Origin of the sequence: Streptomyces sp. NBC_00554, assembly GCF_041431135.1 — a bacterium.
Lineage (GTDB): Bacteria > Actinomycetota > Actinomycetes > Streptomycetales > Streptomycetaceae > Streptomyces.
This window is the reverse complement of sequence record NZ_CP107799.1, coordinates 6,999,402-7,055,631: the sequence shown is the minus strand read 5'-3', so window position 1 is coordinate 7,055,631 and position 56,230 is coordinate 6,999,402. Positions and strand designations below refer to the sequence as shown.

Annotated in this window: 52 protein-coding genes and 1 pseudogene (2 of these 53 only partly in view); 28 read left to right on the top strand and 25 right to left on the bottom strand. The window is 69.9% G+C overall.

Annotation, left to right across the window (positions count from 1 at the left end; genetic code table 11):
* Positions 1-803, top strand: the 3' portion of a protein-coding gene (locus OG266_RS31105; RefSeq protein ID WP_371549661.1) for an oxidoreductase. The gene continues 34 nt to the left of window position 1, outside the view; 803 of the gene's 837 nt are visible here — the last part of the coding sequence; the start codon falls outside the window, past its left edge; it ends in the stop codon at positions 801-803.
* A 10-nt stretch (positions 804-813) separates the two neighbouring features.
* Here OG266_RS31105 and OG266_RS31100 read toward each other — a convergent pair whose 3' ends face one another.
* The 3 genes from OG266_RS31100 to OG266_RS31090 form a co-directional block, all read right to left on the bottom strand.
* The gene (locus OG266_RS31100; protein WP_371549659.1) at positions 814-1,653 is read right to left on the bottom strand and encodes an HAD family hydrolase; all 840 of its coding nucleotides are present in this window, start codon (positions 1,651-1,653) and stop codon (positions 814-816) included.
* An 8-nt stretch (positions 1,654-1,661) separates the two neighbouring features.
* Positions 1,662-4,127 (bottom strand): phosphoribosyltransferase, encoded by a 2,466-nt coding sequence (locus tag OG266_RS31095; protein ID WP_371549657.1) that lies wholly within the window; start codon positions 4,125-4,127, stop codon positions 1,662-1,664.
* Positions 4,128-4,212: 85 nt separating this feature from the next.
* The gene (locus OG266_RS31090) at positions 4,213-5,382 is read right to left on the bottom strand and encodes an HpcH/HpaI aldolase/citrate lyase family protein (protein ID WP_371549656.1); all 1,170 of its coding nucleotides are present in this window, start codon (positions 5,380-5,382) and stop codon (positions 4,213-4,215) included.
* Positions 5,383-5,571: 189 nt separating this feature from the next.
* On the opposite strand from OG266_RS31090, the gene OG266_RS31085 reads away from it, so the two are divergent.
* Positions 5,572-6,438 (top strand): TerD family protein, encoded by an 867-nt coding sequence (locus tag OG266_RS31085; protein WP_266463306.1) that lies wholly within the window; start codon positions 5,572-5,574, stop codon positions 6,436-6,438.
* Between the two features lie 47 nt (positions 6,439-6,485).
* Here OG266_RS31085 and OG266_RS31080 read toward each other — a convergent pair whose 3' ends face one another.
* The 6 genes from OG266_RS31080 to OG266_RS31055 form a co-directional block, all read right to left on the bottom strand.
* Positions 6,486-7,223, bottom strand: a complete 738-nt coding sequence (locus OG266_RS31080) for a Tellurium resistance (protein WP_266463303.1) — start codon at positions 7,221-7,223, stop codon at positions 6,486-6,488.
* Between the two features lie 121 nt (positions 7,224-7,344).
* Positions 7,345-8,490 carry a DUF475 domain-containing protein gene (locus OG266_RS31075; RefSeq protein WP_266463300.1) on the bottom strand — a complete coding sequence of 382 codons (1,146 nt, stop codon included), beginning with the start codon at positions 8,488-8,490 and terminating at the stop codon, positions 7,345-7,347.
* A gap of 77 nt (positions 8,491-8,567) precedes the next feature.
* Positions 8,568-9,143 (bottom strand): TerD family protein, encoded by a 576-nt coding sequence (locus OG266_RS31070; protein WP_266463295.1) that lies wholly within the window; start codon positions 9,141-9,143, stop codon positions 8,568-8,570.
* Between the two features lie 100 nt (positions 9,144-9,243).
* Positions 9,244-9,819, bottom strand: coding sequence for a TerD family protein (locus OG266_RS31065; protein ID WP_055617911.1), 576 nt, complete (start codon positions 9,817-9,819; stop codon positions 9,244-9,246).
* 113 nt (positions 9,820-9,932) lie between these two features.
* Complete coding sequence (locus OG266_RS31060) at positions 9,933-10,391, bottom strand: peroxiredoxin (protein WP_266463287.1); 459 nt, start codon at positions 10,389-10,391, stop codon at positions 9,933-9,935.
* A gap of 197 nt (positions 10,392-10,588) precedes the next feature.
* On the bottom strand, positions 10,589-11,029 hold the full coding sequence (locus OG266_RS31055) for a DUF3052 domain-containing protein (protein WP_266463285.1): 441 nt from the start codon (positions 11,027-11,029) through the stop codon (positions 10,589-10,591).
* 558 nt (positions 11,030-11,587) lie between these two features.
* On the opposite strand from OG266_RS31055, the gene aceE reads away from it, so the two are divergent.
* Positions 11,588-14,320, top strand: coding sequence for a pyruvate dehydrogenase (acetyl-transferring), homodimeric type (gene aceE / locus OG266_RS31050; RefSeq protein ID WP_371549651.1), 2,733 nt, complete (start codon positions 11,588-11,590; stop codon positions 14,318-14,320).
* A gap of 101 nt (positions 14,321-14,421) precedes the next feature.
* The gene (locus tag OG266_RS31045) at positions 14,422-15,231 is read left to right on the top strand and encodes a potassium channel family protein (RefSeq protein WP_371549649.1); all 810 of its coding nucleotides are present in this window, start codon (positions 14,422-14,424) and stop codon (positions 15,229-15,231) included.
* 170 nt (positions 15,232-15,401) lie between these two features.
* Here the strand turns inward: OG266_RS31045 and OG266_RS31040 are convergent, their stop codons facing one another.
* Positions 15,402-17,021 (bottom strand): MFS transporter, encoded by a 1,620-nt coding sequence (locus OG266_RS31040; RefSeq protein ID WP_371549647.1) that lies wholly within the window; start codon positions 17,019-17,021, stop codon positions 15,402-15,404.
* Positions 17,022-17,168: 147 nt separating this feature from the next.
* Between OG266_RS31040 and OG266_RS31035 the strand changes: the two genes are divergently transcribed.
* From OG266_RS31035 to OG266_RS31025, 3 genes are all read left to right on the top strand, one after another.
* Entirely contained in the window at positions 17,169-17,849 is a 681-nt protein-coding gene (locus OG266_RS31035) for a TetR family transcriptional regulator (RefSeq protein WP_371549645.1), read from the top strand.
* Positions 17,850-18,064: 215 nt separating this feature from the next.
* Complete coding sequence (locus tag OG266_RS31030; protein ID WP_266463262.1) at positions 18,065-19,282, top strand: alpha/beta hydrolase; 1,218 nt, start codon at positions 18,065-18,067, stop codon at positions 19,280-19,282.
* A 67-nt stretch (positions 19,283-19,349) separates the two neighbouring features.
* Complete coding sequence (locus tag OG266_RS31025) at positions 19,350-20,210, top strand: DUF4429 domain-containing protein (protein ID WP_266463257.1); 861 nt, start codon at positions 19,350-19,352, stop codon at positions 20,208-20,210.
* Between the two features lie 202 nt (positions 20,211-20,412).
* On the opposite strand, the gene OG266_RS31020 is transcribed toward OG266_RS31025, so the two are convergent.
* On the bottom strand, positions 20,413-21,429 hold the full coding sequence (locus tag OG266_RS31020; RefSeq protein WP_371549642.1) for an aldo/keto reductase: 1,017 nt from the start codon (positions 21,427-21,429) through the stop codon (positions 20,413-20,415).
* Positions 21,429-21,911, bottom strand: a complete 483-nt coding sequence (locus OG266_RS31015) for a MerR family transcriptional regulator (protein ID WP_371549641.1) — start codon at positions 21,909-21,911, stop codon at positions 21,429-21,431. The genes OG266_RS31020 and OG266_RS31015 overlap by 1 nt, the downstream gene beginning before the upstream one ends.
* Positions 21,912-22,007: 96 nt before the next feature.
* Here OG266_RS31015 and OG266_RS31010 point away from each other — a divergent pair, with 96 nt between their 5' ends.
* Positions 22,008-22,478 carry a GNAT family N-acetyltransferase gene (locus tag OG266_RS31010; protein ID WP_371549638.1) on the top strand — a complete coding sequence of 157 codons (471 nt, stop codon included), beginning with the start codon at positions 22,008-22,010 and terminating at the stop codon, positions 22,476-22,478.
* Between the two features lie 19 nt (positions 22,479-22,497).
* Positions 22,498-23,319: a serine hydrolase domain-containing protein gene (locus OG266_RS31005; protein ID WP_371549636.1), complete on the top strand. Its 822-nt coding sequence runs from the start codon at positions 22,498-22,500 to the stop codon at positions 23,317-23,319.
* Positions 23,320-23,555: 236 nt separating this feature from the next.
* Here OG266_RS31005 and OG266_RS31000 read toward each other — a convergent pair whose 3' ends face one another.
* Entirely contained in the window at positions 23,556-24,209 is a 654-nt protein-coding gene (locus tag OG266_RS31000; RefSeq protein ID WP_371553022.1) for a pirin family protein, read from the bottom strand.
* A 95-nt stretch (positions 24,210-24,304) separates the two neighbouring features.
* Here OG266_RS31000 and OG266_RS30995 point away from each other — a divergent pair, with 95 nt between their 5' ends.
* From OG266_RS30995 to OG266_RS30975, 5 genes are all read left to right on the top strand, one after another.
* Entirely contained in the window at positions 24,305-25,510 is a 1,206-nt protein-coding gene (locus OG266_RS30995) for a CdaR family transcriptional regulator (RefSeq protein WP_266463239.1), read from the top strand.
* An 89-nt stretch (positions 25,511-25,599) separates the two neighbouring features.
* Entirely contained in the window at positions 25,600-26,514 is a 915-nt protein-coding gene (locus OG266_RS30990) for an ACP S-malonyltransferase (protein ID WP_371549634.1), read from the top strand.
* A 16-nt stretch (positions 26,515-26,530) separates the two neighbouring features.
* Positions 26,531-27,562: a ketoacyl-ACP synthase III gene (locus tag OG266_RS30985; RefSeq protein ID WP_371549632.1), complete on the top strand. Its 1,032-nt coding sequence runs from the start codon at positions 26,531-26,533 to the stop codon at positions 27,560-27,562.
* A 71-nt stretch (positions 27,563-27,633) separates the two neighbouring features.
* Positions 27,634-27,882, top strand: a complete 249-nt coding sequence (locus OG266_RS30980) for an acyl carrier protein (protein WP_266463227.1) — start codon at positions 27,634-27,636, stop codon at positions 27,880-27,882.
* A gap of 103 nt (positions 27,883-27,985) precedes the next feature.
* Positions 27,986-29,257, top strand: a complete 1,272-nt coding sequence (locus tag OG266_RS30975; protein ID WP_266463224.1) for a beta-ketoacyl synthase — start codon at positions 27,986-27,988, stop codon at positions 29,255-29,257.
* A gap of 125 nt (positions 29,258-29,382) precedes the next feature.
* Here the strand turns inward: OG266_RS30975 and OG266_RS30970 are convergent, their stop codons facing one another.
* Positions 29,383-29,877, bottom strand: a complete 495-nt coding sequence (locus OG266_RS30970; RefSeq protein ID WP_266463221.1) for a DUF3145 domain-containing protein — start codon at positions 29,875-29,877, stop codon at positions 29,383-29,385.
* Between the two features lie 220 nt (positions 29,878-30,097).
* Here OG266_RS30970 and OG266_RS30965 point away from each other — a divergent pair, with 220 nt between their 5' ends.
* The 4 genes from OG266_RS30965 to OG266_RS30950 all read left to right on the top strand — a co-directional run bounded on the left by OG266_RS30965 (position 30,098) and on the right by OG266_RS30950 (position 35,195).
* Positions 30,098-31,000, top strand: coding sequence for an SGNH/GDSL hydrolase family protein (locus OG266_RS30965; protein ID WP_371549629.1), 903 nt, complete (start codon positions 30,098-30,100; stop codon positions 30,998-31,000).
* Between the two features lie 265 nt (positions 31,001-31,265).
* Complete coding sequence (locus tag OG266_RS30960) at positions 31,266-33,257, top strand: zinc ribbon domain-containing protein (RefSeq protein WP_371549627.1); 1,992 nt, start codon at positions 31,266-31,268, stop codon at positions 33,255-33,257.
* An 18-nt stretch (positions 33,258-33,275) separates the two neighbouring features.
* On the top strand, positions 33,276-34,265 hold the full coding sequence (locus OG266_RS30955; protein ID WP_371549625.1) for an aldose epimerase family protein: 990 nt from the start codon (positions 33,276-33,278) through the stop codon (positions 34,263-34,265).
* Between the two features lie 60 nt (positions 34,266-34,325).
* Positions 34,326-35,195: an IS5 family transposase gene (locus OG266_RS30950; RefSeq protein WP_371549623.1), complete on the top strand. Its 870-nt coding sequence runs from the start codon at positions 34,326-34,328 to the stop codon at positions 35,193-35,195.
* A 62-nt stretch (positions 35,196-35,257) separates the two neighbouring features.
* Here the strand turns inward: OG266_RS30950 and OG266_RS30945 are convergent, their stop codons facing one another.
* Positions 35,258-35,617 carry a hypothetical protein gene (locus OG266_RS30945; protein ID WP_371549621.1) on the bottom strand — a complete coding sequence of 120 codons (360 nt, stop codon included), beginning with the start codon at positions 35,615-35,617 and terminating at the stop codon, positions 35,258-35,260.
* Positions 35,618-35,730: 113 nt separating this feature from the next.
* Here OG266_RS30945 and OG266_RS30940 point away from each other — a divergent pair.
* Positions 35,731-35,995 (top strand): annotated as a pseudogene (locus OG266_RS30940) (hypothetical protein); the annotation flags it as partial.
* Positions 35,996-36,088: 93 nt separating this feature from the next.
* Here OG266_RS30940 and OG266_RS30935 read toward each other — a convergent pair.
* Positions 36,089-38,596 carry a beta-glucosidase gene (locus OG266_RS30935; protein ID WP_371549619.1) on the bottom strand — a complete coding sequence of 836 codons (2,508 nt, stop codon included), beginning with the start codon at positions 38,594-38,596 and terminating at the stop codon, positions 36,089-36,091.
* A 121-nt stretch (positions 38,597-38,717) separates the two neighbouring features.
* Between OG266_RS30935 and OG266_RS30930 the strand changes: the two genes are divergently transcribed.
* On the top strand, positions 38,718-39,329 hold the full coding sequence (locus OG266_RS30930; protein ID WP_371549617.1) for a TetR/AcrR family transcriptional regulator: 612 nt from the start codon (positions 38,718-38,720) through the stop codon (positions 39,327-39,329).
* Here the strand turns inward: OG266_RS30930 and OG266_RS30925 are convergent.
* Together OG266_RS30925 and OG266_RS30920 are read right to left on the bottom strand one after the other, a co-directional pair.
* On the bottom strand, positions 39,253-39,702 hold the full coding sequence (locus OG266_RS30925; protein ID WP_329547836.1) for a RidA family protein: 450 nt from the start codon (positions 39,700-39,702) through the stop codon (positions 39,253-39,255). The two genes, OG266_RS30930 and OG266_RS30925, sit on opposite strands and share 77 nt — an antisense overlap.
* An 89-nt stretch (positions 39,703-39,791) precedes the next feature.
* Positions 39,792-40,604, bottom strand: coding sequence for an NAD(P)-dependent oxidoreductase (locus tag OG266_RS30920; RefSeq protein WP_371549615.1), 813 nt, complete (start codon positions 40,602-40,604; stop codon positions 39,792-39,794).
* Positions 40,605-40,662: 58 nt separating this feature from the next.
* On the opposite strand from OG266_RS30920, the gene OG266_RS30915 reads away from it, so the two are divergent.
* A complete protein-coding gene (locus OG266_RS30915) occupies positions 40,663-41,643 on the top strand; it encodes a LysR family transcriptional regulator (RefSeq protein WP_371549613.1) in 981 nt (326 codons plus the stop codon).
* 87 nt (positions 41,644-41,730) lie between these two features.
* Entirely contained in the window at positions 41,731-42,987 is a 1,257-nt protein-coding gene (locus OG266_RS30910) for a pyroglutamyl peptidase (RefSeq protein WP_371549610.1), read from the top strand.
* An 18-nt stretch (positions 42,988-43,005) separates the two neighbouring features.
* Here the strand turns inward: OG266_RS30910 and OG266_RS30905 are convergent, their stop codons facing one another.
* On the bottom strand, positions 43,006-43,812 hold the full coding sequence (locus OG266_RS30905; RefSeq protein ID WP_329547832.1) for an EI24 domain-containing protein: 807 nt from the start codon (positions 43,810-43,812) through the stop codon (positions 43,006-43,008).
* 115 nt (positions 43,813-43,927) lie between these two features.
* A complete protein-coding gene (locus OG266_RS30900) occupies positions 43,928-44,296 on the bottom strand; it encodes an amphi-Trp domain-containing protein (RefSeq protein ID WP_371549608.1) in 369 nt (122 codons plus the stop codon).
* 268 nt (positions 44,297-44,564) lie between these two features.
* On the opposite strand from OG266_RS30900, the gene OG266_RS30895 reads away from it, so the two are divergent.
* Entirely contained in the window at positions 44,565-44,891 is a 327-nt protein-coding gene (locus OG266_RS30895) for a carboxymuconolactone decarboxylase family protein (protein ID WP_266463175.1), read from the top strand.
* Positions 44,892-45,114: 223 nt separating this feature from the next.
* Entirely contained in the window at positions 45,115-46,455 is a 1,341-nt protein-coding gene (locus OG266_RS30890) for a hypothetical protein (protein WP_371549606.1), read from the top strand.
* A gap of 383 nt (positions 46,456-46,838) precedes the next feature.
* On the opposite strand, the gene OG266_RS30885 is transcribed toward OG266_RS30890, so the two are convergent.
* Positions 46,839-47,582 (bottom strand): hypothetical protein, encoded by a 744-nt coding sequence (locus tag OG266_RS30885; protein WP_371549604.1) that lies wholly within the window; start codon positions 47,580-47,582, stop codon positions 46,839-46,841.
* Between the two features lie 123 nt (positions 47,583-47,705).
* Entirely contained in the window at positions 47,706-48,569 is an 864-nt protein-coding gene (locus OG266_RS30880; RefSeq protein ID WP_371549602.1) for a hypothetical protein, read from the bottom strand.
* Positions 48,570-48,828: 259 nt separating this feature from the next.
* On the opposite strand from OG266_RS30880, the gene OG266_RS30875 reads away from it, so the two are divergent.
* On the top strand, positions 48,829-51,366 hold the full coding sequence (locus OG266_RS30875; protein ID WP_371549600.1) for a M14 family zinc carboxypeptidase: 2,538 nt from the start codon (positions 48,829-48,831) through the stop codon (positions 51,364-51,366).
* Positions 51,367-51,436: 70 nt separating this feature from the next.
* Here the strand turns inward: OG266_RS30875 and OG266_RS30870 are convergent, their stop codons facing one another.
* The gene (locus OG266_RS30870; protein ID WP_266463156.1) at positions 51,437-51,856 is read right to left on the bottom strand and encodes an organic hydroperoxide resistance protein; all 420 of its coding nucleotides are present in this window, start codon (positions 51,854-51,856) and stop codon (positions 51,437-51,439) included.
* A gap of 103 nt (positions 51,857-51,959) precedes the next feature.
* Complete coding sequence (locus tag OG266_RS30865; RefSeq protein ID WP_371549597.1) at positions 51,960-52,982, bottom strand: NADP-dependent oxidoreductase; 1,023 nt, start codon at positions 52,980-52,982, stop codon at positions 51,960-51,962.
* 148 nt (positions 52,983-53,130) lie between these two features.
* Here OG266_RS30865 and OG266_RS30860 point away from each other — a divergent pair, with 148 nt between their 5' ends.
* Complete coding sequence (locus OG266_RS30860; RefSeq protein ID WP_371549596.1) at positions 53,131-53,565, top strand: MarR family winged helix-turn-helix transcriptional regulator; 435 nt, start codon at positions 53,131-53,133, stop codon at positions 53,563-53,565.
* A 177-nt stretch (positions 53,566-53,742) separates the two neighbouring features.
* Here OG266_RS30860 and OG266_RS30855 read toward each other — a convergent pair whose 3' ends face one another.
* Positions 53,743-54,423 carry a hypothetical protein gene (locus OG266_RS30855; protein WP_371549594.1) on the bottom strand — a complete coding sequence of 227 codons (681 nt, stop codon included), beginning with the start codon at positions 54,421-54,423 and terminating at the stop codon, positions 53,743-53,745.
* 255 nt (positions 54,424-54,678) lie between these two features.
* Between OG266_RS30855 and OG266_RS30850 the strand changes: the two genes are divergently transcribed.
* On the top strand, positions 54,679-55,836 hold the full coding sequence (locus OG266_RS30850) for a mandelate racemase/muconate lactonizing enzyme family protein (protein WP_266463144.1): 1,158 nt from the start codon (positions 54,679-54,681) through the stop codon (positions 55,834-55,836).
* Positions 55,833-56,230: the beginning of a zinc-binding dehydrogenase gene (locus tag OG266_RS30845; RefSeq protein ID WP_371549592.1), read on the top strand. It continues 607 nt past the right edge of the window; only the first 398 of its 1,005 coding nucleotides appear in the window; its start codon is at positions 55,833-55,835; the stop codon falls past the right edge of the window. Before OG266_RS30850 ends, OG266_RS30845 begins: the two co-directional genes overlap by 4 nt.

Here is a 56,230-nt window from a genome sequence, read left to right as displayed (position 1 = left end):
GCGGCCTGGGCCGCGCGCTCGCCGAGGCCGTCCTCGCCGCCGGCCATCAACTCGTCGCCACCGCCCGCAGGCCCGAGCAACTCGACGACCTCGTCCAGCGGTTCGGCGACCGGGTCCGTGCCGTCGCCCTGGACGTCACCGACCCCGCCGCCGCCCGCGCCGCCGTCCAGCAGGCGGTCGACTCCTTCGGCCGGCTCGACGTCCTCGTCAACAACGCCGGTTACGCCGACGTCGCCTCCATCGAGGACGTCACCGAGGAGGCCTTCCGCGCCCAGATCGACACCAATCTGCACGGCGTCGTCAACGTGACCAAGGCGGCGCTGCCCGTGCTGCGGGAACAGGGCAGCGGGCACATCGTCCAGGTCTCCTCCGTGGGCGGCCGCGTCGGCACCCCCGGCCTGAGCGCGTACCAGGCCGCCAAGTGGGCCGTCGGGGGCTTCTCCGAGGTCCTGGCCCAGGAAGTCGCTCCCTTCGGCATCAAGGTCACGGTCATCGAGCCAGGCGGACTGCGCACCGACTGGGCCGGATCCTCGATGAGTACGCCGCCGGTCAGCGACCCGTACAAGCCCGTCATCGAACCCGTCGTCGGATTCCTCGGCCAGGCCGACGGCACCCAGCCCGGCGATCCCGCCCTGGCCGCCCAGGCCATCCTCCACGTCACGGAGGCCGCCGACCCGCCGGTGCGCCTGCTGCTCGGCAGCGACGCCGTCGCCGTGGCGGGCGCCATGGCTCAGAACCTGGCCGCCTCGGACGCCAAGTGGCGCAAGGTCAGCGACTCGATCGACTTCGACGCGCCCCGCTAGGAGGCACCCGCTAGGAGCCCTGCCGGACCCCGTCCAGGAGCTCCCGCAGGATCCGCTCCCCCGCGGCGACCCCCCGCTCGGGCAGCGCCGTGACCGTGGGCGCCGTCCACCCCGCCTCCGCCAGTTCCCCGTGCCCCGGGCGCCAGCCCCGGTCGGCCGCGAGGAGCAGGTCGGCGTCGAGCAGGGAGTCGCCCGCCGCGAGAGTGAGCGTCGCACCGGTGCGCCGCGCGACCTCGCGCATGGCCGCGCTCTTGGTGAGCGGCTTCGGCACGGCGTAGATCTTGCGGCCCTGGAGGGACACGGTCCAGCCGCGGTTCTCGGCCCAGACGGCGAGTTCCTTGACCCAGTCCTCGGGGAGCAGTTCGCGCTCCACGACGAGGTAGGCGAAGAGGTCCTCGGCGACCCGGTGCTTGCGGACCCAGGCCGGATCGGCGGTGGCCTCCATGTGCTCGCGCACCTCGGTGAGGGAGGCGCACTCGCTCGCCAGCCGTGCGGTCACCTTCGCGTGCCAGTCGGCGTCGGACACCCCGTCGACGAGCAGGTGCCCGCCGTTGGCGCAGATCGCGTACTTCGGGGCGGGGCCCGGCAGGCTGATGCGCTGGTACTGCTTGCGGGTGCGGGTCGTGGTGGGCACGAAGTCCGCCATCCCGCCGAGTTCGGTCAGGAGAGCGGCCGCGGTCTCCGTCAGGTACGACAGCGGCTTGCTCTCGTGCACCTCGACGCAGAGCAGCCGGGGCGCCACCGCGTCCGGCATGGTCAGCGCGAGGGCGGCGCTGGAGTAGATGAGCGTGCGGTCGAGGTCGCTGGCGACGAGCACCTTGGGCGAGGCCGACGCGGAGGTCTCAGACATCCCGGACATCAGACCGTCACCGCCTTGCCGTCGGCACCCGTCGCACCGCGCGTGAACTTCGGGTGGATCAACCCCACGCAGGTGTACGGGAGTTCGGCGACCTCCTCGACGGGCACCCCGCGCTGCTCGGCGAGCAGGCGCACGTGGTCGAGGTCGGCGCCCGCTCCGGCGCGGGCCAGGATCTTCCAGGGCACGCGGCGCAGCAGCACGCGGGTGGTCTCGCCGACGCCCGGCTTGACGAGGTTCACGTCGTGGATCTCGTACTCCTCGCTGATCCGCTCGACCGCCCGCCAGCCCTCCCAGGTGGGTGTGCGGTCGGCGGCGAGCAGTTCCTTGGCCTGGGCGCAGGCCGCGTCGGCGACCTCGGCGAACCGCGCGGCCACGGCGTCCAGGAAGTCGACGGAGACGTCGGAGCCGGCGAGTTCGCGGTAGAACTTCGCGCCGTGGAAGTCGTGTTCGCCGACCAGGTCGGAGCGCAGCACGGTGCGCGAAATCAGCCCGGACACCGTCGAGTTGAGGCAGGCGGAGGGGATCAGGAAGTCCTCGCGGGTGCCGTACGTCCGTACGCAGGAGCCCGGGTCGGCGAGCACCGCGATCTCCGGGTCGAAGCCGGTGACGCCCTCGGCCTTCTCGAACTCCCGTATGGCGTCGGCCAGTTCGCGGGTGATCGCGCCCTTTCCGGTCCAGCCGTCGACGAACACGACGTCGGCGGGGTCGTGGTGGGCGGCCAGCCAGCGCAGCGCGTTGGCGTCGATGCCGCGGCCGCGGACGATGGAGACGGCGTAGTGCGGGAGGTCGAGGCCGTGCTGGTGCTGGGCCCAGCGGCGCATCAGCACGCCGACCGGGGTGCCCGCGCGGGCCAGCGAGACGAGCACCGGGCGCGGTGAGCGTTCGGCGAGCACCAGCTCGGTGACCGCGCCGACGGCCTGGGCGATACGGGCGGCGGAGGTGCCGAGCGCCGCGTGGAACAGCTCCTGGTAGTGGGCGCTGGGCTGGTACTCGACCGGCAGCGACTCCGCGTAGTGGGCGCCGCCGCTCTGGATGGCCTCCTCGCGCTCCTCCGTCGGCGCCTCCAGCGTCACGTCCGAGAGGTCCTGCAGCAGCCAGCCGACGTCTTCGGGCGCGTACGAGGAGAAGGCTGGGCCGCGGAGGGGCTCGGGGAGCATGGAGGGCCTTTCGGTGGACGGGCGCCCGGGGACGTACGAAGGGACGACGGCGAGCAGGACGTGCGGGGTGTGCGCGGTGAGCTGCGCCAACAGGCCGTCGGAGGCGTGCAGTTCGGGGGTGTCGGCGGTGGAGTCGACGACGGCGACCACGGCGTCGAAGCCGGCCCCTGCGACGTTGTAGGCGTAGCGCTCGCCGGGGCCGTCGTCCGGGTTGTCGTGGGCGGGGAAGACGATCCGGCTGCGTATCGCGTAGCCCGGGTCGTCGAGGGCGAGGACCGGGGACCGGGTGGTCGTGGAGTAGCGCACCTCGGCGTCCACGACCTGCTCGAGTTCGCGTGCCAGCCGCAGCGGCGCGTACATCAGCTCCTCGAAGCCGAGTACGAGCACGCGCCGGGCGCCGTCGGGCAGCGCGTCGGCGATCCGCGCGGCCAGGGCGGGCAGGGCGCCGTCCAGGCGTATTCGCTGGCCGGGCGCGAACCCGTGCCGCCCGCCGTCGGGAACGCCGCGCGGCCAGCCGAGCTCGACGCGGGTGACTCTCCCGGCACGCGACCGGGCGAGCGCCGCGAGTGCCGCGGGCCCCGCGGGTGCCGCGAGCGCCGCCGCCTCGTGCTCGGCGACCAGCGCCTGCCCCTTCTCGAGCACGCCCTCGGGAAGCCTCACCGTCCCCGACGCCGCCGTCACCAGGTCGACCCGTGCGCCGATCTCCCGGGCGAACTCGTCCAGGCGCCCCATGTCGGCGGCGGACCGCATGTCGACGAGCGCCACGACCACGTACCGCTCGCGCGGGTAGCGGGCGTGCAGGTCGCGGATGGTGTTGAGGATCGTGTTGCCGGTGGAGAACTCGTCGTCGACGAGGACCAGCGGGCCCGGGCCGGAGAGGAGGCCGGGGTTCTCGGGGAGGAGCAGGTGCGAGGTGGCGTGCGAGTGGGACTCCTCGAAGCCGCCCGCGCGGGCGACGCCGGGGACGGGGCGGCGGGTGGAGTGGAGGTAGGGGGCGAGGCCCACGCCGTCCGCGACGCAGTGGCCGAGCCCGGTGGCCGTCTCGGCATAGCCGAGGACGACCGCCGCCCGGGACTCCTCGTCGCCGAGCAGCTCCCGCACCCGCCGGCCGAGCGCGAACCCGTACCCGTACACCACGGACGGCGACTGCGGCACATGCTTGCCGAGCACGTTCGACACGAGCAGATGGGCGCGCTTGGGGTTGCGCCGCAGCGCGAGCCCCAGCAGTTCGCTCAGCTTCTCGTCGCCGACGAGTTCGACGCCGAGCCGCTCGGCGACCCAGGTCCCCGTCCACACCACGTTGTTCATCAATTCCTTGTCTGTATCGGTACCTGTATCGGTACCTGTGTCGGTATCGGTATCTGTACGAGTCACTACGGCTGGTCGGGCCGTTTCAGCTGGGAAGCCCGGCGGCGAGCAGCTCCACGAAGCCGATGTCCTCGTTGGCGACGCCGAAGACCTCGGCGCGCTGGAGGGTGCGCTCGGCCCAGGCGCGGTGCGGCTTCACTTCATTCATTTTGTTCGTGTACGCCGACCGCAGCACACCCCCGCCGCCGCGCTCGGGCCTGAGGATGTCCTGCGCGTCGCTGTACTCCTCGTGACTGACGACGGACAGGGCGTGCACGGCCGGTACGTGCGAGGGGTGGATGCAGGTCTTGCCGAGGAGACCGTTGGCGCGGTCGAGGGCGATCTCGCGCAGCAGCCCGTCCAGGTCGTGTTCGATGAGCGACTGGCGCAGTTCCTCGACCTCGACCTCCTGGAAGGGGCTGCGGCGCAGCTGCGGCTTGAACATGCGCTCCTGGACGCGGAAGTACTCCCACACGGGCCCGGTCACCGTGAAGCCGGTGCCGTCGGCCCGCCCAAGCAGGTTCACCACGTCGGCGATCACGGAGGCGACGATCTGAACGTCGTACGCGGTCATGTCGGGCGCTCTGCGCAGCCCGTACGCCGAGCAGAAGTCGGTGACGCCCAGGCGCAGCGCGAGGACGCGGTCGCGGTACTTGTCGACCGTGCGGTGGATGCCCTCCAGGGTCTCCCTGCGGGTCTCCATGTACAGCAGGCCGGGCGATTCGAGGACCGGCATCGCGAAAAGGCGCCGCCCGCTCGCGCTCTCGGCCGCCGTGAGCGCCTCCAGGAACGGGACGCCCCGCTCCTCGGTGAACTTCGGCAGCACGAATCCGGACAGCAGCCGCACCGCCGGGCCGAGCCGCTCGACGAGGTCGGGGATCTGCTCCGGTTCACGGACCCGTACGAAGAGCAGCGGCAGCTCGGAGGAGCCCGGCCGCCCGGCGAGGTCGGTGAACTGCCGGACCAGGTTCTCCTCGGCGCCCACGACCTCCGCGTCGTCGATCGAGTCCTCCAGGCACAGCACCATGGAGACGACGCCGCGCCCGGCCTGCTTGACGATGTCGTCGGCCAGCCGCGGCCTGGTCGCGGGGCTGTACAGGGTGGCTCCGAGGGCCGCCGCGAGGACGCGGGCCGGTGATTCGGCGGTGAAGAGGCTGGGCTCCCGGTAGAAGAGGCGCTGCCGCTCTTCCGGGGCGATATGACCAAAATGACGCATGAAACTCCCCCGGAGCTGCTAGGCGGCCTGATCTGATGTGGCCGGTAATAGTACGTATGGATCCATGTCAGGGGTTCCCATCAAGGATGAAGTTCAGGTAACTCGGCCGTGTCACCTGTTCTTCGATCCTCGACGGGGATCTTCACCCCCGCGTTGTCGTGACCAGGCCCCAGAGGGCAGGATGACCGCATGACGCACGCGATGCTGAAGGGGTCGAACGTCCCGCTGGACGCCACAGCGGTACGCGCCGTGCTGCGCTGGACGCCCGGACAGGGAGTCCCCGATGTGGATGCCTCGGCCCTGCTCCTCGGCCCCGAAGGTCGTGTGCGATCCGACGAGGACTTCGTCTTCTACAACCAGCCCCGCCACCCCTCGGGCAAGGTCAGGCTGCTCGGCAAGAAGCGCGGAACAGAGGGCCTTACCGACACGATCCAGACGGATCTGACGGGTGTCGAGGCCGCTGTCGGACAGATTCTGCTGGTCGCATCGGCCGAGGACGTCACCTTCGACCGCGTACGGGGGCTGCGCATCCTGCTGTACGACGCGTCCCTCGCGGACGCCGAACCGCTGGCGTACTTCGACATCAAGCCGGAGACGGGCGCGGAGACGGCGCTGATCTGCGGCGAACTGTACAGGCGTGGCGGGGGCTGGAAGTTCCGGGCGCTCGGCGAGGGCTATTCGAACGGCCTGCAGGGGCTGGCCAGCGACTTCGGTATCTCGGTGGACGACTCCGAGGCCGCCGCGGCCGCGCCCGAAGCTCCGGCCTGGTCCGCACCCGCTCCGGCCCCCGAGACCTCCGTACCCCTGCCGCCCGAGCAGGCGGCCCCGGTGCCGCAGCAGCCGGCGTACGGCTACCCCGGGCCCCCGACGGCGCCCGCGGCCGCCCAGCCCGCGTACGGCTATCCAGGGCCCTCCAGCCAGCCCGCCTACGGCTACCCGGGCCCGCAGACCGCGCCGGCCGCGGCACCCGCGTACGGCTTCCCGCAGGCGGTCGGCGCGCTCCCCGACCCGGACTTCAAACTGCCGCCGCAGGGGCCGCAGTTCATCGGGCGCTGACGTCCGCCCGGTGAGGGCGGCGCGAGGAAGCCGGCGTACGCCCTCCGCTAGCGGGCGGCCTTCGACTTGTATCCCCGTCCCCACTGCAGCCCCCAGCCGTACAGCCGGTCGAGTTCGGCCTGGAAGCCGTACACGAACCGCACCTCGCGGCGCACCATCAGCTCGCCCTTGACGTTCTCGATCATCACGACCGCGCAGGAACGGGCCTGCGGATGGCGTTCGTCGAGGCTGATCTCGACGCGTGGGCCGTTGCTCGGGAAGAGCGTGACGATGGCGTGCGTACGGTCGAAGGCCGGAGTCTGGTCGTAGATGTAGACGAAGACCAGGAGCCGCTTGATGTCGTCGCGGTGGTCGAGGTTGACGTAGATCGTCTCGCCGGAGGCCGAGCCGAAGCGGTCGTCGCCGCTGAGTTTCACGAACGGCGGGCCGTTGAGTTCGCCGAAGAAGCTGCCCAGCGGCTGGACGACGCCCTTGGAGCCGTCCTTGAGCTCGTACATGACGCCGAGGTCCAGGTCGACGTTGACCATGCTCTGGGTGTGCGCCTGGACCACTTCCGGCTTGAACGTACGGAAGGGGTGGCGCAGCAGGCTGCCGCGTTGCGGCCCGCCTATGTCGGAGGTGCGCATCCGCCAGGACAGGTTGATGCGCAGGTTCCCGGTGGCCGCGCCCTGCTTGGTGAGCGAGACCGTGCGGTTCCGCTTGGTCAGCTCGATGGAGTTGGTGGACGCGCTGCCCGAGTCGAAGTCCGCCGAGCGCCCACGCCACAGGTCCTGCCAAATACCCATTCCCGCCCCCACGTTCCCTCGGTATGCCGCGGGGCGGCCGTGAGGACTTGTCCTCGACGGCCGCCCCGTTCAGAGCGTTCCTCACCGGGGCCCGGGTCACACCCCGGGATCCGGACCGGGATCAGACCCCGGACGACACTTCGGTCTTGTCGTCCGAGCTCTCACCTTTTCCCTCGGCCGCTGCCAGCGCCTTGTTGCGGCGCACGGAGGACCAGAAGGACCAGGCGATCAGGACGACACCGACGAGGCCGGTGATGACCTCGTTGATCTCGAAACGGATGGTGATGAGCAGGATCGCCGCGAGGGCGCCGATCGCGTAGTGCGCGCCGTGCTCCAGGTAGACGTAGTCGTCGAGGGTGCCCTGGCGGACCAGGTAGACCGTGAGCGACCGGACGTACATGGCGCCGATGCCGAGGCCGAGCGCCATCAGGATGATGTCGTTGGTGATGGCGAAGGCGCCGATGACACCGTCGAAGGAGAAGGACGCGTCCAGGACCTCGAGGTAGAGGAACATGAAGAACGCAGCCTTGCCGGCGAGCACGACCATGGTGGGCTGCTTGCCGGCGCGCTTGGCCTCTTCCTCGGCCTCGTGCTCGCGCTCCTCCTCCTCTTCGAGACGGTTCTCGAAGAAGCCGGAGAGGCCGCCGACGATCAGGTAGGTGATGAGACCGCCGACGCCGGAGAGCAGGACCGTCTCCGCCTTGTCGGCGTGCCCGGCGTGCAGATGGGCTTCCGGGGCGAAGTACAGCGCGGAGACGAGCAGGACGATCAGCGCGATGCAGACCGACAGCATGTCGACCTTGCCGAGCTTGGCCAGCGGGCGCTCCAGCCAGCCGAGCCACTTGATGTCACGGTCCTCGAAGATGAAGTCGAGGAAGATCATCAGCAGGAACATGCCGCCGAAGGCCGCGATCGCCGGGTGGGCGTCGGTCACCAGTTCCTGGTAGCGGTCAGCGTCGTTCAGCGCCAGGTCGACGGCCTCGATGGGGCCGAGCGAGGCGCTGATCGCCACGATCAGGATGGGGAAGACCAGCCGCATTCCGAAGACGGCGATCAGAACACCGACGGTGAGGAAGATTTTCTGCCAGAACGGGCTCATCTTCTTCAGGATTCCGGCGTTGACCACCGCGTTGTCGAAGGACAGCGAGATCTCGAGGATGGACAGGATCAGTACGATCCCGAACGCGGTCCATCCGTCGATCAGCACCGCTGCGACCAAGCCGAGCGCGGTGACCGCGAACGACCAGCCGAAGGTTTTCAGGACCACTGGCTACCCAATCGTGAGTTGGGGGGTGACCCCCGGACGAAGTCCGGAGAGGGTTTCACCCCCCGCCGTACCCGGCTTTACGAAACGTTGACTCCGAAGTCTAGAGCGATGCCCCGCAAGCCCGACGCGTACCCCTGCCCCACGGCCCGGAACTTCCATTCGGCGCCGTGGCGGTAAACCTCGCCGAAGATCATCGCCGTTTCCGTGGAGGCGTCCTCGGAAAGGTCGTAGCGGGCGAGCTCCTGGCCGTCGGCCTGGTTGACGACGCGGATGAAGGCATTGCTGACCTGGCCGAAGGTCTGGCCGCGGTTGTCGGCGTCATGGATCGAGACCGGGAAGACGATCTTGTCCACATTGGCCGGAACCTTGGAGAGGTCGATCAGGATCGACTCGTCGTCGCCCTCGCCCTCACCCGTGAGATTGTCGCCGGTGTGCTCGACCGAGCCGTCGGGGCTCTTGAGCTGGTTGTAGAAAACGAAGTACTCGTCGCCGAGTACCCGGCCGGAGTTGCACAGCAGTGCGCTGGCATCGAGGTCGAAGTCGGCTCCGGTGGTGGAGCGCGCGTCCCAGCCGAGCCCGATCAGTACCTGCGTGAGGTTGGGTGCGGCCTTCGAGAGGGAGACATTGCCCCCCTTGGCGAGCGTGACGCCCATGATTGTGGTCCTCCCCGAGGTCATACGTTGAGTTGGCGAGCGCGTCCGGCGCCGCACGTGAAGTGTGCGGCGCCGGACGGTTGAGCCGTAGGGCCTTTACTCAGACGTTGACGCCGAAGTCCTGCGCGATGCCGCGCAGGCCCGACGCATAGCCCTGACCGATGGCACGGAACTTCCACTCCGCGCCGTGGCGGTAGAGCTCGCCGAAGACCATGGCGGTCTCCGTCGAGGCGTCCTCGGAGAGGTCGTAGCGCGCGATCTCCGCCTCGCCGGCCTGGTTCACCACGCGGATGAACGCGTTGCGGACCTGGCCGAACGACTGCTGGCGGTTCTCGGCGTCGTAGATCGAGACCGGGAAGACGATCTTCTCGATGTCGGCCGGGACGCCGGCGAGGTTGACCTTGATCTGCTCGTCGTCGCCCTCGCCCTCACCGGTGGTGTTGTCCCCGGTGTGCTCGACCGAGCCGTCCGGGCTCTTCAGGTTGTTGAAGAACACGAAGTTGGCGTCACTGCTGACCTTGCCCTCCGCGTTCGTCAGGATGGCGCTGGCGTCGAGGTCGAAGTCGGTGCCGGTGGTGGTGCGGATGTCCCACCCCAGACCGATGATGACCGCGGTCAGTCCCGGGGCCTCCTTCGAAAGCGATACGTTGCCGCCCTTGCTGAGGCTGACTCCCACGAGTCCTCCATTGGTGTCCAGGGGCGGGATGCCCCGTCTCGCGTTTGGTATCGGATCAACGAGTCGATCCTAGTGACGGGTTCCCGCACCTTGCAGGGCTTGGGACCGAACAATCACAGGGTGTCGAGCGCCTTGACGTACTCGTTCAGGTCACGCGCGTCCGGCAGGGCGTTGACGACGGTCCAGCGGACGACGCCCTCCTTGTCGATGATGAACGTGCCGCGCACCGCGCAGCCCTTGTCCTCATCGAAGACGCCGTAGGCGCGCGAAGTGTTGCCGTGCGGCCAGAAGTCGGAGAGCAGCGGGTACTCCAGGCCCTCCTGCTCGGCGAAGACGCGCAGGGTGTGGATGGAGTCGTTGGAGACAGCCAGCAGCTGGGTGTCACGGTCGGTGAACTGCGGCAGGTTGTCCCGCAGGGAGCAGAGCTCACCGGTGCACACACCCGTGAAAGCGAACGGGTAGAAGAGCAGCACCACGTTCTTGTCGCCGCGGAAGTCGGACAGCTTCACGGTGGCACCGTGGTTGTCCTTGAGCTCGAAGTCCGGGGCCTTGGTGCCGACCTCGATCGCCATAGTCACACGCTTCCCTTCCAGGGGGCTGTTCGGGTGAGCCCACCCTACGCAGAGGCACACGCCAAACGCCGGACGGGCTGGGTGTACACCCAGCCCGTCCGGCGTTTGATGATGAGGACGAGGCCGTCAGGCCGAATATCCGCGGGGTCCGGGGGCGGGAGCCCCCGGAGTCGGATACCCGGCCGACCGGCGGAGCCTTACCGCTTGCCTGACTTGGCCCCCTTCGGGGTGACCAGCCGGCTGCCGCTCCAGTCCTTGCCCACGCTGGCGCTCTTGGTCGCAGACAGACCCGCGGTCGTCGCCGCTTCGGCGATGTCGCTCGGCTCCACGTAGCCGTCCCGGCCGGTCTTCGGCGTCAGCAGCAGGATGGTGCCGCCCTCTTCGATGTACGTGGTGGCATCCACCAGTACGTCGGTCAGGTCGCCGTCCTCGTCGCGGAACCACAGCACCACGGCATCGGCGACGTCGTCGTACTCCTCGTCCACGAGCTCGCCGCCGATGACTTCCTCAATGGCCTCGCGGAGCTCCTGGTCGACGTCGTCGTCGTAGCCGATCTCCTGGACCACCTGCTCGGGCTGGAACCCCAGCCTTGCGGCAGGGTTCGTCCTCTCCTCCGCGTGGTCCGCGGTCGCGCTCACGGGTTGCCTCCTGATCATGTTTCTGGTTGGGGTCTCCCCCGGCTCTGTCGGAGCTGGAGGAAGTCTTCTGGCCACGCGCGTGCGCGAAGCATTGGCCGTAGTCCACACGGACGGGGCGGATCGCGCAAGTACCCGGCCGTCGAGACCGCCGAAACGGTGACGTTCCCGGCGGTGTCGACGCAACTCCAGGCATGGAATCGCGGCACCTGGTGACGCACACCACACCCTTCTGCCCGGTTTGCGAATTTCGGAACCCTTGGAGGGTACGAGACCCGAACGACTTTGCGGAACGCGTCACGGACTGAGCGTATCGTTGCGTTTTGGCCGGGCACGTCCCAACGTACTGCGCGAACGTCTCGGTTACCTCTCGGTAGAGATGACGATTCCGTTCGCCGGGTACACGATGGGGAACGGTGTGAACACAGAGAAGAACACCCCCAGACCGCCCTTGGACACCCCCTCAGACCGATCTGCGACAACTCCCTGCCGGCTCCCCGACGGAGCCGGCCCGACGCGTCGGGCAGATCTCTGACACCCCTCCGACAGCGAAGGAACAGCGTGGCTTCCGGATCCGATCGCAACCCGATCATCATTGGCGGCCTTCCCAGCCAGGTCCCGGACTTCGACCCTGAGGAGACTCAGGAGTGGCTCGACTCCCTCGACGCCGCCGTCGACGAGCGCGGCCGTGAGCGCGCCCGCTATCTGATGCTGCGGCTGATCGAGAGGGCCCGCGAGAAGCGCGTGGCCGTGCCCGAGATGCGCAGCACGGACTACGTCAACACCATCGCCACCAAGGACGAGCCGTTCTTCCCCGGCAACGAGGAGATCGAGCGCAAGGTCCTCAACGCGACCCGCTGGAACGCGGCCGTGATGGTGTCCAGGGCCCAGCGCCCGGGTATCGGCGTCGGCGGCCACATCGCCACCTTCGCCTCCTCCGCCTCGCTCTACGACGTGGGCTTCAACCACTTCTTCCGCGGCAAGGACGAGGGCGACGGCGGCGACCAGATCTTCTTCCAGGGGCACGCCTCGCCGGGCATCTACGCCCGCGCGTTCCTCCTGGACCGGCTGAGCGAGCAGCAGCTCGACGCGTTCCGGCAGGAGAAGTCGAAGGCGCCGTACGGGCTTTCCTCGTACCCGCACCCGCGCCTGATGCCGGACTTCTGGGAGTTCCCGACCGTCTCCATGGGTCTCGGCCCGCTCGGCGCGATCTTCCAGGCGCGGATGAACCGCTACATGGAGGCGCGCGAGATCGCCGACACCTCCAAGTCGCATGTGTGGGCGTTCCTCGGCGACGGCGAGATGGACGAGCCGGAGTCGCTCGGCCAGCTGTCGATCGCGGCGCGCGAGGGCCTGGACAACCTGACCTTCGTCGTCAACTGCAACCTCCAGCGCCTGGATGGCCCGGTACGCGGCAACGGCAAGATCATCCAGGAGCTGGAGTCGCAGTTCCGCGGCGCCGGCTGGAACGTCATCAAGCTGGTCTGGGACCGCACCTGGGACCCGCTGCTCGCCCAGGACCGCGACGGCGTCCTGGTCAACCAGCTGAACACCACGCCGGACGGCCAGTTCCAGACGTACGCCACCGAGACCGGCGCGTACATCCGCGATCACTTCTTCGGCCACGACCACCGGCTGCGCGCGATGGTCGAGAACATGACCGACGACCAGATCCTGCACCTGGGGCGCGGCGGTCACGACCACAAGAAGGTGTACGCGGCCTTCGCGGCGGCCAAGGCGCACAAGGGCCAGCCGACCGTGGTCCTCGCCCAGACCGTCAAGGGCTGGACGCTCGGCCCGAACTTCGAGGGCCGCAACGCCACGCACCAGATGAAGAAGCTGACGGTCGCCGACCTCAAGGGCTTCCGCGACCGGCTGCACATCCCGATCACCGACCAACAGCTGGAGGGTGGCGCGCCGCCGTACTACCACCCGGGCCGCGACTCGGAGGAGATCCAGTACATGCACGACCGCCGCAAGGGGCTCGGCGGGTACGTCCCGACGCGCGTCGTGCGGTCCAAGCCCCTCGTGCTCCCCGAGGACAAGACGTACGCGAGCGTGAAGAAGGGTTCCGGGAACCAGTCGATCGCCACGACCATGGCGTTCGTCCGGCTGCTCAAGGACCTCATGCGGGACAAGGAGATCGGCAGGCGGTTCGTGCTGATCGCGCCCGACGAGTACCGCACCTTCGGCATGGACTCGTTCTTCCCGAGCGCGAAGATCTACAACCCGCTCGGCCAGCAGTACGAGTCCGTGGACCGCGATCTGCTGCTCGCGTACAAGGAGTCGCCGACCGGGCAGATGCTGCACGACGGCATCTCCGAGGCGGGCTGCACGGCCTCGCTGATCGCCGCGGGTTCGGCGTACGCCACGCACGGCGAGCCGCTGATCCCCGTCTACGTCTTCTACTCGATGTTCGGTTTCCAGCGCACCGGTGACCAGTTCTGGCAGATGGCCGACCAGTTGGCGCGCGGTTTCGTCCTGGGCGCGACCGCCGGTCGTACGACTCTGACCGGCGAGGGGCTGCAACACGCGGACGGGCACTCGCAGTTGCTCGCCTCGACGAACCCCGGCTGCGTCTCCTACGACCCGGCGTACGGGTACGAGATCGCGTACATCGTCAAGGACGGGCTGCGCCGTATGTACGGCCCGGACAGCGAAGATGTCTTCTATTACCTGACCGTCTACAACGAGCCGATCCAGCACCCGGCTGAACCGGAGAGCGTTGACGTGGACGGCATCCTCAAGGGCATCTACCGCTTGAAATCCGGCGACCAGGGCACCATCCCGGCGCAGATCATGGCCTCCGGTGTCGCGGTGCCGTGGGCGGTCGAGGCGCAGCAGATCCTGGCCACCGACTGGAACGTCAAGGCGGACGTCTGGTCGGCGACCTCCTGGAACGAGCTGCGGCGCGAGGCCGTCGAGGTGGAGCGGCACAACCTGCTGCACCCCGAGGAGGAGCAGCGCGTCCCGTACGTGACGCAGAAGCTGTCGGGGGCCCAGGGCCCGTTCGTCGCCGTCTCCGACTGGATGCGTTCCGTCCCCGACCAGATCTCCCGGTGGGTGCCGGGGACCTACCAGTCCCTGGGCGCGGACGGCTTCGGCTTCGCGGACACGCGTGGCGCGGCCCGGCGCTTCTTCCACATCGACGCGCAGTCGATCGTGGTCGCGGTGCTCACCGAGCTGGCGCGCGAGGGCAAGGTCGACCGGTCGGTGCTGAAGCAGGCGATCGACCGCTACCAGTTGCTCGACGTGACGGCGGCCGACCCGGGGGCCGCGGGCGGCGACGCGTAAGCGCTCCGCGCGAAGGCCGGTAGGTCCCTGCGGGTCGTGGGGGCTGGTCGCGCAGTTCCCCGCGCCCCTTACGGGGCGCGGGGGTTCCCTACGATGCGGGCATGAAGCAGCAATCGGCCCAGGTCCGCTGGGAGCGGCGCACACAGCGGCCGCTGCTGGGGTTCGCCCTGGCCTTCGCCGTCGCCTACGCCGTGCCGATCGTGTGGCCAGGGGCGGGCCACGACGTGTCCTCCGTGTGCACGGCCGTGGAGTGGGTGGTGTGGGGCGCCTTCGCCGCGGACTACGCCGCGCGGCTCCTACTGGCCGAGGAGCGCAAGGAGTTCGTACGTACGCACTGGCTCGACCTGATAGCGGTGGTGCTGCCGCTGGTCCAGCCGATCCGGCTGCTGCGGCTCGTCTCCACACTGCTGCTGGTCGGGCAACGGGCCCGGATCGCCTCGCAGATACAGCTCACGACGTATGTCGCGGGCTCGGTGGTGGGCCTGTTGATGTTCGGTTCGCTCGCGGTGCTCTCCGTGGAGCGGGAGTCGCCGAACGGGAACATCAAGACGCTGGGCGACGCGGTGTGGTGGTCGTTCACGACGATGACGACGGTGGGGTACGGGGATCACGCCCCGACCACCGGTCTGGGCCGCATCCTCGCGGTCGGCCTGATGCTCTCCGGCATCGCCCTGCTCGGTGTCGTCACCGCCAACATCGCCGCCTGGTTCATCTCCCGCTTCGAGATGGACGACGTCGAGGAACGCCGCCAGACCGCCGCGATCACCGCCCTCACGGAGGAGGTACGCGCCCTGCGGGCGGAGGTGGCGGCGCTGTCGCGGGGCCCGGGGCCGGAGCCCGGCACGCTCTCCGGGGTTCCGGTGCCGGGAGCGGCGGAGGAACTCTCGCACCCACCGCAAGTACAGCGGTAGGGACCGGGACAGACCGACGGCGCGCTGCCCCCCTCCGGCAGCGCGCCGCAGTTCTGGTCGTCCTCCAGGCCGTACGGAGGACTTGACCCACTGTGACGTGCGGCGCGTGCCGGGTGCGAGGGATCTTTAGCGTTGTCACCCTGATAGGGGAAACGCCCCCTGAACTCCGCCTAGATGTGCCCGGCGCCGGCGCCCGCCTCCGCGTTCTCGCCCCGCTTGGTGAGCAGCGCGACGAAGACAGCGACGACCGCGACCCCGGCGGCGACCAGGCAGGCGAGGCTCATCCCGGAGATGAAGGTGTCGTGCGCGACACCCGTGATCTGCGCGGCGACGGAGGCCGGCGTATCCGGGGTGACCGGCGCGGCACCGACCTGGACCGCCTCGGAGGCGGCGTCGAGCTGCTCGGGCGTGAGCGGCGGCAGCTTGGCGTCGGCCCAGTTGCCAGCGAGGTCGCCGTCGACCTTGGAGGCCATCACGGCGCCGAGCACGGCCGTACCGAGGCTGCCGCCGATCTGCATCGCGGCCTGCTGGAGACCACCGGCGACACCGGAGAGCTCCATCGGGGCGTTGCCCACGATGACCTCGGTCGCACCGACCATGACCGGCGCGAGCCCGAGCCCGAGCCCGGCGAACCAGAGCGACATGACGAAGCTGCCGGTGCCGGTGTCCAGCGTGGACATGCCGTACATGGAGATCGCGGTGAGAGCCATACCGCCCGCGAGCGGGATCCGCGGCCCGGTCTTGGTGATCAGGGCGCCGGCCAGCGGCGAACCCACGATCATCATTCCGGTCAGCGGCAGGAGGTGCAGACCCGCGTCGACGGGGCTCATGCCGTGCACGTTCTGCAGATAGAAGGTGACGAAGAACAGGCCGCCGAGGAAGGCGATGGCCATCAGCACCATGAGGACGACGCCCGCCGACAGCGGCACCGAGCGGAACAGCGCCAGCGGGATCAGCGGTTCCTTGACCCTCTTCTCCCAGACGGCGAAGAGAGTGAACCCGAGCACCGACACGACCAGGAAGGTCCAGGTCAGGCCGTCGCCCCAGCCCCAGGTCGGGGCCTTGATGAGGGCCCAGACCAGGCAGAACATGGCGCTGGAGAGCAGGGCTATGCCGAGGATGTCGAAGGAGCGGGGCGCGTTCTCCGCGCGGTGGTCGGTCAGGATCAGGATGCCGAGGACCAGCGCGATGACGCCGACCGGCACGTTGATGAAGAACACCGACTGCCAGCTGACGTGCTGGACCAGCAGACCGCCGAGGATCGGGCCGCCCGCGGTGGAGGCGCCGATGACCATGCCCCAGATGCCGATCGCCATGTTCAGCTTCTCGGCCGGGAAGGTGGCCCGGAGCAGACCGAGCGCGGCCGGCATCAGCAGCGCGCCGAACAGGCCTTGCAGGACACGGAAGGTGACCACCAGGGCGATGCTGCTGGAGAACCCGATGGCCCCGGAGGCCGCGGCGAAGCCGACGACGCCGATGAGGAAGGTCTGCCGGTGACCGAACCGGTCGCCGAGCTTGCCCGCGGTGATCAGGGTGACCGCGAGCGCGAGGAAGTAGCCGTTGGTGATCCACTGGACGTCGGCGAAGCTCGCGCCGAGGTCCTTCTGGATGGCGGGGTTGGCGATGGCCACGATGGTGCCGTCCAGGGCGACCATCATGACGCCTACGGCAACGGTGAACAGGGTGAACCACGGGTGGCCGCGCAGCCCCCGGGTCGGCGTCGGCCCGGAGACGGCAGCCGGGGCCTTGTCGGCCGGGCCCGTCGGGTCGACGGTGGTCTGACTAGTCATACCTTCGAGGCTAGTGACAGCCACTGACAGTTGACAAACCAATTCACAAGTCGGTAACTGTCACGTCACTCGCGGATACCCTGAACTGGGCAGACGGTTCAGATGGTGCAGAACGGTCCGGAGGCGAGCGGCCAGAGGAGAGGGACCATGGACACGGCGGACCGGACCGGCACGGCGTCACGACCAGGCCTTCGTGAGCTCAAACCGGGGCTGCGCGAGCTCAAGAAGCAGCGCACCCGGGACGCCTTGCTGCGGGCCGCTCTCGAACTGTTCACCACTCAGGGGTACGAGCGGACGACCGTCGACGAGATCACCGAGGCCGTCGACGTCTCGCAGCGCACCTTCTTCCGGTACTTCGCGGGCAAGGAGGAGGTCGCCCTCTTCACCCAGCGGCTCGCGGAGTCGCACTTCCTCGCCGCCGTACGCGAACGCCCGCTCCACGAAGCCCCGTTGGAGGTCCTGCGGCGCTCCGTACTGGAGAGCTGGGGCACCATCGGCGAGGCGATCGAGGCCGTCATCCCGATCGAACTGCACATGCGCACCTTCCAGTTGATCGAGTCGACACCCGCACTGCTCGCCGTGCATCTGCGCCGTTCCGCGGAACTGGAGGAGGAGATCGCGCGGCTCATCGCCGAGCGCGAGGGTCTCGACGTGGACGTGGATCCGCGTCCGCGCGTCGCGGTCGCCGTGTTCGGCGGGGTGATGCGCGTGACGAGCCGCCTGTGGGGCCAGGGCGAGGACATCAGCGTCGAGGCGATCCGCGAACTGACCCTCTCGTATCTCGACAACGTGGGGCCCGCGTTGGCGGAAACATGGCGAACGGAATAACGCCTGCCGTACGGAGGGTCGCAGGACCGGCGCCCGCAACACCGCCCAACCCGCACGCAGAGTCACATCTCGCCTACAGGAAACCCGAATTCACTTACCCAGCGTGACCATTTAGCTCAATTTGAACCCGATTTGCACCAATCACCCCATCCGAAACGTGATCCGTACCACTCGGTTAACGCGAGACACTCTCGTTCTCCTAGTGTGTCCTCTTAGTGACTTCCTTCGACGCATCCCCCCAACTGAACGTCTGGCGCGCACTGCTCGCGCTGGCCGTGGTTTTCGTGATGCTGGCCACCAGTGGCTGGACCGCGATCCACAGTCATCGGGGGTCCTCCGCCCTCCAGGCCTCGCGCTCCGCGTGGGAGCACGGCAGCCTTGCCGGGCAGCAGCTCCCCGACACCGACTCCGCGCCGGGTCTCGTGGCCCGCTTCTTCGCCTCGCTCGACGCCGGCCAGCGCGACCGTCTCGCCCACCGCTACCCCCTCGCGGTCGGCAACATGAACGGCGCACCCGTGACCCTGCGCTATCAGGCGAACCGCCTCGCCCTGGAGAAACAGCGCAAGGTCGAGGTCAAACGCATGCACGACACCCGGCTCTCGGAACTCGGACAGCACGAGGCGGGCCGCCGTATGCACCGCTACGAGGCGCTGCTCACCGAGGGCCGCAAGATCCTCGCCTTCGACCCGATGGGGTCTGGCCGGGTCGCCGAGGTCTTCGGAAACCTCGACACGGCCGAGCGCGTCTCCGTCGTGGTGCCCGGCGTCGACACCGACCTGCTCACCTTCCAGCGCACGGTCAAGGAGTACTCGGCCCCCGTGGGCATGGCGCACTCCCTGTACGCGGCGGAGCACGCGGCCGACCCCACGACGCATACGGCCGTGATCGCCTGGGCCGACTACACGGCGCCCAGCGGGCTCGGCATCGACTCGGCCACCGCGATGCGCGCCGAGGAGGGCGCGGTCCGGCTGAACGCGCTGGTGCGGGCGCTGCCCGCGGGCTCGTCGGTCGCGCTGTACTGCCACAGCTACGGCTCCGTGCTGTGCGGCGTCGCCGCCGACGAGCTGCCCTCGCGGGTCTCCGACATAGCGGTCGCGGGCAGCCCCGGCATGCGGGCCGACACCGTCGCGGGACTGGGCACCTCCGCCCAGGTCTGGGCGATGCGGGACTCCGACGACTGGATCCAGGACGTACCCCACCTCGAGGTCGGGGGGCTCGGACACGGCGCCGACCCGGTGTCGGAGGCGTTCGGGGCGCGGGTCCTGTCCGCGCAGGACGCGAAGGGCCACACCGGCTACTTCGAGCCGGGCACGGACAGCCTCCGCAACTTGGCCGAGATCGGCATCGGCGCGTACGACGCGGTGGACTGCGCACACACGGATCAGGGGTGCCGGACGGGTTTGTCCGACGGGTCGTCGGACGGACGCGCGTAGACGCGACAGGAACTACGGTCCGCCCAGGGAGGCGACGGAGGCCTGCCTGCCGCATACGATGGCCCGCATGGGTGACGTACTGGCCGGATTTCATGCCGCCTGGGAGTTCGAGTCCGACTCCGTGCTCATCCGCTTCGAACGGGGAATCCGCACGCCGAAGCTGTTCCAGGCGCTCGGCGAACGCCGTATCCCGCTCGAGGCGATCGCGGCGGTGACACTGACGCCCGGGAAGCGCGGCACGGTCGTGCTGCGCGCGATCCCGAGACCGGGCGCCGATCCGCTGATCGAGGCGGCCGCGGGACAGCTCAAAGAGGGGTGCGATCCCTACCGGCTCGTGCTGCCCGCCGAGCGCGAGACGCTCGCCGAGTACTACGCCGACGAGCTGCGCGCCCAGCTCACGACGGACGACGAACCGGCCGAGCGGTATCTCGTCGCCCCTCCCGAAGCGCCGTTGCAGTTCAAGGCGTACGACGGGAAGGCGTCCTTCGACGGCAAGTCGGTGTCCTTCCGGTGGTTCTGGACGGGGGCCTCTTCGGCGAAGTGGAAAGCCGGCGACCAGACCTTCCCTCTCGCCGCGCTGAGCGGGGTCGAGTGGCGCTCCCCCGAGGTCTTCGAGGGCCATCTGCGGCTGCTGCGCCGCGAGCCGGCCGTCGCGCAGCCCGCGCAGGCCGATCAGGATCCGGCGGCGGTCGTGTTCGGGCTGGGGTACGGGCCGGTGCATGAGTCGTTGCCGTTTGCGGCGGCTGTGTTGGCGGCGGTGCGGGGGTCGGGCGCGGGCGCGCCGATACCTGCCGTCGCACCCGCGTCCCGGCGGGACCCGGCCGACATCGCCGAACGGATCCGCCACCTCGGGGAGCTGCGTGACGCCGGGCTCGTCACGGACGAGGAGTTCTCGACGAAGAAGGCGGAGTTGCTGGCGGAGCTGTGACCCCCGGGGGGGCGGGAGTTTGATTCGCCCCCTCCGCCCCTTCCCGTCCCGTTCCTGGGGGCTGCGCCCCCAGACCCCCGCTGTCGGCCTGGACGGCCTCGTCCTCAAACGCCGGACAGGCTGAAACCGGGCGTAGCCCGGAAGTACGGGAAGGGTAGGGGCGGAGGGGGCGAAAAAACGCCCTCCCCCAGCCCCCTACTGCCTACTCCCGGCCCGCCGACGTGAACGTCATGTCGGAGTAGCGGTCGCCTGCGACCTTGGCGGCGATGGGCTCCAGGAGGCTCAGGTCGGCGTCGCTGAGGACGATGCGGGTCGCCGCGGTGTTCTCGGTGACGCGCTTGGCCTTGGTGGTGCCGGGGATCGGTACGACGGGAAGCCCGTGCACGGCGGCCTGCTGCTGGGCCCAGGCCAGGGCAACCTGCCCGAGCGAGGCACCGTGCGCATCGGCAACGACCCGCACCGGCTCAAGCAGCGCGGCATTGGCGGCAGCGTTGTCCCCGGTGTACCGCGGCTGGTGCCGCCGGAAGTCCCCCGCCGTCAGATCCGTTTCGGCGTTCGCGAAGGACCCCGTGAGGAACCCGCGCCCGAGCGGCGAGTACGGCACGAGCGCCACCCCCAGCTCACGCGCCACCGGCACGACCCCCGCCTCGATGTCACGGCTGAACAGCGACCACTCCGACTGCACGGCGGCGATCGGATGCACGCCCTGCGCCGCCCGCAGCTCCCCGCCCGTGACCTCGCTCAGCCCGAGGTGCTTGACCTTCCCCTCGCGCACCAGCTCGGCCATGGTGCCGACGGTCTCCTCGATGGGGACGTTCACATCACGGCGGTGCATGTAGTAGAGGTCGATCACGTCGACGTCCAGCCGCCGCAGGCTCGCCTCGACGGCTTCCCGGATGTACGGCGCGTCGTTGCGGATGATCCGCTTGGTCGGCTCGTCCGGCGGGATGGTCATCGAGAACTTCGTCGCGATGACGAGCTCGTCGCGGTGCGCCTTGAAGAACGGCGACAGGAACTTCTCGTTCTCGCCCGCCCCGTACACGTCCGCGGTGTCGTAGAACGTGACGCCGAGCTCCAGCGCCTGCTCCAGGGCGGCCCGCGCCTCATCGGTGTCCGCGGGGCCGTACGCGAAGCTCATCCCCATGCAGCCCAGGCCCTGCACCCCGACCTCGGGGCCTCCGGTACCGAGCTCCACCTTCGCGATCTTGCTGTCCGTCATCAGGACCTCTCCGACGCCAGGGCACGCCCGGCGTCCGCGTAGAAAGTGATCTTGCGGTCGAGCACCGCGAGCGTGTCCTGGAGTTCGGCGATCCGGGACTTGACGTCCCGGCGGGTCGCTTCCAGCAGCTCGTAGCGCTCCATGTAGGTGTGGTCGCCCTCGCGCACCAGTTCCGCGTACCGCACCATGTCGGCGACCGGCATACCGGTGAGCCGCAGCTTGCCGACGAGGCCCAGCCAGTCCAGGTCGCGGTTGCTGTAGCGGCGCTGCCCGGTGTGCGAGCGGTCGATGTGCGGCATCAGTCCGATCCGCTCGTACCAGCGCAGGGTGTGCGCCGTCAGGCCGGTGTAGGCGACGACCTCGCTGATCGTGTAGCTGTCCTGGCCGTCCGGGCGCCGCAGCCGCCGCTCGGGAGGCGCGGCACAGAGATCGGGACTGGTACTGGTCTCGGCGGCCTCGGCCGTGGTCTCCATCACCGTCATGACCACCACGCTAAAACCTTGGAGTGCACTCCAAGCAAGCGGAAACCGATGAAAATCCCGTGACGCCGCCCGGTCGCGGTGTCTACGTTGCGGATCATGAGTCTTGTACGCCGTGCCGTGCCCGAGGACGCCGAGGAAGTACTGCGCCTGCGCCAGGTGATGATCGACTCGGTCTTCGCGACCGAACCGTCCACCGCCTGGCACGCCGAATCGCTCCCCACCGTACGCAGAAAACTCGCCGACCCCGACGGGAACTTCGCCGCCTTCGTCGTCGACCATCCGGACCGGCCGGACACGCTCGCGGCGCTCGTCGCCGGGACGATCGACTACCGGATCGGGCGCGCGGGCAATCCGCACGGCGCGATCGGATACGTCTTCAGCGTCGCCACCGACCCGGACGCGCGGCGCCGCGGCTATGCCCGCGCGAGCATGGAGACGCTCCTCGACTGGTTCCGCGAACGAGGGGTCGCGGCGGTCGATCTCAACGCCTCCGCGGAGGCCGAGTCGCTCTACGTCGCGCTCGGTTTCGTGCAAAAGCCCGACCCCTCGATGCGGCTCCAGCTCTGAGCGGCTTAGGCTCGGACGCATGTCCTTGCAGAGTCTGGCGTTGATCGAGAACTGGCCCGTTCCCACGGCCGCGGCGGCCGTCGTCCGTGCGGACGGTGCGGTGCTCGGGGCCCATGGGCCCGGTTCCCGGTCCTTCGCGCTCGCCTCCGTGACCAAGCCGCTTGCCGCGTACGCCGCCCTCGTCGCGTACGAGGAGGGCGCGATCGAGCTCGACGAACCCGCCGGGCCCGCGGGCTCGACCGTCCGTCATCTCCTCGCGCACACCTCCGGGCTCGCCTTCGACGAGCACCGGGTGACATCCGCGCCCGGGGAGCGGCGGCTGTACTCCAACGCCGGGTTCGAGGTGCTCGGGGAACACATCGCCAAGGCGACGGACATCGCGTTCGGGGAGTATCTGCGGCAGGCGGTGCTGGATCCGCTGGGGATGGCGTCGACCACGCTCGACGGGTCGCCCGCGAAGGACGGGGTGTCGACGGTGGATGACCTCGTCCGCTTCGCGGCGGAGGTGCAGGCGCCTCGGCTCCTCGACCCCCGTACGGTCGCGGAGGCGATGACCGTCCAGTACCCCGGCACCAAGGGTGTCCTCCCGGGGTACGGGCACCAGAACCCCAACGACTGGGGCCTCGGCTTCGAGATCCGCGACTCCAAGTCGCCCCACTGGACGGGGAGTTCATCCTCCCCGCGGACCTTCGGCCACTTCGGGCAGTCGGGTACGTTCCTGTGGATCGACCCCGACGCGGGGGCAGCCTGCGTGGCCCTCACGGACCGGCCGTTCGGCCCGTGGGCCGCCGAGGCGTGGCCACCGTTCACGGACGCGGTCCTCGCGGAGCTGCAGGGCTGAGCTGGGTGGCGGGTGGTTTTTTCGCCCCCTCCGCCCCTACCCATTCCCGTCCCTTGGGGGCTCCGCCCCCAAACCCCCGCTCCTCAAACGCCGGAGGGGCTATCTCCAGCCCGTCCGGCGTTTGAGGACGAGCGCGTCAGCGCGATACGGGGGTCTGGGGGCGGAGCCCCCAGAAACAAGGGACGGGTAGGGGCGGAGGGGGCGAAAAAACCCTCCCCCAGACCAGCGCTCCCGGCTCAGGCCGTCATCTCCCACACCAGTACCTCCGCCGGAGACCCCGCCACCGCCTCCAGGTCCTTCGCGTCCGTGATGCGGGCGGCGTCGCCAGGGCCTAGCTCCTCGCCGTCCAGGCGAATTTCGCCGCGTACGACGTGGACGTACACGCACGCGGCGTCCGGAACCGCCGTCCGCTCCCCCGCCGTGAGGCGGCGTACGTGGAGCATCGCGCCCGCCTCCGGGACGGCGTACGGCGTGGAGTCCGCGATGCCGTGGACGACCTCGTAGGCGGGGTCGCCGCCGGGCTCCAGCGGGGCCAGCCAGATCTGGACGAAGGTCAGCGGCTCCGTGCCGTCGTTGCGTTCCACGTGGCGGACACCGCCCCCGGCGCTGAGGCGCTGGACGTCCCCGGGGCGGACCACGGACTCGTGGCCGGCGGAGTCGAGGTGGGTCAGCTCGCCCTCGACGACCCACGTGACGATCTCGGTGTGGCTGTGCGGGTGCTCGTCGAAGCCGGCACCGGGCGCGAGCCGCTCCTCGTTGCAGGCGATCACCGCGCCGAAGCGGAGGTTGTCCGGGTCGTAGTGGGGGCCGAAGGAGAAGGCGTGGAGCGAGGAGATCCCGGTCGCCGGGTCCCCTCCGCTGTAGCGCTCGTCGGCACGGCAGACATCCATCACGGCCCCACCGTAGCCCCCGCCCCCGGGCTCTCCCGGCGCTTACTTGCGACCCGCCGCGGCACACCTCCGTCCGGATAAGGCAGTCTTGTCCCGTGCCCGAACCCGAAACCAGCAACACCGCACGCCCACCGCTCGACGTCCGCGCACACGCAGCGACCCTGAAGCGGCTGGAGAAGTCGGCCGGGAGTCTCGCCGCGCAGGCCATCGCGCGGATGGACGAGACACTGCCGTGGTACCGGGCCATGCCCCCGGAGAACCGTTCCTGGATCGGCCTTGTCGCGCAGGCCGGAATCGCGGCCTTCACCGAGTGGTTCCGGCACCCGGACGCCCCGCAGGCCATCTCCACCGATGTGTTCGGAACCGCGCCGCGCGAGCTGACCAGGGCGATCACCCTGCGCCAGACGGTCGAGATGGTGCGGACCACGATCGAGGTCATGGAAAGCGCGGTCCCCGAGGTCGCGTCGCCGGGCGACGAGTCCGTGCTCCGCGAGGCGCTCCTCGTCTACGCCCGTGAGATCGCCTTCGCGACGGCCCAGGTCTATGCCCAGGCGGCGGAGGCACGCGGCGCCTGGGACGCCCGGCTCGAGTCGCTCGTCGTGAACGCCGTGCTGTCCGGGGAGGCTGACGAGGGCGCGGTGAGCCGGGCCGCGGCGCTCGGCTGGAATTCACCCGAACATGTCTGCGTGGTGCTGGGCACGGCGCCCGACGGTGACAGCGAGCTGACGGTGGAGGCGATCCGGCGGGCCGCCCGGCACGCCAAGCTCCAGGTGCTGACCGGGGTGCTCGGGGACCGGCTGGTCGTCATCGCGGGTGGCAGCGACAATCCGCTCGCCGTCGCCAAGTCGCTGATCGGGCCGTATGCCGCCGGGTCCGTGGTCGCGGGCCCCATCGTGCCCGACCTGCTCGCCGCGACCCGCTCCGCGCAGGCCGCCGCCGCCGGGCTGAAGGCGTGTTTTGCCTGGCAGGACGCGCCGCGGCCGGTGCTGGCGGACGATCTGCTGCCGGAGCGCGCGATCGCCGGTGACCCCGCCGCCCGCGATCAGCTGGTGGAGGAGATCTACAGACCGCTGGAGGAGGCCGGCTCCGCGCTCCTGGAGACGCTCGCCGTCTATCTGGAACAGGCGAGCAGCCTCGAAGGCGCGGCCCGCATGCTCTTCGTCCACCCCAACACCGTGCGCTACCGGCTCCGACGTGTGACTGACGTCACCGGTTGGTCGCCCTCCGATGTACGCTCCGCGTTCACGCTGCGGATCGCGCTGATCCTGGGGCGTCTGGCCGATGGAGATCCTCAGGCCTAGGCTTTTGTCGGGGACCTACAATTCCCCCTCGTGTTCTTCGTCCCTGTCCCCACGGGCGGTCGTGGCCGTCCGCAAGAGAGAGTGTGAGAGTGCTCGTACTCGTCGCTCCCGGCCAGGGCGCTCAGACGCCCGGCTTCCTGACTCCTTGGCTCGACCTCCCCGGCGCGGCAGCCCGCCTCGCCGCCTGGTCCGACGCCATCGGGCTCGACCTTGCCCACTACGGCACGCAGGCCGACGCGGACGCGATCCGCGACACGGCCGTGGCGCAGCCGCTGCTCGTCGCGGCCGGACTGCTGTCCGCCGGCGCGCTGGGCGAGGTGACCCCGGGTGCCGTCGCGGGCCACAGCGTCGGTGAGATCACCGCCGCCGCGTTCGCGGGAGTGCTCGAAGACACGGCCGCGCTGCGGCTCGTACGCAAGCGTGGCCTGGCGATGGCCGAGGCCGCCGCCATCACGCGGACCGGCATGTCGGCGCTGCTCGGCGGCGACCCCGCGACAACGGTCCCGCACCTGGAGAAGCTCGGCCTGACGGCGGCCAACGTGAACGGCGCGGGCCAGATCGTGGCCGCCGGCACGCTGGAGCAGCTCGCCGCGCTCGAAGAGGACAAGCCCGAGGGCGTACGCAAGGTCATCGCGCTGAAGGTCGCCGGTGCCTTCCACACGCGCCACATGGCACCCGCCGTCGACGCGCTGGCCAAGGCCGCCGAGGAGCTGGCTCCCGCGGACCCGAAGCTCACGTACGTCTCGAACAAGGACGGCAAGGCCGTCGCCACCGGCGACGAGGTCGTCGCGCGCCTGGTCGGCCAGGTCGCCAACCCGGTCCGCTGGGACCTGTGCATGGAGACCTTCAAGGAGCTCGGCGTGACCGCGCTGCTCGAGGTCTGCCCCGGCGGCACCCTGACCGGTCTGGCCAAGCGCGCCCTGCCCGGTGTGAAGACGCTCGCGCTGAAGACCCCCGACGACCTCGACGCGGCTCGCGAGCTCATCGCCGAGCACAGTGCCTGACAAGGAGCTTGAGAGCATGTCGAAGATCAAGCCCAGCAAGGGCGCCCCGTACGCACGGATCCTCGGCGTGGGCGGCTACCGCCCCGTCCGGGTCGTGCCCAACTCGGTGATCCTCGAGACGATCGACTCGTCCGACGAGTGGATCCGTTCGCGCTCCGGCATCGAGACCCGGCACTGGGCGAACGACGAGGAGACCGTCGCCGCGATGTCCATCGAGGCGTCCGGCAAGGCGATCGCCGACGCCGGGATCACCGCCGAGCAGATCGGCGCGGTCGTCGTCTCCACCGTGTCGCACTTCAGCCAGACCCCGGCCGTCGCCACCGAGATCGCCGACAAGCTCGGCACGAACAAGGCCGCCGCCTTCGACATCTCGGCCGGCTGCGCGGGCTTCGGCTACGGCCTCACGCTCGCCAAGGGCATCGTCGTCGAAGGTTCCGCCGAGTACGTCCTTGTCATCGGCGTCGAGCGTCTTTCCGACCTCACCGACCTGGAGGACCGCGCGACGGCCTTCCTGTTCGGTGACGGCGCCGGTGCGGTCGTCGTGGGCCCCTCCGACGAGCCGCACATCGGCCCGACGGTCTGGGGCAGCGAAGGCGACAAGGCCGGCACGATCAAGCAGACCATGCCGTGGGACGAGTTCCACGCCTCTGACCTGTCCGCCCTGCCGCGCAACTCCAAGGGCGAGGTCAAGTTCCCCGCCATCACGCAGGAGGGCCAGGCGGTGTTCCGCTGGGCCGTGTTCGAGATGGCGAAGGTCGCACAGCAGGCACTGGACGCGGCCGGGATCACCTCGGCCGAGCTGGACGTCTTCATTCCCCACCAGGCCAACGAGCGGATCATCGACTCGATGGTGAAGACACTGAAACTGCCGGAGCACGTCACGGTCGCCCGCGACGTACGCACCACCGGCAACACGTCGGCAGCCTCGATTCCGCTCGCGATGGAGCGGCTTCTGGCGACCGGCGAGGCGAAGAGCGGCGACACCGCGCTCGTCATCGGCTTCGGGGCGGGTCTCGTGTACGCCGCCACGGTCGTTACCCTCCCCTAGGCACACCGGCCGGATCTCTCCGGCCGGAGTACCGCCTCACCCTCTGGATACATACCGAAGGAGCGCCTGACATGGCCGCCACTCAGGAAGAGATCGTCGAAGGTCTCGCCGAGATCGTGAACGAGATCGCCGGGATCCCCACCGAGGACGTCCAGCTGGACAAGTCCTTCACCGACGACCTGGACGTCGACTCGCTGTCCATGGTCGAGGTCGTCGTCGCCGCCGAAGAGCGCTTCGACGTCAAGATCCCGGACGACGACGTCAAGAACCTCAAGACCGTCGGCGACGCGACGAGCTACATCCTCAAGAACCAGGGCTGATCTCCCGATCAACTTGGGCTGACCGCCCGATCCCTGGGCTGAACTGCCCCGCCACCCGGCGGTGGCGCCGCTGAATCCTCGTATCGTTGGAGAAAGAATTCCCGTGAGCCCGACCAATCGCACCGTGGTCGTCACCGGTATCGGCGCAACCACACCGCTGGGTGGCGACGCAGCCTCTACCTGGGAGGGCCTGGTCGCCGGACGTTCCGGCGTCCGCGCCCTGGAGCAGGACTGGGCCGCCGAGCAGGCGGTCCGTATCGCGGCGCAGATCGCCGTGGAGCCGGGCGAGGTCATCCCCCGTCCGCAGGCCCGCCGCCTGGACCGCTCGGCGCAGTTCGCGCTGATCGCGGCCAAGGAGGCCTGGGCGGACGCCGGTTACACCGACCGCGCCGGGGAGGACACCAGTGTCGACCCCGACCGGCTCGGCACCGTCATCGCCTCCGGCATCGGCGGCGTGACCACCCTCCTCGACCAGTACGACGTGCTGAAGGAGAAGGGCGTACGCCGCGTCTCCCCGCACACCGTGCCGATGCTGATGCCGAACGGCCCGTCCGCCAACGTCGGTCTGCTCGTCGGTGCCCGCGCCGGTGTGCACACCCCTGTCTCCGCCTGCGCGTCGGGCGCCGAGGCCATCGGCTACGCGATCGAGATGATCCGCACCGGGCGCGCCGACGTCGTCGTCGCCGGTGGTACGGAGGCGGCCATCCACCCGCTGCCCATCGCCGCCTTCGGCAACATGATGGCGATGTCCAAGAACAACGACGACCCGCAGGGTGCCTCGCGCCCCTACGACGTCGCGCGCGACGGCTTCGTCCTCGGTGAGGGCGCCGGCGTCCTCGTCCTGGAGTCGGCCGAGCACGCCGCGGCGCGCGGTGCCCGCGTGTACGTCGAAGCGGTCGGCCAGGGCATCTCCTCCGACGGCCACGACATCGTGCAGCCGGAGCCCGAAGGCCGCGGCATCGCGCACGCGCTGCAGAACCTGCTCGACAACACCGACCTGGACCCGGCCGAGATCGTGCACGTGAACGCGCACGCCACCTCGACGCCTGCCGGTGACGTGGCGGAGCTGAAGGCGCTGCGCAAGGTGTTCGGCGACGACGCCGACCACATGGCGGTGTCCGGCACCAAGTCGATGACCGGTCACCTTCTCGGTGGCGCGGGCGGCGTGGAGTCGGTCGCGTCGGTCCTCGCGCTGTACCACCGGGTGGCGCCGCCGACCATCAACGTCGAGAACCTCGACCCCGAGGCTGCGGCCAATGCCGACATCGTGCGGGGTGAGGCGCGGAAGCTGCCCGTCGAGGGGCGGATCGCTGCGCTGAACGACTCGTTCGGGTTTGGTGGGCACAACGTGGTGCTTGCGTTCCGGACGGTCTGAGCTGTTCTGAGCTGAACGGTGTGTGGCCCGAACCCCTCGGAGGGGTTCGGGCCACATGTTGTTTGTCGGCCGGCCGCCGGTGGGGGCTGGTCGCGCAGTTCCCCGCGCCCCTAAAAGGGGCGCTGTCAGACGACCTGGTGGAGCCAGCGCACCGGAGCGCCCTCGCCCGCGTACCTGAAAGGCTCCAACTCGTCGTCCCACGGTTTGCCCAGGAGCTTGGCGAGTTCGGCTTCGAGGTCTGTTTCGCCTCGCTGGGAGCGGAGTAGGGCGGCGCGGAGGCGGTCCTCGGGGATGAGGATGTCGCCGTGGATTCCGGTGACTGCGTGGTAGATGCCCAGTTCGGGGGTGCAGCTGTAGCGCTCGCCCTCGGCCGTGGGGCACGGCTCGGCGGTGACCTCGAAGCGGAGCATCTGCCAGCCGCGGAGCGCGGAGGCGAGCTTGGAGGCGGTGCCGACCTCGCCCTTCCAGGAGAACTCTGATCTCCAGGTGCCCGGCGAGGCGGGCTGCCGGATCCAGTCGAGGTTGACGCGTGTGCCGAGCACTCCGGCGACCGCCCACTCGACGTGCGGGCACAGCGCGCGGGGCGCGGAGTGCACGTAGAGAACTCCACGTGTCGTCACTGGGGCCTCCGGACAGAGCGACGCATCTTGTAACTTAGCGGAACGGCAGTGGCGGGGCGGCCACGTGGCGAGGCTACCGTGCGGCGGCGCAAGGAGTGTGACGTACCGTCGGTCCAAGCGCCCAGAAATATTGAGGTTTCACCCAAGGGGACGCGGTGCTGACCGACCGTGTCTGCCCGGGTGGCGACCGACCCTGCACAACGAACGAGGGGACCAGGGGATGCGGAACCGTAGCCACCGTTCACGGGCCGTCCTCGCCGTGGCGGCGGCAGCCCTGCTGGGTGTCGCCGGGTGCGACGCGACCGGTGGCAACTCCCCTGCGCCACAGGGCACCACGGCGAAGGTGCGGCCGTCCCCGAAGCCCACGCCCGCCTGGGACCGCAGCCCGAAGTCCGTGGCCGCGGTCGGCGACTCCATCACGCGCGGCTTCGACGCGTGCACCGTGCTGTCCGACTGCCCCGAGGCGTCCTGGGCGACCGGCAGCGACACGGAGGTCAACAGTCTCGCCGTACGGCTGCTGGGGACGGCCGGGGCGGCCGAGCGCAGTTGGAACTACGCGGTGACCGGGGCGCGGATGGCGGACCTGCCCGGGCAGATGGCGCGGGCCGCCACGGAGAAGCCGGAGTTGGTGGCGGTGATGGCGGGCGCCAACGACGCCTGCCGCTCCTCCGTCTCGGCGATGACGTCCGTCGCCGAGTTCCAGGCCGACTTCGAGGACGCGTTGGGCACGTTGCGCGATGCGCTGCCCAAGACCCAGGTGTATGTGTCGAGCGTGCCGGACCTGAAGCGGCTCTGGTCCGAGGGCCGCAGCAATCCGGTCGGCAAGCAGGTCTGGAAGCTGGGCATCTGCCCCTCGATGCTGGGTGACGCGGACTCCCTCGACGCGGCGGCGACGCTGCGGCGCGACACGGTTCAGGACCGGGTGGAGGCGTACAACAAGGTTCTGGAGGAGGTCTGCGCCAAGGACAAGTACTGCCGGTTCGACGGTGGCGCGGTCTTCGACTACCGCTTCGGGACTGATCAGTTGAGCCACTGGGACTGGTTCCACCCGAGCAAGACCGGGCAGGCGTGGCTCGCGGAGATGGCCTATCGGGTGGTGACGTCCAAGGAACCGGTGGCCTGACCGGCGCTGCTCCGGGCCTCTGCCGATGCGCGCATGACCACGTCGTAACGCGGTGGCCAGGCGTTCGTTCGTGACTGGTTGGCCTAGGCTCACGGGCTTCCTTTGGTATCCGTAGTGATGTGTCGTCTGGCGGTCGCCCATGCCATGTGTTCGGCAGCGGCATTGGCGTCGGTGTCGTATGTGAGTGCGTGGATCGAATGCGTGACCTTTGTGCTGGGGTGTCGTTGATCTGATGACAGCACCACGGGTCGGGAGGGGGGTACTGGTGAGCCGGAGGCTGCCGCTGGGGGCGGGTGAGACGGCCCGTACTGCTTGTGCCCGTGGTCTGCTGCGGGCGGGCGTGGTGGAGAAGACGGGCGAGTTACTGTCGGCCGCGGCGCTGGCACAGCGGGTCGGCTGGGCCGCTGATCTCGTGCCCGGCATGGCCGCCGAGCTCCTGGCTGAGCACTGGAACGCGGCCGACGTGGACGTTCTTGCTTCCGGCGAGGACGCAGGTGGGCGGAAGCTGCCGTCGAACGCGTGGATGGCGTTGCGGCGTCTGGGCTGGACCATCGAGGCTCCGGACGGGATCAAGGTCAACGACCGGATCGTGCGGATGGCCCAGGAACAGGCCGGGCGTGCGCTGCGCTCGGCGAAGTGGCGGGCCGACCTCACGGCCGGTGTCCTCGCCGCCTGGCCGGCCGACCCGGCCCGGCGCACCGGCGGGGAGTGGGACGCGGTGCGGGAGGCGGTTCCTGGCGGCCGGTATCTCCCGTCGGGTGTGATTCGTTCCCGTACCCGGCAGATCGCCGCGTTCGAGCGTGAGCACGGCCGCCTGCCTGCGGGGGTGTTCGAATTGGAGGAGGCGCCCCGGGCGGCGCGGATGCTGTTGCTGTCCGCCTGTGACGGGCAGCAGGCCACCATCGAGCGTTCCGGGTCCGATCCGCGGCGGGTGCTGCTGCGGCTGCAACTGCCCACCCGGCCCGACCCGCGCTCCTACCGTGACTGGACCTGGGTGGCCTGCCCCATCGCCCTGCCGCCGACCATCCCGGCGAACGCGGTACTGCACCTTCCCACCCTGCGTATGGCAGGCGGCCGGGTACGCGCCGATCTCTCTTACACCCATGCCGTACCCAAGACCCACCGCACCGGTCACCGCGTGGCACTGGGTGTGGACTGGGGCCTGAACACCCTACTGTCCGCTGGGGCCGCCCGGCTCCACGACGACGGCCGCCTCACCGCCCTCGGTACGGGAGCCCAGTTCCGCGCCGAGGGAGTACTGGCCAGACAGCACCGCCTGCGCCGCCTGTCCGAACACCTGCACGCCAAGGCCGACCAGTACCAGCGGCTCATCGGCGACACCACCGAAAACACCGGACACCCGCTGCACACCCGGCACGAGGTCCTGCGCGAGGAAACCCGCCGCGTCAGCGCACGCCGCACGAACCTCAACGGTGCCCTCGCGTGGGCTGCCGCCCGCTGGGCGGTCGACCAGGCGATTGCCGCCGGAGCGACGGTCATCTATCTGGAAGACCTGCGGTCGATGGAAGCCAAAGGCATGGGCCGCACCATGAACACCCGCCTGTCCCAGACCGTCCGCGGCCAGATCACCGACCGTATCCGCCACCTCGCCGCCGAGACGGGGATCGCCGTCGTCACCGTCCCGCCACGCAACACCTCCCGGCACTGCCCCCGGTGCCTGACCCCGCTGCGCCACCGCAAAGCCCCCGACCGGCCCACCACCGCAGGATGGAAGTGGGCCATCTGCCCCCAGCCGGACTGCGGCTGGCAGGGCGACCGCGACCAGGGCGCCTGGCAGCGCATCGCCGCACGCGGCCTCACCCACCAGACCAAGACCGTCACCGACCGCACCACCGGGCAGACGGTGATCCGCACGGTCATCGACAAACTCGAAGCCACGGCGGTCATCACCCCGACCACCATCAAAGCCAGCCGGTCGGACCGGTCCAAGACCGGCCCGACCCGGCCTCGCTCCACCCGCCCCGCGCCCAGGCGACGCAGGGCACCCTCCCCCACCAGCCCCTCGGGCCCGGCGGGCAAGCGTCCGGAGGGACACGCACCAACGGGCCGGCCCAGACTGCCCCGCGCAGCCCACCGGCACCAGAACGTGACCACGACCAGCACACCCACCACAGCCGGTCACCGGCCACGAGGAGCAGCACTGGGCGCAGGCTTCCACCTGCACACCCACGCCACCCCTCCACGATGGGAAATCCCGCTGCCAGACACCACGTCTGGTACAGGATCACTAAGCTGATCTGAGACGCTTCCGATCATGTACGACGAACTCTTCGCCACCCTTCCCGACGGCACCCCCGTTCACCGCTGGACGCTGGAGCGTTCCGGCGTGCGGGTACGGGTCCTGACGTACGGCGGAATCGTGCAGTCGGCCGAGGTGCCCGGCCGGGACCGGCGGGCCGTGGACGTGGTGCTGGGCTTCCCGGACCTGGCGGGGTATCTCGCGCATCCGGAGCCGTACTTCGGGGCGCTGGTCGGCCGGTACGCGAACCGGATCGCGGGCGGCCGCTTCCCGCTCGACGGTCTGACGTATCACCTGGCCCAGAACAACGGCACCAACTCCCTGCACGGCGGCGAGTTCGGCTTCGACAAGCGTGTGTGGGACGCGGAGCCGGTCGAACACGGGGTCCGGCTGTCGCGGGTCGCTCCGCACGGCGAGGAGGGTTTCCCCGGGCGACTGGAGGTCTCGGCGACGTACACGCTGGACGAGGGCGGCGCGCTGCGGATCGCGTACGAGGCGGTCACGGACGCGCCGACCGTGGTGAACCTGACGAACCACACGTACTGGAATCTGGGTGGCCGCGGTTCGGGCAGCGCGGGCGGGCACGAACTCCGCATCGCCGCCTCGCGGTTGACGCCGGTGAACGTGGATCTGATTCCCACCGGGGAGTTCGAGGGCGTGCACGGCACGCGCTTCGACTTCCGGGAGGCGCGGAAGGTGGGCGCCGGGTACGACCACAACTTCGTGCTCGACAAGGGGCTGACCGGGACGCCGGTGGAGGTCGCCGAGCTGCACGATCCGGCCTCCGGGCGCGTACTGACCGTGGCGACGACCGAGCCCGGCCTCCAGCTCTACACGGCCGACCACCTGGATGCCTCGGGGCCGTTCGCACCCGGCGACGGCATCGCACTGGAGACGCAGCACTTCCCCGACTCCCCGAACCGGCCGGAGTTCCCCAGCACCGAGCTGCGGCCGGGCGGGGTGTACAGGTCGGAGACCGCCTATGGCTTCGGGGTGCGCGACTAGCGGCTAGGCGGTGTTTGAAAGTGCCTCGGTCTCCTCGTCCTGCGTTGTGATGATCTCGGTGTGGGGCGAGGGGATCTTTCTGACGAGCAGTGGTCCGTGCTGGAGCCGTTGTTGCCGATCGCGGTGTCGGGTCGGCCGCCGGTGGGCCGGCGGAAGCTGATCGATGGGATCCGCTGGCGAGTGCGGACCGGTGGTCCGTGGAGGGATCTGCCGTCGGAGTACGGGCCATGGCAGACCGTCTATGGACTCTTCCGTCGCTGGCAGCGCGACGGCATCTGGCCCGTGCTGCTGACCGGACTGCAAGCCGGGGCGGACGCGGCAGGGCTGATCACGTGGGAGGTCAACGTCGACTCCACGATCTGTCGAGCCCACCAGCACGCAGCAGGTGCCCGCCGCGACGGACGGGCCCAGAAGGAACCGCCAGGCGGCATCCATGTCGAACCCGACGACCACGGCCTCGGCCGGTCCCGCGGCGACTTCACCACCAAGATCCACCTGGCCTGCGAACAAGGCCACCGGCCGCTATCCCTGCTGGTCACCGCAGGCCAGCGTGGTGACAGCCCCCAGTTCGCCGCCGTCTTGGAAGGCGTCCGAGTGCCACGCACCGGGCCTGGCCGTCCTCGTGTCCGCCCTCTGCGGGTGCGGGGCGACAAAGCGTATTCCTCACGCGCCAACCGGGCCTACCTGCGACAGCGTGGGATCCGGTGCACGATCCCGGAGCCTTCCAGCCAGGTCGCCAACCGCAAGCGGCGAGGCAAGGCCGGCGGGCGGCCTCCGGCCTTCGACCGCGAAGACTACAAGGCCCGGCACGCGGTCGAGTGCGGGATCAACCGGCTCAAGCGCAACCGGGCGGTTGCCACTCGGTTCGACAAACTCTCGGTCCGCTTCGAAGCCACCGTCCTGGTCGCCGCGATCGGCGAATGGTTATGACGGGCCTGAGCTGTCGGTTGCACATTCCATGCTGACCGGGGCGAGGTAGATATTTAACAGTCCTAGCGGGTCAGCGTCTCGAAGCCGACATCTCCGCAGTACTTCACGACACGCCCCTCCGCCTCGGAGTCACCGTTGTTCATCGCTGCCGCCGTCGCCTCCCCCAAGGTGCGGCCTCCGCCGACGGTCTCATCCCGGAGCGGTTGCATCGCGAGAAAGGCGTCCTGAGCGACGGCCCCGACCTCGTCGTACCCTGACGACTCCGGTGTGTCCGTGCCCGCCGCGTTCCGCGCCTTCTGCCACGTCCCCAGCTGCATGCAGTAGTTCTCCCGCTGCTCGGTCAGCCGCTGCTCATCCTTACCCTCGGACGAAGAACACCCCGCCGCCACCAGAGCAAGGACTGGGAGTACTGCCTTAAGCATGCGCACCACGTTGCCCCCCGGCTGGAACTTCGTCCGCTCGACGCTGTCACCTGCAACTCCCGCAGCAGGATACTCCCGTGGGACACCTCAACCGCCGCAGTGATCGCTGACTGGAGGCGCTGTCCATGATGATCAGCGACCTCAACGACTCCGGACAACACCTTCGTGGTCATCCAGCCCGACGAGGACCCGTGTGGTTCGCCTCAGTGGCCGTCCTGGAAGAAGGCGGCTACAAAATCGTCCGCCGTGACACCACCCGCAAAGAGCACCAGGTCACCCACCTCGACCAGCATCAACGGCATCGCCCGCGACCTCACCATCTGGTTGGCCGCCCGCCACCACCCCGGGCGGCCAACCAGCCAGGTCACCAGCTTCTAAAACACGACCTAGGGGCAGGGGGCTCTCCCCCGAGCCCCGGCCCGGATGTCAGGTTCCGGACCGGGGCTGCTCGGGAGGACGGCTCGTCCTGGCTCAGACCGTAATGGTCGAAGCGACGCGACGGTCCGCGATCGAACGTCCTGCCTGGATCTCGTACGAACCCTTCACAAATGCCCACGAGTTCGCCGTCTCGTCCCAGATCTCGAAGGCGCGGTCCGGGAGTTCCACGACGGCCTCGACGCTCTCGCCGGGTCCGGCCTCGACACCGGCGAAACCGGCGAGCCACCGGGCGGGGCGCTCGGCGTCGGTCTCCACCGGGGCCAGATAGACCTGGACGACCTCGCGGCCGGCGCGCTCGCCGGAGTTGCGGACGCGGATCCTGGCGGTGGTGCCGTCGACCTCGATCGACTCGTACGTCCAGTCGGTGTAGCCGAGGCCGTGCCCGAAGGCGTACGAGGGGGTGGCGCCGGCCTTGTCCCAGGCTCGGTAGCCGATGAACACGCCCTCGGTGTAGGCGAGTTCGCCGTCGGTCGGGACGACCTGGGTGACCGGGGCGGCCGCGAGGGAGCCCCAGGTGGTGGGCAGGCGGCCGCCCGGCTCGTGTGCGCCGGTGAGGACGTCGGCGAGGGCGGCGCCGCCCTCCTGGCCGGGGAACCAGCTCAGCAGGACTGCCGCGACCTCGTCCCGCCAGGGAAGCTCCACCGGGGAGCCGGAGTTGACGACCACCACGGTGTTCGGGTTGGCGGCGGCGACCGCGTGGACCAAGTCGTCCTGGCGGCCGGGGAGTCGGAGGTCCTTGCGGTCGAAGCCCTCGGACTCGACGCGGTCGGTGGTGGCGACCACGACGACGGCGGTGTCGGCGGCGCGGGCCGCCTCGACGGCCTCGGCGATCAGTTCGTCGGCGTCGCGCTGCGGCTCCTGGTGGGCGAGCGCGAAGCCGATCACCTTCATGGGGATGCCCTCGGGGAGGGTGACGACGTGGGTGAGGGAGACGGTCACCGGTTCGCCCGCGGTCAGTTCGGCCTGGGCGCGGGGCACCGGGGCGCCGAAGAACGCCTCGAAGGGGTCGTCCTTGTCGGTGCGCTGGACGTCGTCGAAGTACGTCGTGCCGTCGACGGTGAGTGTGAAGGCGCCGAGGCCCTTGACGCCGAAGGTGTGCGGGCCGCTGTCGCGCGGGGTGAAGGTGCCGGTCAGCTCGACGGTGTGGAGGGTGTCGTGGGTGACGCCGGCCGGGAGGTCGTCGCCCATCCACTGGATCTGGCCGTTGGGCGCGGAGCCGCTGCCGATGACCTCGCCGGCCGCGTCGCGGCAGACGGCGCGCAGCTCGAACCCCTTGTCCGCGACGGCGAGTTCCTCGTTCGGGTCGGCTCCGACGGCGTACGTCAGGCCGCCTTCGGGGAGGGCGGCGGTGAGGCCGTCGAGGGGCGAGACGATCCGGGCGGGGAAGACGGTGGCGGAGCCGCCGCCGAGGACGCGGGCGTCGCGGGCGGCGGCGCCGATGAGCGCGACCGTGCCGGGCTTGAGCGGGAGAGCTGCTTGGTTGGCGCCTTGGTTGGCTCCTTGGTTGCGTACGAGCACGAAGGCGCGGCGGGCGATCTCGCGGGCCAGGGCCTCGCCGTCGATGGTGGCGGGCGGCTCGGTGACTACCGGTTCGGCGCCGTCCAGGATGCCCACGCGGGCGGCGAGGCGCAGGACGTTGCGTACGGCCTCGTCGACCGTCGACTCCTGGACGCGGCCGTCGCGTACGGCCTGCGCGAGCGGTTCGCCGTACACCGTCTTCGGTCCGGGCATGGCGACGTCGAGGCCGCCCTCGATGTCGCCGGTCGTGGAGCGGGCGGCCATCCAGTCGGAGACGTTGAAGCCGTCGAAGCCCCATTCGCCGCGCAGGATCTCGTTCACCAGGTAGCGGTGCTCGGTCATGGTCGTGCCGTTGACCGAGTTGTAGGCGGTCATGATGCCCCAGGGGTGGGCGTTCTCGACGATGGCCTCGAAGGGGGCCAAGTAGAGCTCGCGCAGGGCTCGTTCGGAGACGAGGTTGTTCGCCGTGAAGCGGTCGGTCTCGGCGTCGTTGGCGACGAAGTGCTTGACGGTGGTGCCGACGCCGCCGGACTGGACGCCGTTCACGTAGCCGCTGCCGATCGCGCCGGTCAGGTACGGGTCCTCGCTGTACGCCTCGAAGTGGCGGCCGCCGAGCGGGGAGCGGTGCAGGTTCACGGTGGGCGCGAGCAGCACGTGGACGTTCTTGCGGCGGGCCTCCTGGGCGAGGAGGGCGCCGGCGCGGCGGGCCAGGGCCGGGTCCCAGGTGGCGGCGAGCGCGGTCGGGGACGGGAGCGCGATGGAGGGGTCGTCGGCGGTCCAGTGGACGCCGCGGACACCGATCGGGCCGTCGGACATGACCAGCGACTTCAGCCCGATCTCGGGGAGCGCGGGCAGTGACCACATGTCCTGCCCGGAGAGCAGCCTCGCCTTCGCATCGATGCCGAGCTTGGCGAGAGCCGCCTCGACTACCGCCTCGCGGGCTTGGTCGGCCGTACTTCCGGCCGCGCTCTCAGCCGCGCTTCCGGCATGGCTCCCGACCCGGCTCTCCGCTGTTTCCGCCACGGCGGCACCTCCTCGTTGAAGTCCTTGGACGTCCTCATCCTGCACCCGTTACCTGTAGAGCGGTAGGTTTCGTTATCTTGACGTTATATTCGGGGTGATCGGATGCCGGTACCGTGACGCCATGACCACCAGGACCAGGAGTGAGGAACGGCGCGCGGAGATCGTGCGCGCGGCCCTGGAGGTGATCGCCGAACGCGGTTACCGGGGTGCGAGCCTGGCCGCGGTCGCCGAGCGCGTGGGCCTCACCCAGCAGGGGCTGCTGCACCACTTCCCCACCAAGGAGGCCCTGCTCGTCGCCGTCCTCAAGGAGCGCGACCAGTGGGACGCGGTCCCCAACACCCAGTGGCGGGTCGACCTGCTCAGCTCGCTCGTCGAGTACAACGCCATGCGGCCCGGGATCATCCAGACCTTCTCGGCACTGCTCGGCGAGAGCGTCACGGAGGGGCACCCCGCCCGCGAGTTCTTCACCCAGCGGTACGCGGCCGTGCGGGCGAGCATGGCTTCGGTACTGCGCGCCGAGTACGGGGAGCGGCTCCCGAACGGACTCAGCCCGGAGCGCGCCGCCCCCCTCCTGGTCGCGGTGATGGACGGACTCCAGTACCAGTGGCTGCTTGACCCGGAGTCGGTGGACATGCCGGGCGCGTTCAGGGACTTTCTTACGCTGCTGGGCGAGAATCCCCCGCCGGACTCCCTGTCGGGCTCCCCGTCGGACTCCCCGCCGGGCGAGGGCTGACCGCCGCGACGACCTCCACCTCCACGAGGGCGTCAGGCTTGAAGAGGCGGGCGGCCTCGAAGGTCATGCTGGTGGGCGCGGTCCCGGTGAGGAACTCCCGTCGTACGGCGCCGTATTCGTGGAGTCTGCCGATGTCCGTCAGGTAGGTGCGGATGTTGATGATGTCCGCGAGGGTCGCGCCGTGCGCCTTCAGCAGGGCGTCGATGGTCTCGAAGACGCCGCGGCTCTGGGTGGCGAGGTCAGCTCCGTCGGCGACCTGGCCGGAGAGGTACAACAGGGCTCCGCCGCCCGGGAGTTCGACACGGGCGACCTGGGAGTAGTAGGCGTTGGCGGGCTGCGGTGCGGAGGGCGGGTTGTCGAGCGTGACCTGCACGGGGCTCCTCGGATTCGTTGGGATTCGCGGGTTTCTCAGGCCTGTCGGGCCCGTCGGGCTCGTCGAGCCCATCAGGCCCATCGGGTTCGTCAGGACGAGCGGCGGATGTGGGCCGCGGCCTTCGCGATGTCCTCGTGGACGACGGCCGGGTCCGCGGCAGCACGCCTGAACTGCTCCAACACCGCCTCCATGACCGGGAGTCGGGCCGCCTTCGTCGCCAGGTCGGCGTCCTTCACGGCGAGCGCGGTGTCGAAGTGCACGCCTTCGGCGAAGGCACGGCCGACGGCTCCGCCGAGCGGACCGTTGGTGAGGGCGTTGCGCGCGGTGTCCTCGTCGACTCCGAGGGCGTCCGCCAGGCGCATCGCCTCGGCGACAAGGGCGACCCCGCCGACGACGGAAGCGTTGACGACGAGCTTGAGCGCGGCGCCGGAGCCGAGGGGCCCGGTGCGGGTGACCGTGCCGAAGTGCGTCAGCACATGCTCGACACCGGCCACGTCGCCGCCCGCGAGGATGCCGAGCCGCCCCGCGGCGGCCCTGTCGGTGCTGCCCGCCACGGGCGCGTCGACGAGCGTCACACCGTCCTTGAGCCGGGCTCCCAGTTCCTTGATCACGTCCGGGCCGACGGTCGACATCTCCACCCAGTACGCGCCCGGGCGCAGCTCCGGCACGACGGCGTCCGCGACCGCGTCGAGCGCCGCCGGGCCGGCGAGCATCGTGATCACCACATCCGCGTCCCGCACGGCCTCCGCCGGGGTGGCGGCGAGCGTGGCTCCCTCGGCGACCAGCGGCTCCGCCTTGGCGGCGGTGCGGTTCCACACCGTCAACGGGTGTCCGGATCCCAGGAGTTGGCGGGCCATTGGGGCGCCCATGTGGCCGAGTCCGAGAAAGGCGATCTTTTCCATGCCTTCGACGCTAGGCATGCACGGGCGATGCGACAAGCGAATGTCTAGCATGGGTGACATGCAGAACGCGCATGACAATCTGACGGGCGGCGCGGTCGGGGCTGCCGCGGACGCGGTCGGGACCGGCGAGGACGCTCCCGATCTCTCGACCGTGTGGCTGCGGGTGTTCCTGGACGTCGCCCGGCACGGTTCGTTCACCGTGGCGGCGCGCACCCTCGGGTGGACGCAGTCCGCGGTGTCGCGGCAGATCTCCTCGCTGGAGTCGGCGCTCGGCGGCGCCCCGCTCTTCGACCGGCTGCCCCGGGGCGTACGGCTGACGGAGGCCGGGCGGATCCTCGTGCCGCACGCCGAGGCCGTGGTCGAGCGGCTGCAGGGGGCGGAGCGCGAGTTGACGGCGCTACGGGAGGTGGCGGGCGGACGGCTGCGGGTGGGCGCCTTCGCCACGGCCGACGCCGCCCTCGTACCGCGGACCATCGCCGCGTTCCGCACCCGCCACCCGGGGGTGCGGCTCACCCGCGAGGAGGGGCTCACGCCCGTACTCCTGGAGCGGCTGTCCGCTGGCAGTCTGGACCTGGCGATCGTCTCGACGACGGGCCGGGCCCCGCTGGACGCGTACACACTGCACCACCTCCTCGACGAGTCCCTGTACGTCGCCGTCCCCGCCGGCCACCCGCTCGCCGCCGAGCCCTCGGTACGACTCCCCCAACTCGCCGACGCCGACTGGATCTCCGGCGGCTCCCGCCCCGAGGGCACCCTCCTCGACGCGGCCCTGCGGCACGGCTTCCGCCCGCGCGTGGCGCACGTCGTGGCCGAGTGGACCGCCAAGCAGGGATACGTCGCCGCCGGTCTCGGCGTGGCCCTGATCCCGGCGCTCGCCGCGGAGTCCGTACGTCCCGACATCACGCTGCTCCCGGTGCTCGACGAGGCCGCGCCCGCGCGGGCGGTGTACGCGGCGACGGTACGAGGGCGGTCCCTGACCCCGGCGGCGGAAGCGTTCCTGCGGGCACTGCGGGAGACGGCCGCGAAGATCCCCACCTGAGCCACACCCCATGGCGTACGTCCCGTCCGTCACGCGATACTGCGGCCATCCGGCAGCACCCCACGGCGACGGAAGGCCTGAATTCCCTTGACGCACATACGTGTTCGGATCGGCGTACTCGGACTGGCCCTGGTGGCGGGGCTCTCGGCGGCGCCCAACGCGTCCGCCGCCTCTTCGGCCGCCGAGACCTTCACCGTGGAGGAGCTGCGGCTCGACAAGGCCGCGCCTCAGGAGATCCTGGCGCGCTCCGGATTCGACTCCGTGGCACCGGAGTTCGCGCGGGCGCTGGGCAGCGCCGACTCGTACGCGCAGGCCGAGCGCATCGTCGTACGGCAGGGTTCGCAGCTGTGGACTCGTGCGGTGGACCGGGCACAGGGCCGGGGCCCGGCGGGCGGAGATCTGAGCCGGGACGACGACCGGCCGCTGTACTGGGCGCGGCTGAGCATGACACGCGAAGTGCGCCAGTGGGAGCCGGAGTTCGGGCTCACGGATGCCCAACGAGACAAGCTGTTGGGCAAGTTGGAGGAGACCTCGCGCGGCCAGAACGCCATCCGCTACCCGCACGGCAAGAGCGTGAAGCGGATCCTGGTCACCGGATTCGACCCGTTCACGCTGGACCGTGACATCCGGATCTCCAACCCCTCCGGAGCCACCGCCCTCGCCCTCGACGGCACGACGATCCAGACCGCGGACGGGCCTGCACGCGTCGAGACGGCCATGTTCCCCGTCCGCTGGCAGGACTTCGCCGACCAGACGGTGGAACGGACACTGCGGAAGCAGCTCCCCCGCGTGGACCTGTTCACGACGGTGAGCCAGGGCCGGGTCGGCCGGTTCGACGTGGAGCGGACCAACGGGGCCTGGCGGGGCGGTTTCCCCGACAACGAGAACCTCTCGCGGACCGAGACCGTCCCGGTCACCGATCCGGCCTCGCAGCCGCAGTGGACGTCAACGACCCTGCCGTACAAGGCGATCGTGGACGCGAGCACGGGCCGCTTCCCGGTGTACGACAACACGTCGGTAACCGAGATCCCGGCGGGCGGCACGGAGCAGGTCGTACGTCCGGACGGTCCGACCCCGGGCTCGGTGGCCCGTTCCGGGGGCGGCGGGAACTACCTCTCCAACGAGATCGCGTACCGCGCGACGCTGCTGCGCGACCGGCTCGGGCTGCATGACGAGTTGCCGGGTGGGCATGTGCACACGCCGGTGCTGCAGTTCGGGACCGGCAACACGGACCCGGCGACCGGGACCGTCACCGACCCCGAGTTCGTACAGAACCGGCTGGACATCATCGCGCAGGTGCGGGCGATCCTGACGGTGGCGGTGGACGCGGGTCAGCCCTCCTGACGGGGGCGTGGACGCCGGTCAGCCCGCGGACGCAGGTTCCTGGTCGTCCGCGCCGTTCCTGTCCCGGTCGCCGTCCGTAGTCTCCTCGCCCAGCAGGTCGCGGGCCATCAGTGTGGCGCCCGCGACCGCGCCGGGCATCAGGAAGACGGCGACGAAGGGGACCAGGAACGAGACCGCGAGGGGGGTGCCGAAGCCCCAGATCAGGGTCTTGCGGGAGCGGAGCAGGGTGAGGCGGTCGCGGAGCTCGACTCGGCGGCGCTGCAGGGCCACCCCCGCCAGTTCCTCCGTCAGGAAGAAGCCGGTGACGAAGAAGCCGATCACCGGGACCGCCGTCTGGCCGACGAACGGGATGAAGCCGAGCGCGAAGAGCAGCACGCCCCACAGGGCAGCCCTGGCGACGATACGGAGGCTGTCGCGGGCCGAGATCCACAGCTCCCGCCACAGCGGCAGGCCCGACTCGGGGGCCGTGCCGTCCGGGGAGACGTCACGGTCGACCTTCTCCGAGAGGTTCTCGTAGAAGGGCTGGCCGATGAGGAGGGTGACCGCTGTAAAGGTGACGACGGAGAGCAGGAGGGCGAGGGCGAACAGTACGGCGGTGAGGAAGCCGCGGAAGAGGCCCTGCCAGGGGCTGGTCCAGTCGTCCGCGAACGGGGTCGACCAGGTGATGAAGTCGTCGCCGTATATCGCAAGGGCGACGAGGGCCGCCGCGTACAGCACGAGGGTGATCAGCCCCGGGAGCAGACCGAATCCGTACTGTTTCCCGTGCCTCGCCACCCATCGCTGGCCCTGTAGCAAGTAGTTGAAGCCCACCCCGAAGTCACGCATGGGGAAACTTTAGCGTCGATGGTTCATGGGGTTCGTCGGCTGCCTGACGGACCCTGTGTGGTCTGCCGGCCCGAGGCGCTCGGCCCTCGGCGCAACTCTCGGCTCTCGGCGCGACTCAGGACGTCTTCGTAGCGGACCGCTTCGCGCTTTTGCTTCCTTTGGCGCCCGTACCGGTGCGCCTCGGCTTTGCGGGCACGCTCTTTCGCGTTGTGGCCTTCTCCGTGCGTGCCGCCGTCCGTGACGGCTCTGTCCGGGTCGGCGCCGTCGGCCACTTGAGTTCGATCTCCAACTCGATCTCCCCATCGCCGATCTCGACCTCGATCTCACTGCGAAGGTCGTCGGGGATCCGCAGGCTCAGAGTTGCCGGGCCGAGTTCCAGTTCTGCATCCTCGCCTTTCCGCAGCGCGGCTGCGAGTGCCGTGAGCTGGTCGGCCGCCTCAAGGCGTGACAGCGAGCGCTTCTGCTCGAACTTGAAGTCCTTCATGGGTGTCTCCGATCCGGAAGCGACCTGGTGTCGGGCCGCGCCTCGAGGCTGTCCCCCGTTTCATCGCTCCGAGGGACTGGGAGCGGTGCACAGCGCCCAGATCACGAAGCCGCTGTTCCAATCTCGGCCCACCGGGATCACACCGCACCTCGGGGTGCCCGACCGGCAGCGGGGTTCTAGGGTTGTAGGGAGCTTCGCGTTCGCGGAACCCGGTTCTCTCCGCCTCGTAGCTCTCTCGGGCTCGGAACTCACCAGGAGGGCATGCGACATGTCCACTGCATCTGAAACCCCTGTCCTGGACACCCTCGCCGCCATGACGGTCGACTCGATCGAGCGATGCGGGCTGGCCCCGGACATGCTCATACTCACGCGCATCGCGGCGCTCGCCGCCTCGGACGCCCCGCCGATCTCCTACGCGGCCCATATCGACCCCGCTCTCAAGGCCGGTCTCACCGCCGAACAGTTGCAGGACGTCCTGGTCGCCATCGCGCCCATCGTGGGCACCGCCCGCGTCATGACAGCGGCGGGCAACATCGCCAAGGCACTCGGCATCGTCATCGCCGTCGCCGATGCCGAGATCGAGGCTCAAGGCTGAGAGCGGACGCCCTCGCCGACGCGTGCGTTCACCCGGAGCCGTCACGGCCATCGCGGTGACACAGTGCGCGCACGCGGCGTGCGACCGGCACGGACCGCGGCCCGCACTGCGGGGTCACGCGCCGGGGTGGTTGGCCACCTCCTGCCCGTACGGCCCACCTGGGCGTGCCGTCTCGCCGTAAAGCGGCGGGAATGGAGGGAGGCCAATCCCCCGGGAGCCCTCCATGACCACCCCGCACAATTCGTCCGAGCCCGATGCCGCCCCCGAGGGGGACGCGGGTGACGCGGCCGGAAGTGGACACAAGCACGGCTCGGCGGCCGCGCGGATCACGCAGAAGATCGCCTCGGCAGTACTCATCGTCCTCACCTGCATCCTGGTGCCGATCGCACTGCTCACGGTGTGGGTGCACGGCATCGCTCTGGACACCGACCGGTACGTGGCGACGGTCTCGCCGCTGGCCTCGGATCCGGCGATCGAGGCCGCGGCGGTCAACCGCATTACCCAAGCCGCCGACGTGCGGGTGAACGGCAGCCAGGCCGCTGCGGACATCGCCGCCTGGCTGCAGTCGCAGGGACTACCGCCGCGGGCAGCGAACGCCGTGAAGGGTCTGGGCCCGCAGCTCGACTCCGTGGTCAACGACACGGTGGAGAAGGTGGCCACACGCTTCGTGGAGAGCGACCGCTTCGAGCGGATCTGGACGAACGCCAACCGGGAGGCCCACTCCGCGGTCGTGCACGCGCTCACCGGCGAGGGCCGAGGAGCCGTGGGCGTGAACGGCGGAACAGTCACCCTCGACGTCGGCGAAGCCGTCGACCAGGTCAAGGAAGCGCTCGTGGACGCCGGCCTGTCGCCGGCCGCCAAGATCCCCGACGTCGACAAGCAGATGGTGCTCTTCCAATCGGACCAGCTGAAGAAGATCCGCGACGGTGCCCATCTGCTGGACGTGATCGGGAACTGGTTCCCCGTGCTCGTCGTGCTGATCGGCGCGGCCGGTGTGCTGCTGGCCCACCGGCGCCGCCGGGCCCTGGCCCGTACCGCCCTCGGCGCGGCCTTCGCCTGCCTGGTCGTGGCCATCGGCCTGGTCATCGCCCGCCGCTACTACCTGGACCACCTCCCGCCCCAGGTGCAGTCGGAGGCCGCCGCGGCAGCCATCTTCGACACCCTGCTGCACTTCCTGAAGGTCAGCCTGCGCACGGCGATCGTCCTCGGCGTGATCATCGCGCTGGGCGCCTACCTGATCGGCCCCGGACGGCTGCCACGCGCCGTCCGCGGCACATCCGAGCGCGCCGCGGACTCCACAGCGCAGTGGGCCTACGGCCACCAGGTCCGCACCGGCCGGGTGGGCACCTGGACCCAGGCCCACCGCCACTGGATCGCCCTGGCCGCCCTGCTGATCGTCGCCCTGGTCTTCGCACTCTGGAACCACCCGACAGTCCTGACCATCCTGCTACTGGTCGTCATCCTGCTGGCCCTGCTCGCACTCCTCGCGCTCCTCGCCGCCTCCGGCCGCGTCACCCTCGACGCCGAGCGGGTGGCGCCACCGCGCCCGGAGGGCGGCGAGTGACGCTCTGCCTGTGCTGTCACGCGCCCTTCGGGGCACGCCGGAACGGGAGTGTCTGACACGGACATCTTGAGCCCGCCGGGGACGGGTGAGCCGCAGGGGTCTATTCGCTGACGGGTCGTCTGGATGCGATGCCGGTGGGCTGTGGTGAGGGTCGTTGGTGTGCTTCGGCGTTGAGGCGGTGCTGTGTCAGTCGCCGGCTGGTACGGCTGCCAGGAGATTAGGCACGCCGCAATACGCCGGTAATGACTCAATTACCCATGCCCACCACCAGCCCGCGGCACGATCGCCCCCGGCAGGTTCGTTGTCCGAACCTGCTGTTGGTGTCAGCCGCTGATGTCGGATGCCAAATGCCATCTCTACAAGGCGCGATGGTTGAGCTGGAGCTACTCAGGCGCGGCCACAGCCACCGGGTCGCTGAAATTCTTGAGCGTCACGACGTTGTGCGCCGAGTTGCCGGACACCTCGAGCCACTGCTCGAAGCGCACGACTCGGCCGGATTCGTTGACCCATACGTCGCAGGCGAACTCCTCGGTGCCTGTGGCGCGCATCTTGTCGTACAGCCGACGGTCCACTGTTCGGATCTGGTTCTGGGTGAGCTTCCCGGAAAGTCGGTGTGCCGGGGTTCCGGCCATCTCCTCCGGACCTTTTCGGGCCTCCGGTCCGAGGTCCAAGAGCAGCTGCGCGTAAGCGCTGTAGTCAGCTACGCCCGCGCTTGAGGAGTCCAGTTCCGTGCGCTGCCACTCCCCAGCTGCTCCGTCGTCATCGAGTGTCCGCGTGTAGGTGGCGTCCTCCAGCAGGATCGTCTCCGCGTTGAACGCCTGGTCCTCCGGGACGCTGTCGGAGGACGTCATGGTCAGTTTGCCCGTAGGTGCTGATCCGTTGAAATTCATCCGGCCGGCCATCACGACCGTCAGCGTGGAGCCCGTATAGGTTTCCGTGGTCATCTCGGCCGAGTAAGGCGCTGGATCGGCGTTCTTGAGCGCCGCCTCGACTTCGAATGAACCATCGGAGTCCGGCGTGGCCGATGCTCCACTCTTCGACGTCGATGCGGGTGCTTTCCCGTCATCCCCGGCGCCACAGCCCGTGAGCAGGACGACGGCCGCGATACCGGCCGCCACGGTGGCCAAGTGGCGCATGGCAGGGGGCCTCCTCAAGCGTGGCTGACAGATCGCCGAGTCTGTCATGGGCACAGCGAGAGCACTCCACGGCGGGCAGATCTGCGCCACAACAACCCCTGAAGCGGCAGCGAATCACACCGGCGTCACCGCCACCACCACCCCCCGCTCCGCCGCAGGCGACACCGCCGCCGACACGCGAACCGCTGCCGAGCGGGCCACGCGCCCGGCCCGTGAAGCCGTGCCCAGGAGGAGCGGCTGAAGGTGTTCCAGGCCGGAGACGAGGAACTCCTCGGTGGCGATGAGGAGTGGGCGGGCCGCCTTCGTCGCGGTCGCGGCGGCCTCCGTGAGGTCGGCCAGGGGTGGCAGGGAGGCGCGTACGATCCCCGCCCCCACCGCGGCGGCCCGTTCCGCGAGAGCAACCTGGAGCGGGAGGAGTGGTGCCAGCGCGGCCGTCAACGCGTCGGCGATGCGGCGGAGTTCGGGGGATGTGTCGCGCAGGACGTCCGCGGCGGCCCGGATCACCGGAGCCAGTGCGAGGAGTACGCCCGCGGTGATCCCGGCCGCCGCGGGCAGCAACGGCGAGCCGGCGTCGACCAGTTCGGCAAGGGCGTCGGCCGCCTCCTCCACCGCGGGTGCCACCGCGTCGAGGACCGGCAGCAGGCTGTCGCCGAGCGCGGAGAGGAGCACCTGCGCGGGTTCGCTCACGGGGTGTGCCGCCAGCGGTGCCCCGCTGGTGCCGAGCCGGGTCAGGGTGTCCACGATCCGGTAGAAGGCTTCCTGCGCCTGCGGCGACGCGCTCGCCTCGGCCAGCTCGGCCGTCGTCTCGCGCAGGACGCGCAGCGCCTCCGCGCCGGAACCGTCCCGGGGATCAAGGGTGTTGACCGCGATTCTGGTGATGTTCCCTGCCGTGTCGAGGAGTTGGCCGGTGATGTCGGTCGTGCTGCGTGCCATGCGCAGCACGTCCTCCCTGCTGGGGAGCGACGGAATCGGGGACATGGAGGGGCCCTCCTCGTTACGCGTACCGCTCGGCCGTCGCACTCAGGATGCCCCCTCCGACCCACCGGACATGCGCCATCCGGGGCATCCGTGACGGCGGACCTGACGGCATCAGTAACAGCGTGCGTGACGACGTACGTGACAGCAACGCCCTCTTGTTGCGGGAGAGTCGAACGGGTACACCTCGCCGTACCGATCCGACCGACCCGACCCTGAACCGATCTCAGGAATCCTCATGAATCCTCAGGAGGTACGACGCGTGCGCCTACCGAGACCCGTCCTGACCGCGACCGTCATCGCCCTGGCTACCGGCTCGCTCCTGCTCACCCCGCAGAGCGCCACCGCGGACCGCAAACCGCCTGTCCGGGAGGGATCCGGCCAGGAGAACGGCCAAGGGAGCAGCGCCGCCAGGAACTCCGCGAGCGCCGCCCTCAACGCCCTCGCCACCCCCGTCACCGACCTCTCCGGCTCCACCGCCGGCTATCCGCGTGAGCAGGTCCTCACCCCGGACCCGGAGAACCCCGCCGACAAGTCCATCAAGCTCGGCCTCACCCCGTACCACGCGATCGCCCCGAAGCTGAACGCCCTTCAGGAGCTCGGCAATCGCGTGAGTGTGGAGGTCGCGGGCGAATCGGCCGGCGGCCACCGTCTCTACCTCGTCACCGTCACCGCGCCCGAGTCCAGCCGTGAGACGCGCGCCCAGGACCGGATGCGCGAGCTCATCGAGAACGCTCCGCAGGCGGCGGCCAAGGACCCGGCCGTGAAGAAGACGTACAAGACGCCCGTCTTCTTCAACAACAACATCCACGGCAACGAGTGGGAGGGCACGGACGCCGCCCTCGGGCTCATCGAGCAGCTCGCGACGGCCAAGGACACCAAGACCGCCGACCTTCTCGCCCACAGCCGCCTGTACTTCAACATCACCGCGAACCCGGACGGCCGTATCGCGGGCACCCGCGCCAACGCCAACGGCTTCGACCTGAACCGGGACTTCATCACCGCCTCGCAGCCCGAGGCGCGCGCGATGCGGCAGATCGGTATCGACAAGCAGCCCGCGGTCATGGTCGACCTGCACGGCTACGTCAACGGAACGCTGATCGAGCCGACGACCCCGCCGCACGGCGAGAACTACGAGTACGACCTCTTCCTCAAGAACACCTACGCCAACGCGCTGGGCATGGAGGCCGCCGTCAACGGCCTCGGCTACACGCCCGCGAAGGACGGCGTGGACCCGGCCCAGATCCCCTTCCGCGACCAGGAGGAGGGCTGGGACGACTGGCCGCCGATCTTCACGCCGCAGTACGCGGCGTTCCACGGCACGGTCGCCGCGCACACCGTCGAGATCCCGATGCAGGTGAACAACGCCGCCTACGACTCGCTGCCGGTCGCCGAGCTGAAGCGGCGCTCCGCGATCAACGTCGATGTCGCGGGCGCGGCCATGCGCGCCACCCTCAACTTCGCGCAGACGCACCGGACTTCGCTCATCGCCGACCAGATCGAGGTCTTCCGGCGTGGCGTGACCGGAGCCGCGCAGGTGCCGGTCTCCGCAGAGACGGTCCCCGGCGTCCCGGGCATCGGCCCCGAGGACGTCTACACGACCGAATTCCCGCGCGCGTACGTCATCCCGGCAGGCGCCACGCAGCGCTCCGCGACGGCCGCCGCCCGTCTGGTCGACCACCTCCTCGCCAACGACGTCCGCGTCAGCCGCGCGACCGGTGGCTTCCGGCTCGCGGGACGGTCGTACGCGAAGGGTTCGTACGTCGTCGACCTGCGCCAGGCCAAACGCGGGATGGCCAATGTGATGCTGGCGGACGGGACGGACATCAGCGACAAGGTGTCGGTCATGTACGACATCTCGGGCTGGAGTCTGGGCCGGCTGTGGGGCGCGACGGTCACGCCGGTACGGAGCGGCAGTCTGTCGGCCGTCCCGCTGCGCGCGGTCGGCGCGGCCACGGACGTCGGGTACGTCGCCCCGCGCGGCGATCTGCGGCTCCGCCTCGACGACCCGCAGGAGATCGCGGCCCTCAACTCCCTTCTGAAGCAGGGGGTTTCGGTACGGCAGGCCGCGGACGGCAGCGCGATCGTGCCGGGCTCGGCGCGGGCGAAGGCCGTCGTCCTGGCCCGTGAGTACGACGTCGCCTTCGACGCGACGAAGGTGACCGGCGGCACTCCCCTGCGCCTCACCCGGGTCGCCGCCGCGGTGACCCCGGGCGAGCTGTTCGCGCTGCGCGAGATGAACTTCGACGTGGTCCCGGTGTCGACGGCCATCCTCAACGCGGGCTTCGACTGGTCCGGCGCGGATGTGCTGTTCGCCTCGTCGGGGCTCAACCACGCAGGCCTCAACACGGCCGCACGGGCCGCTCTCGGCGCCTTCCTCAACGCCCATGGCCTGGTGGGCCGCGGAGCCACCGGCGCGGCCCTCAACGCCGCCACAGGGCTGCTCGCCGTGCAGCCGGTGGCGGGCGACGGGGACGCCAACGGCGTTGTACGGGTGGCGAATTCGGGCGCGCTCACCACAGGCGCCCCGGACCACAGCTTCGTCTACGCCCCGCTCTGGTTCACCGATCTCGGTCCCGGGGTCCGCGTGGAGCAGTCGTACGGGACGGGCAATCCGCTGGTCTCCGGGCACTGGCGCCCGCTGGCCGACGGTACGGCGGGGCCCACGGCTGCCGCGGGCCAGGCCTCCGTCGTGAGCGGCCCGCACGCGGTCCTCTTCGGCACGGAACCGCTCTTCCGCGACCACCCGAAGGGTGAATTCCCGCAGGTGGCACGGGCGTTGCTGGCACTCGCGCACTAGCAGGTCGCTACGACAGAGGCGGCACCCCACGTCCTTGGGGTGCCGCCTCCGCCATGTGCAACGACTGCTGTCAGACGAGCGTCACGGTGATGTTGCCGCGAGTCGCCTTCGAGTACGGGCAGACCTGGTGGGCCTTCTCGAGCAGCGCCGTGGCCGTCGCCGCATCCACGTTCGGGATGGCGGCGGAGATCTCGACGATGAGCCCGAACCCGTCCTCGTTCTTGCCTATGCCGACCTTCGCGGTGACGGTCGAGCCGGAGATGTCGGCCTTCTCCTGACGGGCGACGACTCCGAGAGCGCCCTGGAAGCAGGCGCTGTACCCGGCGGCGAACAGCTGCTCCGGGTTGGTACCGGCGCCGCTGCCTCCCATCTCCTTGGGCGGATTGACGACGACGTCGACCTTGCCGTCATCGGTGGCTACTCGGCCGTCGCGGCCGTTCTCGGCGGTGGCGACGGCGGTGTACAGGACGTCGGTCTGCTGGATGGACATACGGTGCGTTCCTCCTAGGTCCGCCGCGACTCGCGCCCACGATCGCGACGACTTCGGAAAGAAGTTACCGTATGCCGGAAGTCCAGCAGAACCCCTGACGGCCTCAGAGCTTGACGATCATCTTTCCGGTGTTGTCGCCGCGCAGGACGCCGAAGAACGCCTCCAGGTTGTTCTCGATGCCCTCGGCGACCGTCTCGCGGTACTTGAGCGCGCCCGAGGCGACCCAGGGGCCGACCTCCTGGACGAACTGCGCCTGCATGTCGTAGTGGTCGCCGACGAGGAAGCCCTCGATGCGGCCGCGGGTCTGGATCAGGCGGGCGAGGTTCTTCGGGCCGGGGACGGGCTCGGTGCTGTTGTAGACGGAGATCGCGCCGCAGATGGCGATGCGGCCGTCCCGGTTGAGCCGGCCGATGGCCGCCTCCAGGTGGTCACCGCCGACGTTGTCGAAGTAGACGTCGACGCCGTCGGGGGCAGCCTCGCGCAGCTGCGCGTTCACCGGGCCGTTCTTGTAGTTGAAGGCGGCATCGAAGCCGTACTCCTCGACAAGCAGCTTGACCTTCTCGTCGGAGCCGGCGGACCCGATCACCCTCGACGCACCCTTGAGCTTGGCGATCTGGCCGACCTGGCTGCCGACCGCGCCCGCGGCGCCCGACACGAACACCGAGTCGCCCTCCTTGAAGGAGGCGGTGCGCAGGAGACCCGCGTACGCGGTGAGGCCGGTCATGCCGAGGACGCCGAGGTACGTGCTCAGCGGCGCCGCCTGCGGGTCCACCTTGACGGCCTGCTTGGCGTCCACCACGGCGAACTCGCGCCAGCCGAAGAAGTGCAGCACGTGGTCGCCGACCTCGATGCCCTCGGCGTTGGAGGCGACGACCTCGCCGACCGCACCGCCCTGCATGACCTTGCCCAGCTCGAAGGGGGCGACGTACGACTTGGCGTCGCTCATGCGGCCGCGCATGTACGGGTCCACGGAGAGGTACTTGTTCCGCACGAGTACCTGACCCTCACCCGGCTGCTTGACCTCGGCCTCGACCAGGGCGAAGTCCTCCGGCTTCGGCACCCCTACCGGGCGGCTGACCAGGTGCCATTCGCGGCTGACGGCGGGGAGCTGGGGGGTCTCGGTCATGAGGGGGTGCCTTTCCTGCGGGTTGCTGTCTGCGGCTCTGGTGGTTCGGGTGGCTCTAGTGGTTCTGGTGGTTCAGATACTTCAGTACCTGAAACAACCATGCTCCTGAATATTTCATGATGTCAAGTAACGAGGTAGCCTGGAGCGCATGGCCACGCAGAAGACACCCCGAATCGACCCCCTGACGCTTGAGGTGGTCGACCTCATCGGCACGGTGGTGGCGCGGTACCACGAGGAGTACGAGGACGCTGCCGCCGAGCATGCGCTCACGGGGGCGCAGGCGCGACTGCTGAGCCTGCTGTCGCTTGAGCCGCTGCCGATGCGGCGGCTCGCGCAGAAGCTGAAGTGCGAGCCGTCGAATGTCACCGGGATCGTGGATCGGCTGGAGGCGCGGGGGCTGGTGGAGCGGCGGCCGGATCCGACCGATCGTCGGGTCAAGCTGGCGGCCTGCACGGAGGAGGGGCGGCTGGTTGCCCGGGGGCTGCGGGAGTCGCTGCGGTTTGCTCGGGAGCCGTTGGCGGGGCTGTCGCGGGAGGAGCGGGTTTCCTTGCGGGGGTTGTTGCAGCGGATGCTCGCCGCGTAGGGGGCTGGGGGGTGGTTTTTCGCCCCCTCCGCCCCTACCCGTCCCATGCTTCCGGGCTACGCCCGGTGTCAGCCCGTCCGGCGTTTGAGGACGAGCGCGTCAGCGCGTTGCGGGGGTCTGGGGGCGGCAGCCCCCAGGTACGGGACGGGTAGGGGCGGAGGGGGCGAAACAAACCCCCTACGTGCACCACCACAAGAACTGGCTGCACGTCTCCGAAGGCGACGGGTCCGCGGTCGGGTCCGCCGAGGTCGGGTCGGTTGTCGGGGCCTCGGATGTCGCGGCGGGGCGGGACGGTTTCGGGGCCGAGGTCGTGGCGTCCGGGGCCGTGCCGGTGGAGGTGGACTCCGAGGGCGACGCGGAGGCGGAGGGCGACGCGGAGGCGGACGGTGAGGCCGAGTCGGACGCGGACGGCGAGCCGGAGGCGGAGGTGCCGGTGGAGCCCTCCGTGTCGTCGATCGGCACGGCGGTCTCGGCCGGACTGGCACCCCCGTCGGCGGACTCGTCAGCCGTGGCGGCCTGCGGAGTGGCCCCGGGCCCCTCTATACCGAGCTCGGCAAGGCTCAGCCCACCCGCGGCGAGCAGCAGCCCCGCCCCGGCTATCAGCGCCCCGCGCCGCCGCCGCCGGTGCGCGGCGGCCTTCCGGTCCCGCCGGCTGCCCCCACCCGCGGCAGCGCCCCGACGCCGTCCACGCCCGCTGGGACGTACGTCGTCGCCCTCGCACGAGTCCTCGACATCGTCCGCCTCCGGGCGCGGCTCGACCGCGTCCGCATGCTCGCGAACTTTTTCGACTGGTGTGCCGCACCCCGGGCATGCGAGAGCGCCATTGAGGTGCCTGCGGCACGGGTGGCAGTAGTCCATGACGCCGGAAGACTAGATTCCCCACAGGTAACGTTCATAGTCACAGCTGTGAAAGTTGTGTAGTGAACCACCCGTTCCGGCGTGCCGAGTTGAGGACACCCCCGACCATTCCCCGCCATCCCGCACCCATCGCGTCGAAACCGTTATGTGTTCGACCCATTGACACCCCCGGGGCCGAATCCTTACTGTCACGCCAGCATTTCGAACGTGTGACGAAATTTCGAACAGAGCCGAAGAGCACAGGGGGCAACTGCCGTGCGCATCACGGGAATCAGCACACACGTGGTCGGGACACCCTGGCGGAACCTGACCTACGTCCAGGTGCACACCGACGAAGGTGTCACCGGAGTCGGCGAGACCCGCATGCTGGGCCACACCGACGCGCTGATCGGGTATCTGCGGGAGGCGCAGGCCAACCACATTCTCGGTTCCGACCCGTTCGCTGTCGAGGACCTCGTCCGCCGGATGAAGTACGGCGACTACGGGCGGGCCGGCGAGATCGTGATGTCGGGTATCGCCGTCATCGAGATGGCCTGCTGGGACATCAAGGGCAAGGCGCTCGGCGTTCCCGTCTGGCAGCTGCTCGGCGGCAAGGTCACCGACAAGGTCAAGGCGTACGCCAACGGCTGGTACACCACCGAGCGGACCCCGGAGGCCTACCACAAGGCCGCGCAGGAGGTCGTCGCACGCGGGTACAAGGCCCTCAAGATCGACCCCTTCGGAACCGGGCACTTCGAGCTCGACCACGAGCAGAGCCTGTACGCCGTCTCCCTCATCGAGGCCGTGCGCGACGCGATCGGGCCCGAGGCCGAGCTGATGCTGGAGATGCACGGCCGGTTCTCCCCCTCCACCGCCATCCGCCTCGCCCACGAGCTCGCGCCCTTCAAGCCCGCCTGGCTCGAGGAGCCGGTCCCGCCTGAGAACCTCAAGGCCCTGGAGAAGGTCGCGGCCAAGGTGGACATCCCGGTCGCCACCGGTGAGCGCATCCACGACCGCATCGAGTTCCGCGAGCTCTTCGAGAGCCAGGCCGTCGACATCATCCAGCCCGACGTGGGTCATATCGGTGGCATCTGGGAGACGCGGAAGCTGGCCGCCACCGCCGAGGCCCACTACGTCCTCGTCGCGCCGCACAACGTCGGCGGCCCGGTCCTGACCGCCGCCTCCCTCCAGGTCGGCTTCACCTCCCCGAACTTCAAGATCCTCGAGCACTTCAACGACTTCGCGGACGCGGACATCAAGAAGGTCGTGAAGGGCGCCCCGCAGGTCGTCGACGGCTACTTCGAGCTGTCCCACGAGCCCGGTCTCGGTGTCGAGCTGGACGTCGACGCGGCGGCCGAGTTCCCGCAGCAGCAGGCCAGGTTCGACCTGTGGGCGGACGGCTGGGAGCAGCGCAAGCCGAAGGGTGCGCAGTGAGTACGGCGGTCGTCATCGAGGCGCCGGGCGAGCACCGGCTGACCGGTCACGAGCCCAGGCAGCCGGAGGCCGGCGAGGCCCTCGTGCGCGTGCACGCGGTAGGTATCTGCGGCAGCGACCGCGAGGTCTATCAGGGCAACAGGCCCGAGGGGTACGTCCGTTACCCCCTCACTCCCGGCCACGAATGGTCCGGGACGGTGGAGGCTGTCGGGGCCGGGGTGCCCGCGACTCTCGTGGGGCGGAAGGTCGTCGGCGAGGGTTTCCGCAACTGCCAGGTCTGCGACCGCTGCCACGCGGGCGAGACCACGCTGTGCACCGCGGGGTACGAGGAGACCGGCTTCACCCAGCCGGGCGCGATGGCCGCCACTCTCACCCTCCCCGCCCGTCTTCTCCA

Excerpts from the sequence above, each read along its gene's own strand:
- OG266_RS31100 (WP_371549659.1), bottom strand. The coding sequence starts at position 1,653 with ATGTCTGAGACCTCCGCGTCGGCCTCGCCCAAGGTGCTCGTCGCCAGC.
- OG266_RS31095 (WP_371549657.1), bottom strand. The coding sequence starts at position 4,127 with ATGAACAACGTGGTGTGGACGGGGACCTGGGTCGCCGAGCGGCTCGGC.
- OG266_RS31090 (WP_371549656.1), bottom strand. The coding sequence starts at position 5,382 with ATGCGTCATTTTGGTCATATCGCCCCGGAAGAGCGGCAGCGCCTCTTC.
- OG266_RS31085 (WP_266463306.1), top strand. The coding sequence starts at position 5,572 with ATGACGCACGCGATGCTGAAGGGGTCGAACGTCCCGCTGGACGCCACA.
- OG266_RS31080 (WP_266463303.1), bottom strand. The coding sequence starts at position 7,223 with ATGGGTATTTGGCAGGACCTGTGGCGTGGGCGCTCGGCGGACTTCGAC.
- OG266_RS31070 (WP_266463295.1), bottom strand. The coding sequence starts at position 9,143 with ATGGGCGTCACGCTCGCCAAGGGGGGCAATGTCTCCCTCTCGAAGGCC.
- OG266_RS31060 (WP_266463287.1), bottom strand. The coding sequence starts at position 10,391 with ATGGCGATCGAGGTCGGCACCAAGGCCCCGGACTTCGAGCTCAAGGAC.
- OG266_RS31045 (WP_371549649.1), top strand. The coding sequence starts at position 14,422 with ATGAAGCAGCAATCGGCCCAGGTCCGCTGGGAGCGGCGCACACAGCGG.
- OG266_RS31040 (WP_371549647.1), bottom strand. The coding sequence starts at position 17,021 with ATGACTAGTCAGACCACCGTCGACCCGACGGGCCCGGCCGACAAGGCC.
- OG266_RS31035 (WP_371549645.1), top strand. The coding sequence starts at position 17,169 with ATGGACACGGCGGACCGGACCGGCACGGCGTCACGACCAGGCCTTCGT.
- OG266_RS31025 (WP_266463257.1), top strand. The coding sequence starts at position 19,350 with ATGGGTGACGTACTGGCCGGATTTCATGCCGCCTGGGAGTTCGAGTCC.
- OG266_RS31020 (WP_371549642.1), bottom strand. The coding sequence starts at position 21,429 with ATGACGGACAGCAAGATCGCGAAGGTGGAGCTCGGTACCGGAGGCCCC.
- OG266_RS31015 (WP_371549641.1), bottom strand. The coding sequence starts at position 21,911 with ATGACGGTGATGGAGACCACGGCCGAGGCCGCCGAGACCAGTACCAGT.
- OG266_RS31010 (WP_371549638.1), top strand. The coding sequence starts at position 22,008 with ATGAGTCTTGTACGCCGTGCCGTGCCCGAGGACGCCGAGGAAGTACTG.
- OG266_RS31005 (WP_371549636.1), top strand. The coding sequence starts at position 22,498 with ATGTCCTTGCAGAGTCTGGCGTTGATCGAGAACTGGCCCGTTCCCACG.
- OG266_RS31000 (WP_371553022.1), bottom strand. The coding sequence starts at position 24,209 with ATGGATGTCTGCCGTGCCGACGAGCGCTACAGCGGAGGGGACCCGGCG.
- OG266_RS30985 (WP_371549632.1), top strand. The coding sequence starts at position 26,531 with ATGTCGAAGATCAAGCCCAGCAAGGGCGCCCCGTACGCACGGATCCTC.
- OG266_RS30980 (WP_266463227.1), top strand. The coding sequence starts at position 27,634 with ATGGCCGCCACTCAGGAAGAGATCGTCGAAGGTCTCGCCGAGATCGTG.
- OG266_RS30965 (WP_371549629.1), top strand. The coding sequence starts at position 30,098 with ATGCGGAACCGTAGCCACCGTTCACGGGCCGTCCTCGCCGTGGCGGCG.
- OG266_RS30955 (WP_371549625.1), top strand. The coding sequence starts at position 33,276 with ATGTACGACGAACTCTTCGCCACCCTTCCCGACGGCACCCCCGTTCAC.
- OG266_RS30945 (WP_371549621.1), bottom strand. The coding sequence starts at position 35,617 with ATGCTTAAGGCAGTACTCCCAGTCCTTGCTCTGGTGGCGGCGGGGTGT.
- OG266_RS30930 (WP_371549617.1), top strand. The coding sequence starts at position 38,718 with ATGACCACCAGGACCAGGAGTGAGGAACGGCGCGCGGAGATCGTGCGC.
- OG266_RS30920 (WP_371549615.1), bottom strand. The coding sequence starts at position 40,604 with ATGGAAAAGATCGCCTTTCTCGGACTCGGCCACATGGGCGCCCCAATG.
- OG266_RS30915 (WP_371549613.1), top strand. The coding sequence starts at position 40,663 with ATGCAGAACGCGCATGACAATCTGACGGGCGGCGCGGTCGGGGCTGCC.
- OG266_RS30905 (WP_329547832.1), bottom strand. The coding sequence starts at position 43,812 with ATGCGTGACTTCGGGGTGGGCTTCAACTACTTGCTACAGGGCCAGCGA.
- OG266_RS30900 (WP_371549608.1), bottom strand. The coding sequence starts at position 44,296 with ATGAAGGACTTCAAGTTCGAGCAGAAGCGCTCGCTGTCACGCCTTGAG.
- OG266_RS30895 (WP_266463175.1), top strand. The coding sequence starts at position 44,565 with ATGTCCACTGCATCTGAAACCCCTGTCCTGGACACCCTCGCCGCCATG.
- OG266_RS30890 (WP_371549606.1), top strand. The coding sequence starts at position 45,115 with ATGACCACCCCGCACAATTCGTCCGAGCCCGATGCCGCCCCCGAGGGG.
- OG266_RS30880 (WP_371549602.1), bottom strand. The coding sequence starts at position 48,569 with ATGTCCCCGATTCCGTCGCTCCCCAGCAGGGAGGACGTGCTGCGCATG.
- OG266_RS30870 (WP_266463156.1), bottom strand. The coding sequence starts at position 51,856 with ATGTCCATCCAGCAGACCGACGTCCTGTACACCGCCGTCGCCACCGCC.
- OG266_RS30865 (WP_371549597.1), bottom strand. The coding sequence starts at position 52,982 with ATGACCGAGACCCCCCAGCTCCCCGCCGTCAGCCGCGAATGGCACCTG.
- OG266_RS30860 (WP_371549596.1), top strand. The coding sequence starts at position 53,131 with ATGGCCACGCAGAAGACACCCCGAATCGACCCCCTGACGCTTGAGGTG.
- OG266_RS30855 (WP_371549594.1), bottom strand. The coding sequence starts at position 54,423 with ATGGACTACTGCCACCCGTGCCGCAGGCACCTCAATGGCGCTCTCGCA.